General features: G+C 69.2%; 31 protein-coding genes (1 of these 31 only partly in view). 23 read left to right on the plus strand and 8 right to left on the minus strand.

Annotated features, from left to right (window positions below):
* A protein-coding gene (locus tag D2E24_RS02350) for a PFL family protein (protein ID WP_125967731.1) crosses the window boundary here: on the plus strand, window positions 1-1,032 show its 3' portion. 333 nt of this gene lie to the left of the window's left edge; only the last 1,032 of its 1,365 coding nucleotides appear in the window; its start codon lies beyond the left edge, outside the window; the stop codon is at window positions 1,030-1,032.
* 109 nt (window positions 1,033-1,141) lie between these two features.
* Complete coding sequence (locus tag D2E24_RS02355; protein WP_125967732.1) at window positions 1,142-1,795, plus strand: tRNA (cytidine(34)-2'-O)-methyltransferase; 654 nt, start codon at window positions 1,142-1,144, stop codon at window positions 1,793-1,795.
* 87 nt (window positions 1,796-1,882) lie between these two features.
* Here the strand turns inward: D2E24_RS02355 and D2E24_RS02360 are convergent, their stop codons facing one another.
* On the minus strand, window positions 1,883-2,833 hold the full coding sequence (locus tag D2E24_RS02360) for a serine hydrolase domain-containing protein (protein WP_125967733.1): 951 nt from the start codon (window positions 2,831-2,833) through the stop codon (window positions 1,883-1,885).
* A gap of 154 nt (window positions 2,834-2,987) precedes the next feature.
* Here D2E24_RS02360 and D2E24_RS02365 point away from each other — a divergent pair, with 154 nt between their 5' ends.
* The 4 genes from D2E24_RS02365 to D2E24_RS02380 all read left to right on the plus strand — a co-directional run bounded on the left by D2E24_RS02365 (window position 2,988) and on the right by D2E24_RS02380 (window position 12,778).
* Window positions 2,988-3,995: an HhH-GPD family protein gene (locus D2E24_RS02365; protein WP_125967734.1), complete on the plus strand. Its 1,008-nt coding sequence runs from the start codon at window positions 2,988-2,990 to the stop codon at window positions 3,993-3,995.
* A gap of 82 nt (window positions 3,996-4,077) precedes the next feature.
* A complete protein-coding gene (locus D2E24_RS02370) occupies window positions 4,078-4,758 on the plus strand; it encodes a hypothetical protein (RefSeq protein ID WP_125967735.1) in 681 nt (226 codons plus the stop codon).
* Between the two features lie 318 nt (window positions 4,759-5,076).
* Window positions 5,077-8,625, plus strand: coding sequence for a DNA-directed RNA polymerase subunit beta (rpoB, locus tag D2E24_RS02375; RefSeq protein ID WP_164520972.1), 3,549 nt, complete (start codon window positions 5,077-5,079; stop codon window positions 8,623-8,625).
* Window positions 8,626-8,734: 109 nt separating this feature from the next.
* Window positions 8,735-12,778 carry a DNA-directed RNA polymerase subunit beta' gene (locus tag D2E24_RS02380; protein ID WP_125967737.1) on the plus strand — a complete coding sequence of 1,348 codons (4,044 nt, stop codon included), beginning with the start codon at window positions 8,735-8,737 and terminating at the stop codon, window positions 12,776-12,778.
* Between the two features lie 165 nt (window positions 12,779-12,943).
* Here D2E24_RS02380 and D2E24_RS02385 read toward each other — a convergent pair whose 3' ends face one another.
* From D2E24_RS02385 to D2E24_RS02405, 5 genes are all read right to left on the minus strand, one after another.
* Entirely contained in the window at window positions 12,944-15,754 is a 2,811-nt protein-coding gene (locus D2E24_RS02385) for a transglutaminase-like domain-containing protein (protein WP_164520967.1), read from the minus strand.
* Window positions 15,751-16,875 (minus strand): DUF58 domain-containing protein, encoded by a 1,125-nt coding sequence (locus tag D2E24_RS02390; protein WP_164520968.1) that lies wholly within the window; start codon window positions 16,873-16,875, stop codon window positions 15,751-15,753. Before D2E24_RS02390 ends, D2E24_RS02385 begins: the two co-directional genes overlap by 4 nt.
* A gap of 215 nt (window positions 16,876-17,090) precedes the next feature.
* A complete protein-coding gene (locus D2E24_RS02395) occupies window positions 17,091-18,518 on the minus strand; it encodes an AAA family ATPase (protein ID WP_125967740.1) in 1,428 nt (475 codons plus the stop codon).
* Window positions 18,515-24,220: an Ig-like domain-containing protein gene (locus D2E24_RS02400; protein WP_125967741.1), complete on the minus strand. Its 5,706-nt coding sequence runs from the start codon at window positions 24,218-24,220 to the stop codon at window positions 18,515-18,517. Before D2E24_RS02400 ends, D2E24_RS02395 begins: the two co-directional genes overlap by 4 nt.
* 101 nt (window positions 24,221-24,321) lie before the next feature.
* The gene (locus D2E24_RS02405) at window positions 24,322-25,980 is read right to left on the minus strand and encodes a serine/threonine-protein kinase (protein WP_125967742.1); all 1,659 of its coding nucleotides are present in this window, start codon (window positions 25,978-25,980) and stop codon (window positions 24,322-24,324) included.
* A 381-nt stretch (window positions 25,981-26,361) separates the two neighbouring features.
* Between D2E24_RS02405 and D2E24_RS02410 the strand changes: the two genes are divergently transcribed.
* The 16 genes from D2E24_RS02410 (at window position 26,362) to D2E24_RS02485 (ending at window position 54,003) form a co-directional block, all read left to right on the plus strand.
* A complete protein-coding gene (locus tag D2E24_RS02410; protein WP_125967743.1) occupies window positions 26,362-30,531 on the plus strand; it encodes a PD-(D/E)XK nuclease family protein in 4,170 nt (1,389 codons plus the stop codon).
* Complete coding sequence (locus D2E24_RS02415; RefSeq protein WP_125967744.1) at window positions 30,528-34,850, plus strand: ATP-dependent DNA helicase; 4,323 nt, start codon at window positions 30,528-30,530, stop codon at window positions 34,848-34,850. The genes D2E24_RS02410 and D2E24_RS02415 overlap by 4 nt, the downstream gene beginning before the upstream one ends.
* A gap of 193 nt (window positions 34,851-35,043) precedes the next feature.
* Window positions 35,044-35,961 carry a GNAT family N-acetyltransferase gene (locus D2E24_RS02420; RefSeq protein ID WP_125967745.1) on the plus strand — a complete coding sequence of 306 codons (918 nt, stop codon included), beginning with the start codon at window positions 35,044-35,046 and terminating at the stop codon, window positions 35,959-35,961.
* On the plus strand, window positions 35,958-37,376 hold the full coding sequence (locus tag D2E24_RS02425; RefSeq protein WP_125967746.1) for an MFS transporter: 1,419 nt from the start codon (window positions 35,958-35,960) through the stop codon (window positions 37,374-37,376). Before D2E24_RS02420 ends, D2E24_RS02425 begins: the two co-directional genes overlap by 4 nt.
* Before the next feature lie 248 nt (window positions 37,377-37,624).
* The gene (gene dapB / locus D2E24_RS02430) at window positions 37,625-38,377 is read left to right on the plus strand and encodes a 4-hydroxy-tetrahydrodipicolinate reductase (RefSeq protein ID WP_125967747.1); all 753 of its coding nucleotides are present in this window, start codon (window positions 37,625-37,627) and stop codon (window positions 38,375-38,377) included.
* A 43-nt stretch (window positions 38,378-38,420) separates the two neighbouring features.
* Window positions 38,421-39,323, plus strand: a complete 903-nt coding sequence (gene dapA, locus D2E24_RS02435; protein ID WP_125967748.1) for a 4-hydroxy-tetrahydrodipicolinate synthase — start codon at window positions 38,421-38,423, stop codon at window positions 39,321-39,323.
* A gap of 221 nt (window positions 39,324-39,544) precedes the next feature.
* A complete protein-coding gene (locus D2E24_RS02440; RefSeq protein ID WP_125967816.1) occupies window positions 39,545-41,464 on the plus strand; it encodes a ribonuclease J in 1,920 nt (639 codons plus the stop codon).
* Between the two features lie 87 nt (window positions 41,465-41,551).
* Window positions 41,552-44,161, plus strand: a complete 2,610-nt coding sequence (pepN, locus tag D2E24_RS02445; protein WP_125967749.1) for an aminopeptidase N — start codon at window positions 41,552-41,554, stop codon at window positions 44,159-44,161.
* A gap of 449 nt (window positions 44,162-44,610) precedes the next feature.
* Entirely contained in the window at window positions 44,611-46,002 is a 1,392-nt protein-coding gene (gene glmM, locus D2E24_RS02450; protein WP_125967750.1) for a phosphoglucosamine mutase, read from the plus strand.
* Between the two features lie 121 nt (window positions 46,003-46,123).
* On the plus strand, window positions 46,124-46,777 hold the full coding sequence (locus tag D2E24_RS02455) for a peptide deformylase (protein ID WP_125967751.1): 654 nt from the start codon (window positions 46,124-46,126) through the stop codon (window positions 46,775-46,777).
* A 276-nt stretch (window positions 46,778-47,053) separates the two neighbouring features.
* Window positions 47,054-48,478 carry a PolC-type DNA polymerase III domain-containing protein gene (locus tag D2E24_RS02460; protein ID WP_125967817.1) on the plus strand — a complete coding sequence of 475 codons (1,425 nt, stop codon included), beginning with the start codon at window positions 47,054-47,056 and terminating at the stop codon, window positions 48,476-48,478.
* Window positions 48,479-48,637: 159 nt separating this feature from the next.
* Window positions 48,638-50,377, plus strand: coding sequence for an ABC transporter substrate-binding protein (locus D2E24_RS02465; protein ID WP_125967752.1), 1,740 nt, complete (start codon window positions 48,638-48,640; stop codon window positions 50,375-50,377).
* A gap of 119 nt (window positions 50,378-50,496) precedes the next feature.
* Entirely contained in the window at window positions 50,497-51,474 is a 978-nt protein-coding gene (locus D2E24_RS02470) for an ABC transporter permease (RefSeq protein WP_125967753.1), read from the plus strand.
* 86 nt (window positions 51,475-51,560) lie between these two features.
* The gene (locus D2E24_RS02475; protein WP_125967818.1) at window positions 51,561-52,424 is read left to right on the plus strand and encodes an ABC transporter permease; all 864 of its coding nucleotides are present in this window, start codon (window positions 51,561-51,563) and stop codon (window positions 52,422-52,424) included.
* Window positions 52,421-53,263 (plus strand): ABC transporter ATP-binding protein, encoded by an 843-nt coding sequence (locus tag D2E24_RS02480; protein ID WP_125967754.1) that lies wholly within the window; start codon window positions 52,421-52,423, stop codon window positions 53,261-53,263. Before D2E24_RS02475 ends, D2E24_RS02480 begins: the two co-directional genes overlap by 4 nt.
* On the plus strand, window positions 53,260-54,003 hold the full coding sequence (locus tag D2E24_RS02485) for an ATP-binding cassette domain-containing protein (RefSeq protein WP_125967755.1): 744 nt from the start codon (window positions 53,260-53,262) through the stop codon (window positions 54,001-54,003). Before D2E24_RS02480 ends, D2E24_RS02485 begins: the two co-directional genes overlap by 4 nt.
* A gap of 669 nt (window positions 54,004-54,672) precedes the next feature.
* On the opposite strand, the gene D2E24_RS02490 is transcribed toward D2E24_RS02485, so the two are convergent.
* The gene (locus tag D2E24_RS02490) at window positions 54,673-55,707 is read right to left on the minus strand and encodes a CTP synthase (protein ID WP_125967756.1); all 1,035 of its coding nucleotides are present in this window, start codon (window positions 55,705-55,707) and stop codon (window positions 54,673-54,675) included.
* A gap of 481 nt (window positions 55,708-56,188) precedes the next feature.
* On the opposite strand from D2E24_RS02490, the gene D2E24_RS02495 reads away from it, so the two are divergent.
* On the plus strand, window positions 56,189-56,596 hold the full coding sequence (locus D2E24_RS02495) for a GNAT family N-acetyltransferase (protein WP_125967757.1): 408 nt from the start codon (window positions 56,189-56,191) through the stop codon (window positions 56,594-56,596).
* Window positions 56,597-56,892: 296 nt separating this feature from the next.
* Here the strand turns inward: D2E24_RS02495 and D2E24_RS02500 are convergent, their stop codons facing one another.
* Entirely contained in the window at window positions 56,893-57,507 is a 615-nt protein-coding gene (locus D2E24_RS02500; RefSeq protein ID WP_125967758.1) for a sugar O-acetyltransferase, read from the minus strand.
* Window positions 57,508-57,671: the final 164 nt, after the last annotated feature.

Genomic DNA, 57,671 nt, shown 5'->3' on the forward strand with positions numbered 1-57,671 from the left:
GACCTCATCGGCGGCTACAGCGCGCTCGTCTCCAAGGCCATGACCCCCGCCGAGCGCATGCTCATCGAATCCCTGCCGCAGGCCCTGAGCGAAACCGACATCGTCTGCTCGTCCGTCAACGTCGGCTCCACCAAGACCGGCATCGACATGAACGCCGTCGAACTCCTCGGCCGCATGATCAAGGACATCGCCCACCGCACGCGCGACAACGACTCGTACGGCTGCGTCAAGTTCGTCGCGTTCTGCAACGTGCCCGACGACAACCCGTTCATGGCCGGCGGCTTCCACGGCGTCACCGAAGGCGACGCGGTCATCAACGTCGGCGTCTCCGGCCCCGGCGTCGTCTCCCGCGCCCTCGACGAAGCCATCGGCAAGGACTTCGAATTCCTGTGCGAGACGATCAAACGCACCGCGTTCAAGATCACGCGCGTCGGCCAGCTCGTCGCCCAGGAGGCCAGCCGGCGACTCGGCATCCCGTTCGGCATCATCGACCTGTCGCTCGCACCCACGCCCGCCGTCGGCGACTCCGTGGGCGAAGTGCTCGAGAAGATCGGCCTCGACCAGGTCGGCGCGCCCGGCACCACCGCGGCGCTCGCCATGCTCAACGACCAGGTCAAGAAGGGCGGCATCATGGCGTCCTCCTACGTGGGCGGCCTGTCCGGCGCGTTCATCCCCGTCTCCGAGGACCGCAACATGATCGCCGCGGCCGCATCCGGATGCCTGACCCTCGAAAAGCTCGAGGCGATGACCTGCGTGTGCTCCGTCGGCCTCGACATGATCGCCATCCCCGGCGACACGTCCGCCGCGACCATCTCCGGCATGATCGCCGACGAGGCGGCCATCGGCATGGTCAACCAGAAGACCACCGCCGTGCGCGTCATCCCCGTCGAAGGCAAGGGCGTGGGCGAGATGGCCAACTTCGGAGGCCTCATGGGCTACGCGCCGATCATCCCCGTCAACCAGACCGGCTGCGAGGCGTTCGTCACGCGCGGCGGCCGCATCCCCGCGCCGATCCACTCGTTCAAGAACTGAGCGGAACGGCGGAAGCCGACGGAATGCAGGCCCCTGAACCGCATATGGTTCAGGGGCCTGCCTATGCTCGGAAACCGGATTCCACCCGCGCCGAGAACGGAGAAGACACATGACGCAGGACGTTCAGGAACAGCCGCAGAACCCGGAGGACAAGGTCGGCAGGATGTTCGAATACGGGTACCGCAAGTCGAACTACGGTCCCGACGAGCTCGTCACCGACGCGCACGGCAACCCGATCTCCGTGGTCGACGCGATGCTGTCGGCCGTGGAGGCCGCCAAGGCCGAGACGTCCACGCCGCACCTGTGCTACTACTCGCCGCGCATCCCCGGCAACACCGGCTCTGCAATCCGCCTGTGCGCGGTGACCGGCACGATCCTGCACCTCGTCGAACCGCTCGGCTTCAACCTGCGCGACACGAAGCTGCGCCGCGCCGGCCTCGACTACCACGACATGGCCCACGTCGTGCTGCACCCGGACTTCGACGACCTCGTCGCCTCGATGCCCGACTCGCGCATCATCGCGTTCACCGCGCACGCCACCAAGCTGTACACCGAAGTCGAATACAAGCCGACCGACATCCTCCTGTTCGGCCCCGAACCGGGCGACATCCCCGACCCGATGGACATCATGGCCGGCCCGCACGTCGCCGAACAGGTGCGTCTGCCGATGCGTCCGTCGCTGCGCTCGCTCAACCTGACCAACTGCGCGTCCATCGCCATCTACGAGGCGTGGCGCCAGCTCAACTTCGCCGGCGGCAAGTAGGCCGAGTCGGCATAAGGACGGCCGGCGGCCGGGTCGCGGACCTGCGATGGAGCCGGTAGTGCGACCCGGCCGCCGCGGCGGACGGCGTCAGGCGGCGACGAGGGGGAGCATGAGCCGCTCGTGCAGCTCGTGGCGCACGGTCACGGCCCAGCCGTCGTTCTCCTCGGGGCATTGGATCGCCACGACGAGCCCCTGGTCGGGCAGCACGGTGCTGATCTGGCCGAACGCGCCGTCGGCACGGTAGGCGTGCGGGTACGGTGACATCCACCACTGGTAGCCGTACCCGCACGACCAGCCGTCATCGTCCTGCACCGGGGTGTCGATCTGCCTGGACGTGGCCCGCTCCACCCAGTCGGCATCGACGATGCGCCTTCCGGTGGGCGCCCATACGCCGCCGTTGAGGAACACCTGCGCGATACGCAGCATGTCGGCGAGCCGCATCTCGATGCTGCTGCCGCCCAGCGCATGGCCCTGCGGATCGTGCTCCCACACCGGCCATCCCTGGCCGAGCGGGTCGAACACATGCCGCCACAGGTATTCGCCCAGCCGCATGCCGGTGCGCTCCTCGAGCATGCGCCCGGCCAGATACGTGTCCGCGGACGAGTAGTGGAACGCCGTGCCCGGCGTGACGCGCACCGGCTTGGACAGCATGTAGCGCAGATAGTCGGGGCATCCCTCGCCGGCGCGGCGGCCGGCGATCATCAGGAAGTCGCCGTCGAAGCCGCTGGACATGGTCAGCAGGTCGTGCAGCGTGACGCCGGCCAGCCCGGGGTCGGCGTCGTCGGGCAGATGGGCGGCGAAGACGTCGGCGAGCGTGTCGTCGAGCCGCAGCGCGCCCTCGCCGACGGCGATGCCGATGGCGGTGGAGACGTAGCTTTTGGTGTGGGAGTAGATGCTGCGCGGCTTGTCGTGGGTGAAGTGGTGTTCGGCGAGGATGCTGCGCTCGTCGGCGACGGCGAGCCCTTCGATGGGCAGATGCCGGTCCGTCGCGTAGCGGATGAAGTCGTCGAACAGGGCGGTGGCGGTCGATGCGTTCATGATGGCTGCTCCTTCGCGTCGTTGCGCGGCCCGGTGGCCGGTGGTTGGTCGGATGCGTCGCGTCGATCGATTGACGTCTGACGTGCATCGTTTGACGCGGCCGATGATACCGCCGCGCTCAGACGATGTATCACCGAACCGGCACAATGATCGGATGCCCGAAACGAGAACGAACGATCCGACCCTCCTCCATCGGAACGGCGACACCGGAGACGGGAGCGCCGTGCGCGACCGTGCGGAACTGCTGCTCGGCGCATGGTGGGAGACGAACGCGCGCGACCTGCCATGGCGGTTCGGCCGCGCCACGCCATGGGGCGTGCTCGTCAGCGAGGTGATGAGCCAGCAGACGCAGATGAGCCGCGTCGTGCCCTACTGGACCGACTGGATGCGCCGCTGGCCCGACGCCGCCTCGCTCGCCGCCGCGCCCACCGCCGACGTCATCACCGCATGGGGACGGCTCGGCTACCCGCGGCGCGCCCTGCGCCTGCAGGAATGCGCGCGCGTCGTCGCCGACGACTGCGACGACGTGCTGCCGCGCACCTACGACGAGCTGACCGCACTGCCCGGCATCGGCGACTACACCGCATCCGCCGTGATGAGCTTCGCCTACGGCGAGCGGATCGCCGTCATCGACACCAACATCCGCCGCGTGCTCTCGCGCGCGTTCCTCGGCGTCGAATCGCGCGGCGGCGCGGCGTCGCCGGCCGAACGCGACCTCGCATGGCGCATGCTGCCGGGCGGGACGGACCGCGTCGGCGTCGGCGATGCGGATTGCATCGGCGGCGGCGATGCGGACGCCGCGGCGCGATCCGTCGTCTGGAACCAGGCGGTCATGGAACTGGGCGCCACGGTGTGCACCGCCAAGACGCCGCTGTGCGACGACTGCCCGATCGCCGCCGAATGCGCGTTCCTCGCCACCGGACGACCCGGACTGGGGGAGCGGCGTACCCGGCCCCGCCAACGCTTCGCCGGCACCGACCGCCAGGTGCGCGGCCTCGTCCTCGACGCGCTGCGCGCCCTGCCCGCCGGCGGCATACTGCCGCGCGAGCGCGTCGACGCGCTTTGGAACGACCCCGTGCAGCTCGGGCGATGCGTCGCCTCGCTCGACGAGGACGGACTCATCGACATCGTCGGCGACGGCGCGGTGCGACTTCCCGCATAGCGCGGCCGCCCGTGCGCAGACGTCGGGGAGGTCGCCGGAGCGGCCGGAAACGCGCGAAACGCGTGGTATAGACTGGGAGGCTATGACTGAGAGGAACACCCGCGGCAGGACGGGCGCGCGACGCACGTCCTCGTCCACGTCGGCGCGCGCGCGCAGCGCGGCGGAACGACGACGGCAGGCGACGTACCGGCGCCGCCGCATCGTCGTAGGCGCCGTCGCCGTCATCCTGCTGGCGCTCGCCGTCTTCTGCGGGTACGCGCTCGTGCGGCTGGCCGGATCGGCCGGCGCGGCCGTCGGATGGGGCGCCGGACGCACGCTGGAACGCGAGGCCGTGCCGGACGCGCCCAAGGTGAGCGCGGTGCGCTCGTGCACGGCCTCGGACGTCGACGTGACGCTCGCCGCATCGACGGCGACCGTGGGCGTCGGCGGATCGGTCGACTTCTCGATCACGCTGCGCTACACCGGCAGCGCCAAGCAGGGCTGCCTGATCGACGCGTCCGACGACGCGGCCGTGCTGACCGTCTCGTCGGGCGACCAGACGATCTGGCGCTCCGACGTCTGCCCGGCCGACCCGTACTGGCTGCTGCTGGCGACCGGCGACGAGGACACGCACACTGTCACCTGGAACACGGTCGCCTCGTCCGACTCGTGCGTCGCCGACGCCGACCTGCCCAAGGTGAACGCCGGCACGTACGTGGCCGCATTGGAGTTCCCCGACCTGCCCAAGCTCGACGGGGGGAGCGTGGCCGTCGCCGTGCAGTAGGCGGCGGCGCGGCGTCTCCGGGCGCGCCGCCGGATGCGTCGTCGACGATGACGACGCGGCGCGGCAGTCCGCGACCGTGCGGCGACCGCCCGCGACCGGCGGAACGACGCGGTTCCGGCGTGTCGGCGATGTTGCGACACGCGAGGACGCGTGCTAAAATATGTTGGTTGCGTATATGCATGTCATATTGCGGGCATGCTGACAAAGACGAAGCGCCCGCATATCTGGCATATGGCGGCCGAGCGGCGCTTGTCGGGGAACAGAACCGTACCGAACGAACAAGCGAGCGATAAGGAACGTCCATTGGCTACTGAAGCTATGACGAACACCACCACTGTGATCGCACGCGCCGACCAGCACGACATTGATCTGCACAAGGCGTCGGACCGTGTGAACTTCGGCTCCATCCGCGAGCCCCTCGATGTGCCCTACCTGCTGGGCGTGCAGACCGACAGCTTCGACTGGCTGATCGGCGCCGACCGCTGGAAGAAGCGCGTCGCCGAGGACGAGGCCAACGGCACCGTGACCGTGCCGCACATGTCCGGCCTCGACGAGGTCTTCAGCGAGATCTCCCCGATCGAGAACTTCGCCCAGACCATGTCCCTGACCTTCTCCGACCCGTACTTCGAGGAGCCGCGCCACACGGTCCAGGAGTGCAAGGAGAAGGACTACACCTACTCCGCCCCGCTGTACGTGAACGCCGAGTTCGAGAACGGCGACACCGGCGAGATCAAGTCCCAGACCGTGTTCATGGGCGACTTCCCGCTGCAGACCCCGCACGGCACCTTCATCATCGGCGGCACCGAGCGAGTCATCGTCTCCCAGCTGGTGCGCTCCCCGGGCGTCTACTTCGACCGCTCCACCGACCGCACCTCCGGCAAGGACGTCTTCGGCGCGAAGATCATCCCGTCGCGCGGCGCCTGGCTCGAGTTCGAGATCGACAAGCGCGACGTGCTCGGCGTGCGCGTCGACCGCAAGCGCAAGCAGTCCGCCATCGTCTTCCTCATGGCCATCGGCATGACCAAGCCGGAGATCCGCGAGGCGTTCCAGGGCTACCCGCTGGTGCTCGACGCCCTCGACAAGGAGACCATCGACACCCAGGACGAGGCCCTGACCGACCTGTACCGCAAGATCCGCCCGTCGGACACCGCGACCCCGGAGGCCGGCCGCAACCTGCTCGACTCCTTCTACTTCAACACCAAGCGCTACGACCTGGCGCGCGTCGGCCGCTACAAGATCGACCGCAAGCTCGGTCTGGAGCACGACATCAACGACCGCTCCCTCAAGCGCGAGGACATCATCGCCACCATCAAGTACCTGGTGACGCTGCACGCCGGCGACGAGACCTTCCCGGGCAAGCGCAAGGGCGAGGACATCGACCTGCGCGTCGAGACCGACGACATCGACCACTTCGGCAACCGCCGCATCCGCCAGGTCGGCGAGCTGATCCAGAACCAGCTGCGCACCGGCCTGAGCCGCATGGAGCGCGTCGTGCGCGAGCGCATGACCACCCAGGACGCCGAGGCCATCACCCCGCAGTCCCTGATCAACATCCGCCCGGTGAACGCCACCATCAAGGAGTTCTTCGGCACCTCCCAGCTGTCGCAGTTCATGGACCAGAACAACCCGCTGGCCGGCGTGACCAACAAGCGCCGTCTGTCGGCCCTGGGCCCCGGCGGCCTGTCGCGCGACCGCGCCTCCATGGAGGTGCGCGACGTGCACCCGTCCCACTTCGGCCGCATGTGCCCGATCGAGTCTCCGGAAGGCCCGAACATCGGTCTGATCGGCTCCCTGGCGACCTTCGGCCGCGTCAACCCGTTCGGCTTCATCGAGACCCCGTACCGCAAGGTCGTCGACGGCCAGGTGACCAACGAGGTCGAGTACATGAGCGCCGACCAGGAGAAGGGCCACGTCATCGCCCAGGTCAACCAGAAGCTGGACGGCGACGGCCGCTTCGCCTCCGACATGGCCCTCGCCCGAGAGGACGAGGAGGAGGCGGTCGACGTCCCGGTGAGCGCCGTCGACTACATGGACGTCTCCCCGCGCCAGATGGTCTCCATCGGCTCGTCCCTGATCCCGTTCCTCGAGCACGACGAGGGCCACCGAGCGCTGATGGGCACCAACATGCAGCGCCAGGCCGTCCCGCTGGTCGAATCCGAGCGTCCGCTCGTGGGCACCGGCTCCGAATGGCGCGTCGCCTACGACTCCGGCGACGTGATCATCGCCGACAAGCCGGGCGTCGTCACCTACGTCTCCGGCGACATCATCCGCGTGATGAACGACGACGGCACCCAGTCCAGTTACAAGCTGACCAAGTTCCAGCGCTCCAACCAGACGACCTGCTACAACCAGCGCCCGATCATCAAGAGCGGCGAGCGCGTCGAGGCGGGCACCGTCCTGGCCGACGGCCCGGCCATCCAGAAGGGCGAGATCGCCCTGGGCAAGAACCTGCTGGTCGCCTTCATGCCGTGGAACGGCTACAACTACGAGGACGCCATCATCATCTCCCAGCGCCTCGTGCAGGACGACACCCTGTCCTCGATCCACATCGAGGAATACGAGATCGACGCGCGCGAGACCAAGCTGGGCGCCGAGGAGATCACCCGCGACCTGCCGAACGTCGGCGAGGACGCGGTCGCCAACCTCGACGAGCGCGGCATCATCCGCATCGGCGCCGAGGTCGAGGCCGGCGACATCCTCGTTGGCAAAGTCACGCCGAAGGGCGAGACCGAGCTGACCCCGGAGGAGCGCCTGCTGCGCGCCATCTTCGGCGAGAAGTCCCGCGAGGTGCGCGACACCTCCCTGCGCGTGCCCCACGGCGAGACCGGCACCGTCATCGCGGTCAAGGAGATCACCCGCGAGGACGCCGAGGAGGACGGCGACGAGCTGCCCAACGGCGTCAACCAGATGATCCGCGTGTACATCGCGCAGCACCGCAAGATCACCCAGGGCGACAAGCTCTCCGGCCGTCACGGCAACAAGGGCGTCATCTCGCGCATCCTGCCCGAGGAAGACATGCCGTTCCTCGCGGACGGCACCCCGGTCGACATCATGCTCAACCCGCTGGGCGTGCCGTCGCGAATGAACCTCGGCCAGGTGCTCGAACTGCACCTCGGCTGGATCGCGCACTCCGGCTGGGACATCTCCCTCGACCCCGAGCTCGAGGCCGAGTGGAAGAAGATGATCCCCGCCGGCGCCGAGAAGGGCGAGCCGGGCACCCCGGTGGCCACCCCGGTGTTCGACGGCGTCAAGCCCGAGGTCATCAAGGGCCTGATGAAGTCCACCCTGCCGAACCGCGACGGCGACCAGATGGTCGGCGAGGACGGCAAGGCATGGCTGTTCGACGGCCGCACCGGCGAGCGCTTCGGCAAGCCGATCTCCGTGGGCTACATGTACATCCTGAAGCTGCACCACCTGGTCGACGACAAGATCCACGCCCGCTCCACCGGCCCGTACTCGATGATCACCCAGCAGCCGCTGGGCGGCAAGGCCCAGTTCGGCGGCCAGCGCTTCGGCGAGATGGAGGTGTGGGCCCTCGAGGCCTACGGCGCCGCGTACACGCTGCACGAGATGATGACCACCAAGTCCGACGACGTGGACGGCCGCGTGCGCGTCTACGGCGCGATCGTCAAGGGCGACAACCTGCCGCCGGCGGGCATCCCCGAGTCGTTCAAGGTGCTCCTCAAGGAAATGCAGTCCCTGTCCCTGAACGTCGAGGTGCTCAACGCCGAGGGCGTCGCCATCGACATGAAGGACGAGGACGACGACCCCGTCGCCGCCAGCGACGACCTGGGCTTCAACATCGGCGTGCGTCCCGAGACCGCCGCCAAGGAGGACCAGAAGGCCGCGGAGCCCGAATACCAGTGATCCGATGGCCGGCATCGGGCCGTCCGCCCCGCACCGCCGTGTGCGGCGTGGACGGCCCCGCCGGCCGCCCGAAACCGTTTGAACAGATTTACACAGACAGGACAATAGAGTGCTGGACGTCAACGCATTTGACAAACTGAGGATCGGCCTGGCCACCGCCGACGACATCCGCGGCTGGAGCCATGGCGAGGTCAAGAAGCCCGAGACCATCAACTACCGTACCCTCAAGCCGGAGAAGGACGGCCTGTTCGGCGAGCAGATCTTCGGCCCGACCCGCGACTGGGAGTGCGCCTGCGGCAAGTACAAGCGCGTGCGCTTCAAGGGCATCGTGTGCGAGCGATGCGGCGTGGAGGTCACCAAGTCCCGCGTGCGCCGCGAGCGCATGGGCCACATCGAGCTGGCCGCCCCCGTCACCCACATCTGGTTCTTCAAGGGCGTGCCCTCCCGTCTGGGCTACCTGCTCGACATCGCGCCGAAGGACCTGGAGAAGGTCATCTACTTCGCCGCCTACATGGTCACCAAGGTCGACGAGGAGCAGCGCCACCAGGACCTGCCCGACCTGCAGGACGAGTTCGACATCGAGATCTCCACGATGGCCAAGCGCCGCGACAACGAGATCGAGGAGCGCGCCAAGAAGGTCGAGGCCGACCTGCACGAGCTCGAGGCCGCCGGCGAGGCGACCGGCGCCAACAAGGCCAAGCTGCGCAACGGCGCCGAGCGCGACATGGCGGCCATCCGCCAGCGCTACGACGAGCAGATCGCCCGCCTGAACGCCGTGTTCGACCGCTTCAAGACCCTGCGCGCCGGCGACATGGAAGGCGACGTGGACCTGTGGCGCGAGATGGAGGACCGCTACGGCGACTACTTCGAAGGCTGCATGGGCGCCGAGGCGATCAAGAAGCGCCTGCAGGACTTCGACCTCGAGGCCGCGTCCAAGCAGCTGCGCGAGGAGATCGACACCGGCTCCGGCCAGCGCAAGGCCCGCGCCCTCAAGCGACTCAAGGTCGTCAACGCGTTCCTGACCACCGGCAACAAGCCGGAGGCCATGGTCCTCGACGTGATCCCGGTCATCCCGCCGGACCTGCGCCCGATGGTGCAGCTCGACGGCGGCCGCTTCGCGACCTCCGACCTCAACGACCTGTACCGCCGCGTCATCAACCGCAACAACCGACTCAAGCGACTCATCGAACTGGGCGCCCCCGAGATCATGCTCAACAACGAGAAGCGCATGCTCCAGGAGGCCGTCGACTCCCTGTTCGACAACGGCCGCCGCGGCCGCCCCGTCACCGGCGCGTCCAACCGACCGCTCAAGTCGCTGTCCGACATGCTCAAGGGCAAGCAGGGCCGCTTCCGTCAGAACCTGCTCGGCAAGCGCGTCGACTACTCGGGCCGTTCCGTCATCGTCGTCGGCCCGTCGCTGCGCATGCACCAGTGCGGCCTGCCGAAGCCGATGGCCCTCGAGCTGTTCAAGCCGTTCGTCATCAAGCGTCTGGTCGACCTGAACTTCGCCCAGAACATGAAGAGCGCCAAGCGCATGGTCGACCGCGGCGACACCGAGGTGTGGGGCGTGCTCGAAGAGGTCATCGCCGAGCATCCGGTGCTCCTCAACCGTGCGCCTACGCTGCACCGACTGGGCATCCAGGCCTTCGAGCCGATCCTGGTCGAAGGCAAGGCCATCCACCTGCCGCCGCTCGCCTGCGCCGCCTTCAACGCCGACTTCGACGGCGACCAGATGGCAGTGCACCTTCCGCTGAGCTCCGAGGCGCAGGCCGAGGCCCGCTCCCTCATGCTCGCCTCCGACAACATCCTGAAGCCCGCCGACGGCCACACCGTGACCATGCCGGCGCAGGACATGATCCTGGGCCTGTACTGGCTGTCCACCGTCACCGAGGGCGCCAAGGGCCAGGGCCGCGTGTTCTCGTCCATCGCCGAGATGCAGATGGCGCTCGACCTGCACGAGATCGACATGCAGGCCCGCGTGCTGGTGCGCCTGCCCGAGGACTTCGTGCTGCCCACCGGCTGGGAGCCGCGCGAGATCGAGGTCGTCGACCCGCAGGCCGGCTCCCCGGCCGTGGTGCGCGAGGAGCGCTTCAGCGACGGCTCCGTCCTGTTCGCCACCTCGATGGGCCGCCTGATGTTCAACGAGACCCTGCCGACCGACTACCCGTTCGTGGACGAGCCGGCCCCGAAGAAGGTCCTGTCGCGCATCATCGACGACATCGCCACCCGCTACTCCACCGCCCAGGTGGCCGTGACGCTGGACGCCCTCAAGGACCTCGGCTTCGAGCAGGCCCCGTGGTCGGGCGTGACCTTCGCGTTCTCCGACGTCATCGAGCCGCCGACCCGTGCGGCGCTCGTGGCCGAATCCGAGGCCCAGGTCAACAAGATCAACCAGCAGTACGACCTCGGCTTCTTCACCGAGGAGGAGCGTCGCCAGGCGATCATCGACGAGTGGACCAAGTGCACCGAGAAGGTGTCGGACGCGGTCGTCGAGCACTTCGACCCGAAGAACAACCTGTCGATCATCGTCCAGTCCGGTGCGCGAGGCAACATGACCCAGATCAACCAGATCGCGGGCATCCGAGGTCTGGTGAACAACCCGAAGGGCGAGGTCATTCCGCGACCGGTCGAGTCGAACTACCGTCAGGGCCTGTCCGTGCTGGAGTACTTCATCTCCGAGCACGGCGCGCGTAAGGGCCTGGCCGATACCGCACTGCGTACCGCCGAGTCGGGCTACCTGACCCGTCGACTCGTCGACGTCTCCCAGGACGTCATCGTGCGCGAGGAGGACTGCGGCACCAAGCGCGGCCTGCCGATGCAGGTGGGCGAGCGCGACGCCGACGGCAACCTGACCCTGGTCAAGGCCGCGGACGGCGGCCCGTACTCGCGTCTGCTCTCCGCCGACGTGATCGACCCGGCCGACGGCGAGACCGTGCTCTACCAGCGCGGCGACGCGCTGAGCATGGACGTGCTCAAGGACCTCGTCGCCCACGGCGTCGAGGAGGTCAAGGCCCGCTCCGTGCTGACCTGCGAGTCCAAGCGCGGCGTGTGCGCCAAGTGCTACGGCTGGTCGCTGGCCACCAACAAGCTGGTGGACGTCGGCGAGGCCGTCGGCATCGTCGCGGCCCAGTCCATCGGCGAGCCGGGCACCCAGCTGACGCTGCGTTCCTTCCACTCCGGCGGCGTCGCGGCGGCCTCCGACATCACCCAGGGTCTTCCCCGTGTCACCGAGCTTTTCGAAGCCCGCACCCCGAAGGGCGAGGCGCCGATCGCCGAGTTCCCGGGCGTGATCAAGACCGCGGTGGAGGCCGACCACGTCTACCAGATGACGCTGACCCCGGACGATTCGACCGTCGAGCCGATTGTCTACACCGTGACCCGTCGCGCTCCGCTGCTCGTCAAGGACGGCCAGCACGTCGAGGCCGGCACCCAGCTGACCGAAGGCTCCGTCGATCCGAAGAAGATCCTGCGCATCCTCGGACCGCGCGCCGCCCAGGTCAACATCGTGAACGAAGTGCACACCGTGTACCGTTCGCAGGGCGTCGACATCCACGACAAGCACATCGAGGTCATCGTGCGCCAGATGCTGCGCCGCATCACCGTCATCGACTCCGGCGACACCACGCTGCTGCCGGGCGAGCTGGCCGACCAGGCGCGCTTCAAGGAAGCGAACATGGAGGCCGTGAAGAACGGCGGCAAGCCGGCCGCCGGCCGTCCGGAGCTCATGGGCATCACCAAGGCCTCGCTGGCGACCGACTCGTGGCTGTCCGCCGCCTCCTTCCAGGAGACGACGCGCGTGCTCACCGAAGCCGCCCTGAGCCAGAAGGTCGACGACCTCAAGGGCCTCAAGGAGAACGTCATCATCGGTAAGCTCATCCCCGCCGGCACGGGCCTGGCCCGCTACCGCAACGCGGTGGTCGAGCCCGACAAGGCGATCCGCGACTCCATCTACCCGAACTTCGGTCTGGGTGGCGGCGTGGACGCCGACACGGACTTCTCCGAGGCGGACCTGTCCGACGTCGACTTCGCGAACATCGACTTCGGCGACCTGCAGATCGGCGAGGACTTCAACCCGGACGACTTCCTGGACGACCAGGGCGGCCAGGGCCTCGACGGTCTCGGCGACCTGGGCGACCTCGGCGATCTGGTCTGACCGATCGGCCCGGACACGGACGACGCCGGCCGGTCATGAGCGGCCCTGACGGCCGCCGGCCGACCGGCCCATCCGCCTGACCGGTTCCGTTCGGGCGGTCCCGCGGATCGTCCGAACCATACGGACCTCACGGCCCGGTCCTCCTTCGGGAGGACCGGGCCGTCGTCATATTCCGGGATGGCAATGGAACCGGGGATGACGGGACCGGAAACGGGGACGGAACCAGGGATGAGGACAGCCCTGGAATCGGGCGCGAAGGGAACGCGTCGACAGACGGATGGCGAGACGCCGAAACGGAGGCTGCGCGTCGAGCATCGCCCGGCGCACGGCCTCGGCATCCCGCCAACAGGCGGTGGCCTCCTCGTCCGACATGGACTCGGATACGAATCCGGACGGGGGAGCGGCTCCGGACATGGAACCTGCGTCGGCCAGGGGAGCGGCACCTGATGCCGAAGGGAATCCGGATGCCGGCGCCGGGAACGGCGCGAACGCAGCCCGGTCGGCCTGCCGGGCGAGGCGAGTCAGCGCTCCGCGCTCGCCCGGGAACCGGTCGGCCAGCATCTCCACCCGATCACTCCGGGTGCCCCGCAACGGGACTCGTCCGTCCACGGCGGCATCGCATACGGACGCCCACGCGGCGAGGACCCGCGTACGCGGCGGACCGCGGCCCCGCTCCCGGGACCGGATCCGGGCCTTCCACGCCATGATGCACGCGCAGGCCAACAGCGGCATCCATACGGGACCGATCCGGACCACGACGGACAGGACCGCACGCATGATGGCGGCGATGTCGGCACGCTCGCGATCAGGACGCTCCGCGCGCTCCCCGCCGAGCGTGGCGGCGGCCGACGGCGGCGACTCCTCGTCGGGAGGGTCGACAAGCGGCGGAGCGGGCTGACGCAACCGCTTATCGTTCGACGAGGAGCCGGCGCGTGCACCATCGAAGGCCTGCGACTCCTGCGGCGTGGGACGGAACGACACCCAGCCCCATCCCTCCAACGCAATCTCCACCCACGCCTCCAGATCGTCGCCGGTGAACTCCACCGGCGAAACGGCGTCGTCATCGGGAACGAAACCGAGCACGACACGCGACGGCAGGCCGAGCGAACGGGCCATGAGCGCCATCAACGAGGCATACTGTTCGCTGTCCCCGACCATGACATCCTCCACCATCGCGGCAAGCCGGCGGCTCCCATGCCCCGGCGCGGACGGATAGTCATCGGACAGTCCGTGGGAGAACCACCCATGCTCCCGAAGCCACGAGGCCAGCAGCAGGGCCTTCCTGCCTCCCCGGCTCCCGCCGTCGGCCGCTCCGCCGGCAACGGACAGGGCCAGCTTCTCCACCGCGTCGGGCACATGCCGCGCCTGCGGCTGCACGACATGCGCCGCAGCCGACTCCTCAATGGCGGCCGGAGACGGCTCCGGGGCAAGCACGCCATCGACGGCGTACCGCCACACTCCATCCGGCCATGCCGGCACGATGAACGATCCGCTATCACGATTGCCGTAGATCGCGATGCCGCCGGCCTCCGACGATCCGTAACCCTCATCGACATCGAGGGACAGGACGGTTCCGGCCACCGGCAGCCACGGTCCGGACAGTCCGTCATGGACGGTGAACGAAGCCGAGAACGCCGACGCATCGGAACCGGCACCGTCCCGGACGGCATCATCGGACTGCGGACGGTCGCGCGAACCCGCGGACGAGCCGATACGCCGGAACACGGAGGAACCGGCGAAAGACCGGGACGAGTCGTCGCCATTCGATCGCTCCGGCAAACCATCATCGGCGGACGCGGCAGTTGAGCCGCTTCCGGACAGATTCCACACGCTGCCATCGAAATCATCCATCACCGCCAGACGTACGCAGACGCCGGACGGCAACCCCGTGACGGTGAGCAGCACCTCGTTCCGAAGATCACGGACGACGGAACGCATCCCGCTCAACGGGCTCGTATACGCATACGGCAGCGTATCGGGAATGTACCCGTCCCGAAGCACGAACCGATGCTGAGGCAGCAAAGCGCATACGACCAACGCGGCCGCGACCGCAACGGACGTCATCCCCATACCGGATGGCAGACGGACCGGACGCGCCGGCCGGATGGCGTCTCCGGAAGCGGCGGCGCCGGAAGACACGGTGACGATACCGACGCCTACACGGCAGACGGGACCGTCCGCTCCATCCGGGCCTCCCGGAGACGTCGGACGACCCGCACTCCGCCCGCATCGTGGGGACGCACACCACCGGATCGCCAGCAACGCCATGACGGTGCCGGTCCATGCCGGATATTCGCCATCCCCGGTACCCAACAGCGCGCACAGGACGAACCCGGCCGCGACGACCACCGTCGCGAGCACGCGGAACCGGCGGCCACCGGGACGGGCCAACACCGCGCACGCCGCAAGGAACGACACCCACAGGCAGACCGTCCACGCGACCATCAACGAACCCGAAGCCGCGCCGACCGGGACCTCGGACGAGAGAAGCGCCCGGAACGACGACCCCGGCAACCGCCACACATCACCAAGCAGGCGAGCCGGCGACTCCGGAACACCACCAACCCAGGAGTCGTGTCCATCCCTCCAAGGCAAGGCGGGCAGTTCGGCCGCCACCGGGCCCAGAACGAACTGCGCTCCGGCGAGCCCGACGACGCTGCGGCACCACCGATACCTGCCGGACCGCGAAACCGCACCGGCGAGCGCCACGCCGCACACCGTGGACGGCAACGCCGCACCGGCCCACAGCGGTACGGATCCGTAGACGTCGATGAGATTGGCGCTCGCCAGCAGGGTGAGCGCCATGACGGCGAGCATGTCGTTTCCTTGCGGATGACGGGCGGGGCGGGAGCGGAGCCGGTCATCGTCGTGGCCGATGGACGTCTTCTGCGGATGGGGGCGCGCGGTGGTTCTCCTCGGCCGTCGCGTCGCTTCGATGACCGTTGTCTGCGGATGGGGGATGCGGAACCGGATCATGACAGCGCCTCCATGATCGAAGGAAGGTCGTCCACCGAACCCGCCACGCCGACCGTGACGTCCGGTTCGCATCTCAGCGATGCGGTCGCACCATGCCTGACTTCGATGCGCAGGCACGGACCGGTCCACGCCGAACCGATGCCGGATTGACGGATACCGGCGTCCGGCCCTCTGCCGGGCGTCGACCCGACGACGGCCACCAGTACGTTCGCTCCGTCCACGGGCGCCGGAAGGAGACCCGTGCCGTCATGGTTCGCCTGTGCTGTCGAAGCCTGCGGTGGCGAAGGCGACGGAGCATCCCACGACCCGTGTGGGGTTATGCGGCTGCAGGAGTCGAGGAAGGCGTCCGGATCCGTCGTCGTGACGGGCCGGTTCCCGGCCTGGCAGGACAGCGGCATGCCGGTGGACAGTGCATGCATGCCGATTGATGCGAACACCCGTACCGCGGTCTCGAATTCGGCGGCGTCGGCGTATCGGCTGGCGTCGATGGCCAAGGTGAGCATGATGCCGTTGCGCCGGGACGACCTGATGTCCCGGACCACGAGTCCGGTGCCTTTGAGCGATGCCGGCCAGTGGATGCGGCGAGGATCGTCCCCGTCGCGGTACTGCCGCAGGCCGCATGGGTCGCCGTCTTCGGACGGATGGCCGGCCGTGTCGTCCGCATCGCCGAGACGGTCGAATCCGATGGAATCGAACGGAACCGTCCGCGGGCGGACGACGACGATGCCGGGGCCTGCGGCCGTGATGGAACGGCATGCCAAGCCGAACGGGTCGCTTCGTTCCCAGACCACCGTGCCGATGGGCGCCACACCTCGACGGGTCCGACCGATGGCCACGGTATGCCGCAACGTGGCGCCCGGTCCGAGCCGCGGCACCGCGAACCGTACGTCCGGTCCGGCATACGGCATGATGCAGGTGATTCCCCGCGCCGTTCGCCGTGACGTGTTGCGGATGACGATGTCGTACCGGATGCCGTCACCTTCCGTCACCCGGAGCGGGAAACGGGCGGGACGTCCTGTCGCGGCGGGAGACGCGGCTGGCTGTGCGGTCGGAGGGGAATGCGGTTCCGCCTCCGCCGACAGCGGCATCCCGCCGAGGGCCGCCGACAGTGCGGCGGCCACGCTTGCGACGCATACCGTGCCGGCGGCGAGCGTCTCATGCCACCGCAGCATCGCGAACCCGATGATGCACAGCACACCGGCGACCGCGACGCTCCAGCCGACGCCGGTCAGCGGCCACGCCTCGACCAGCCGGACGAGACCCGTCCAGGGCCATGCCGGGGGAGCGGAGCCGCGCCTGGGCATGCCCCGTGCGGCGAATCCGCGGAATCCTGTCGTCATGAGCCCTGCCATGGCGTCTCCTTCCCCTGTCGCCGGCGCGGCGGCATCCCATCGGGGACGGGCACCTCCTCGAGGGCCCGTCGGACGACGTCGGCCTGATCCACGTGCGAGAACGAGGCCTCCGCGTCGAGGACGATGCGATGGGCGAGCGTCGCGACGGCCATGTCCCTGACATCGTCGGGAACCACGTAGCCCCGTCCGTCCGCGGCGGCACGGACCTTGGCGCATGAGGCGAGCGCCAGAGCGCCGCGTATCGAGGGTCCTCCGGCGACGCCGTCGGATATGCGGAGCGTCTCCGTCAGACGCACGATGTAGTCGAGTATCTGATCGGCCGCATGCACGCGTGCGGCGATGGCCTGCAGTTCGATGATCTCGGCCGCGCCGACCGCCGGCGCGGTGTGCGAGGAGGCTCCCGGCTGCGGCACGAAGGTGCCGTCCGCCGCCCTGAGAATGGCGATGCCGGCCTCATGCCCGGGATGTCCGATCGACGTTCGGATGAGGAACCGGTCCAGCTGCGCTTCGGGCAGACGGTAGGTGCCCAGATGCCCGTTCGGGTTCTGCGTGGCGACCACCATGAACGGCTGTGGCACGGCATGGGAGACTCCTTCGACGGTGACATGCCGTTCCTCCATGACTTCAAGCAGCGCCGACTGGGTCTTGGGCGAGGCACGATTGAGCTCGTCGGCGAGCACGACCGACGCGAAGACCGGACCGGGACGGAAGGAGAACACGGCCGTGGCGCGATCGTAGACGATCGACCCGGTCACGTCGGACGGCAGCAGGTCTGGCGTGAACTGGATGCGACGGTACGGGGCCCTCACCGCGTCGGCCAGCGCCCGGGCCAGTCGGGTCTTGCCGGTGCCGGGCACATCCTCGAGCAGGATGTGACCTCCGGCCAGGAGCGCGGTGACGCATAGGACGACGGCCCTGCGCTTGCCGATCAGCCGGCGGCCGACAGCGTCCACGATGGCGTCGAAGGCTTGACGGAAGCGCAGGAGGTCCGCATCGTCGGCGGGGCCGGGCAGGGTTCCGACCGATGGGGCCGTGGCAGGTGCGGTTCGTTCGGGTCCGTTCCCGGGGCCGTGCAGCGGCAGCCATGGTATCGGGCCGTCCATGGGTTCCGACGGCGCGGCGCCGTCCGCTTCCTCCGCACCGAATCGGTGGCAGGACGCGATCGGGGATTCCGACGGCGTGACGATGTCTCCCGGGACGGTGTCGTCATACGTCAATACGGTGCCGTCGTCCGTGATCACGGTGCCGTCGTCGGTGGACGCTGCGCCGTCATCCGGCGTCATACGGGCCGCTGTGGCCGTGACGGTCGTGATGGTGGTGACCGTGGCATCGTCATCGACCGTCGGGGGAACGGCGTCCGTCGTGCTGCCTCCGTATGAGGGAGTCGCCCACTTCCAATCATCCCAGTTCATGGCCGGCTCCTTTCCCGTATGACGGCGGACTGATGCCGTGCGCGGCGCCGCGAGCGTCGTTGCGGCGCCGGGAGGTGAAGCGCCGCCGGCCGCGAATCGCCGGCGGAAGCCGGAACCCACAGCAACGGCAGCGCCGCCACGGATGCATCCGGGCCGTGGGATGCAGGTGCCGTCTGCGGTTCGGCGTCCAGATACGGGCCGGTGCGGCTTCGGAACGTCTGCGCCACCGACGCCTGCAGCCAGAGGCCGCCCGGCGCGGCATCGAACGACATGTCCGTGGTCCCCGAAGGAACCGTATGCTCGGTTCCCCCGTACTTGACGACGAATCCGTCATGGAGCCCGGATGGGGCCCATCGGACGATGCAGCGTTCCGTTCGACACTGGATGGACGCGGAAGCCGGAGGACGCACATCGTAGACGGGAACGATCGACCGGGTCGCGCTGGCCGACGCGATGCCCTCGCTTCGGAAGATCATCGTCGCGGTGACGGCCGATTCGATGCCGTAATCGGATTCGTCCAGCGTCCACGTCACTGCCGGCGCATCGCAGGGCACATCGACGCCGTCGATGGAGACCGAACGGCATCCGGCGTTGCGAAGGTCCCCGACGATGACCGTCGCCGTGACGGACCCGCCGTCCTGTCTCAGCTCGAGCGTCATCGGATCCGGATCGGACCACGGGGATGCCGATCGTGCGGATGCGGCAGGAGGTCCGATACCACGGGCGTTGGCCGCGCGGACCGTTGCCGAGGCGGTGCACCCATCGGTGACGGCATCCTGCGGCAGCGGGAAGTCCGTGGACGGGCCGTCGACGTCGAGCGTGCGCGTATACCCGGTGCTCAGGGTGAGCGTGACCGTATACCGGTCCGGTCTCGAACCGGCGTAGTCGGGCATCGCCCATGCGACGTGAACCGAACGGTATCCGCCTGTGACCGTGACGGACGCCGGGGGCGGCGGGACCCGGTCGGGAACGGCGGTGACGACGGCCGAATCGTCCGACCAGCCGACGGCGTTGCGGGCACGGACCGTGAACGCATACGTCGTGCCGTTGACCAGACCGTCGATCCGGCAACCGTCGGCGGGCGCGCACGAGCGAGCGCCGGTGGTCCACCGCACCTCGTATTCGACGATCGGAGCGCCGTTGTCCGCTCCGGGAATCCAACTCAGCTCGACGGCACCATCGGATGCCTGGACGGCCGTGACACCCATCAGGGGAGCGGCAGGGCGATCGATGACCTTGACGGTGATGGTGGCCGTGACCTGCCGTTGCCGGGAGCGCGTCGCATCCTGCACGTCGACGCGGATCATGCCGGTCGTGGCGCCGAGCCCGGACACGGCGTGCACCGATACGGTGGTCCCGTCACAGGAGACGGCGAATCGGGCCGGGGCGTCGGCCGTGCAGCCGACCACGTGCAGCGGCGTCTCCGGGAACGGGTTGTAGGAATCGGCGAGCACGTCGACCGTGGCGTCCTCTCCGGCGCTCACCGTCACGGTGCGGGTGCCGATGCGCGCGAACGGTCTGGCGGACTGCGTCACCCGCACGGTGACGCCGGTGCGGAGCACGCCGCCGTCATACCGGATGGAGAACGGTATGGAGACGAGCGATCCGGCGCCCGCATCCTGCGCCGCCTCAACGGAGAGCAGACCGTCCCGGCTCAGCGAGGAGGTCACGGTCCCGGTGACGGATCCTCCCTCGTAGACATAGGTGGAATCGTCGGAAGCGGACGAGGTCGAGCGGGTGAGCGCCGACAGGTCGACGGTCTTCGGATCCTCTCCCGTGCAGACCTCGATGACGGGCGCGGAGAAGACCGGTGCCGGCGTGCCGTCGTCGATCACCGTGATCGGCAGTGTGATCACGGCCGAGCTGACGATCGCGTCGCCGCCGGCGCTGCCGTCCACGGCGGTGAACGTGACCGAGGCCGGGCCCGCATATCCTCTCGGAGCGGTGAAACGGAGCGTATGGTCATCGACATACGGATCCGCATCGTTTCTGGTGGAGCTGACCGAATCGGGGGAATCGATCCGGGCCCGCTTGCCGGGGCCGACGCGCACCTGGTCGGCGATGTCGATGAGCAGCGTATCCCCGGCATCCACGACGAGCGTGGGCGCCTGCGGCCGTCTGGCCGGAGGGAACACGCCGTAGGCCGGCACCTGGAGGAACGCGCTCGCCGCCATGCCGGTGCCGCCGTCGGTGACGGTATAGGGCACTGCGGTCGGCTCGTCGCCCAGCACGATGGATACCACATGCCGTCCGTCCGTCGAATCGGCCGAGGCGATGGAGGCCACTTCGTCGGGAACGGACAGCACCAGGTCGGCGATGTCGCCGGACGGGGACGTGACCAATGCCGACACATCCACATCCACGCTGCGACGATCCACGGTATCGGACGCGGGCACGCGGTGGTCCGAGGCGGTGGGCGACGGGGGAGGGGCGTCGGCATCGGTTTCGACGCGCAGCAGCGCGGTGTCGGAGAACCCGGCCTCGTCACGCGCCGTATACGTGATATAGGAGACGCACTCCCGGTCCGGAGCGGTGAACGACACCGCGCCGGACTCCACCGACACGGATGGGAGGTCCTCCGATTCGGCTCCCGACAGCATGAGCGTCGACCCGTCACCGGCGATGTCGTTGTCCAGTACCGGGACGGTCATCCTCGTGCCGGGACGGACTGCGACGGCATCGTCACGCGCATGCACTCCGCCGGAACGGTCGGAGACGAACACGCCGACGCGAACGGTCGCCTGCGCGCGGCGTCCGGTCCAATCCTCGACGGCATAGGCGAACGTGTCGGTGCCGGACGAATCCGGATACGCCTCATACGTCAGCCAGTCGGATCCGATCTCGGTGACGCGTCCGAGCGTCGGCGCCAGGTGCCCCAGCCCCAGCAGTATGACGTCGTCCCCGTCGGCGTCGATGCCGGACAGCGGTATCTCGATGCGCACCGTACTCCCCGCCCTCGCACGGGCCTCGACGTCATGCGGCTTCGGAGCCGGCTTGCCGGCGGCATCCCGTTCATGCACATGGAACGTGACGGTGCCGGACGACATCCGGCCCTCGTCGTCTTCGACGGTGTAACGCACCGGGTAATCACCGGCCCGATCGCCGGCACGATAGCGGATGGAACCGTCCGCAACGAACGCAAGGCCTCCGACCAGGGCTCCGTCCGTGGCGGAAGCATCGGACAAGGCGAGCCTCCGGTCGTCGCCGGACTCCATCGACTGCAGCACGTCGACCGATACGGTGCCGCCGCATCGTACGGACACGTCCGCATCCACCGCCCGGGGAGCCGCGGATCCGCCCACGGCCGCGGGCAGCAGCACGATCGTCCCGTTTGACGACCCGACCTCATTGACGGCCGTATACGGCACCCGGACGGGAGCATCGGGCATGACATCGACCGACAGATGGACCCGCCGGTGGTCGACGATGCCGACGGAGACCCCCGAACCGGCGTCGGCCTCCACGGCGGCCACGGCCGGCACCCCGCCCGTCGGATCCGTGTCGTTGCCGAGCGGGTCGACGACGGCGTTCCCGTCCCGATCCAGCACGACCACGTCATCGACGACGACGGGCGCGGACCGTTCGTACACGGCCGGGGCCACATCGACGCGCACATGGCCCGAAACGGACATTCCGCCCTGCGCTGCCGTATAGCGCACATCGTAGGTGCCGGAATCCTGCGCGGAAAACGACAACGCCATCCCCGCGTCCAATGCCACGGAGGCGGCCGGCGACACGGACACGTCGACGAGCCGTACGGGATCGGCCGACGTGCCATGGACGCTGTCGGTCAGATCGACATGCACGGTGTCGCCCGGCACGGCCCTCACTGAGAGCGGATCGGTCGTCGGGCGCAGCGTGCCGGCGGCCCGCACCGACACGTACGCCGTGGCCGCGCACAGGTCGCTGCCGTCGGATGCGATCAGCTCGACGCCGACGCGTTCGGCTTCGACCGTGCCGGCCTCGATCGTCAACAGCCCGTCACTGCGATGCGTCACGGTCAGGTCGGAGCCGGCCTCCGGCGAGGCGGCGACGAGCATCAGCGGATCGCCATCGGGGTCGGAGAACGCCTCCAGCGCATTCCATTCGACCGAAGCCCCCTGCTCGAGCTCATGCTCCGATACCGTCGCCGACCGTTGCGGCGCATGATTGCCGTCACCCGCAACGACCGTCACCGAGACCCGCGCCGACGATGCGTGTCCGGCACCGTCCTCGACCTCGTACGAGAACGACCTCGCTCCGGGACTCACTCCGGTCGCATCGACCTGCAGATACCGTCCGTCAAGCACCGGCGTCACCCGGATCCCGGAACCCTGCACGGCTCCCACCGCAGCGATGGACAGCGCGGAGCATCCGGTCTGTTCGTCGTTGGCCAGCACGTCGATCAGCCGCGAGCGGCCGCTCCTCACCCCGAACGCATCGTCGTTGGCCAGCACGCCATCCGCATCCGGCGTGCACTCCGACGCGGGAACCGGGACATCATCGGACCGCCGCTCGTCGGAAGCCTCCTCCACGTCGTCGGGAAACAGACCTCCCCACCGGACGTCAAGCGGCTCCGCCCGATCCGACGGCGCCCAGACATCGCCGAAGGCCGCATCGTTGAGCAGCACCCGCCGATGATTGACCCGGAATCTGAGATCGGAGGATGCGGACACCGATGCCAGCGTCACAAAACCTCCTCCGGCGTCGGCGGCAGCGTCACTGGAGGCGATACCTGCCTCTCCTGCACCGTCGATCGCGGCATCCACGTCGCCGGCAGCCACCGTGGCGTTCCGGGAACGGCCCCCATCCGGAAAACCAGGCGAGCACACTGCGAGATAGTTGCGCTCGGCCCGTCCCCACGCGGCATGGACGCACCCGCCGGACGACACCGGGCGGGCCGGCTCTCCGTCGGCATGCGCCTCGAAGACGAGCATTCCCGCATCCCCGCCGGAACCGGACAGATCGGCCGTGACCAGCCGATCCCGTCCGACGGCCGCCACCCACGGCCCTTGGGCGCCGTCGGCATCGGGCGCCTGCAAGGTCAGCCGTTCACGCACCCCGGTATCGACCGAGCCCGAAGGCCAGCGGATGACGCCGTCCGCGACGACGACCGGCGTCGAACCGACCACCGTGACATCATCGACCTCGAATCGATCCCCTTCGCCGAACGAGGCCACGGCCGTCGCCGGACCGCCCCCATCCGCATCCAGACACAGCACGGTGCCGTCCTCGGGCCGATACCCGTAGACGAGACCGTCATGACCGACCGCGACGAATCCATCCGCACCCACCGTCATATCCGCCGGGCGGGAGTCGGGCGACCATGCTCCGAACTCGGAAGCGGGAAACGCCCACACCGATCCGTTCCCGGTCTCGACCAGGGCTACAGACGCTCCGCCGATCTTCACATCGAACCCGGAACCGGTCTCGACCGAAGCCGTGACCTCGGCGCTCGCCGGGTCGACGCTCTGGACGAGCCCGTCCCCGACAAGCAGGGTGAGATCCCCATGCTGCACGACATCGAAATCACCCTCGGGAGCCGGCAGCGACACGTCGGGCTGACCGGCCGCCGCGTTGAACCGCACCGCCTGCCGGTGCGCATCCGAAGTGATCCACACCGTCCCGTCGTCGAACCGGACATCGCCCCCGGACACCGCCTGAGCGCGCAACGCGCCCATGACGATGGACGCCAGCAGCGCCGCCGCCAGCAGTACAGCCACGCCTCGATCCCGGCGACCTCGGCTCCCGGTCTCCGGTCGGCGGCAGCCGGAGGTGCCGTCGCGCGCTCCGGACCGGTTCCTTCCCAGTGGACCCATGATGGTCATGATGATTCCCCTTCACGCACGTCCCCCCGCGCATGACTGTCGTCATTCGCCTCGGCGGCGACGCATGCGATGGCGGGAACCGACGACATCAGGCCGCCTTCCCGGACCAGATCGACCCGGATGCAGGTGCCGATCCCGTCGGCGAGCGTGACGGACGCCCGTTCCCGGTCGGTGAGGTCCGCCGCCGCAAGCGCCGCACCCGACCCGTCCACCGGACGCCATGCGTAGGCGTCGCCGGGCCGTGGATCGGGGTTCGTCCAAGTGAACGTGACGGTTCCGTTCTCCTCCCGGCCCGAGAGGCCGGCCACCGGCGGCACGTATCCGACCGCCGCAGACGGGGCATCCGCCAAGCCTCCGGCGTCAGTCGAACCTTCGGAAGCCACCCGTTGCACGGACAACGTCGGGGATCCGGCGGACGGCGAGGCCACAGGCGGCGGGACGGAACCCGAGACCAGCGCGACGGCGGTCGGCAGGACGGCGGCGCACGCGAACACCGTGACGGGAACGGTCCTGACGGCACGACCGTCCCGACTGCGGGCCGGTGCCGATGCGGATGCATTCCGATGGAATGCCGTACCGGCAGCGGACGGCATCGGTGCGGCCATATGCCGGCACGCCGCCGCGCCGTCCTCGATGCCGGGCTGCCCGGACGAACGGCCATTCCCGGACGCCGTCCGATCGTCCCGCACCCGCACGAGCGCCCGCCGGAACTCCATGGCGGACCGGCAGCGCTCATCCGGATCGACGGCCAACGCCCGGACCAGCACCCGTGCAAGAGGCTCCGGCACCTCGTCCGGCATCGGCGGAACACGGCCGCCGGCGGCGGGGGACGATCCTCCGCCCGGGATTGAAGCGACGGGCCCAGGCGGCGGCATCCCGGCGAGCAGCCCGTACAGCGTGGCCGCCAGCGCATACACATCCGAGGCCTCCGTGCCCCCGGAACGGCCGGAAAGCACTTCCGGCGCCGCCCACGGACGTGAATGGCCGGTGGCCACGGACGGACGATAGACGTCTGCGGCCACGTCGAAATCGGACAGCGCCGGCAAGCCGTCGGCCATGACCAACACGTTCGCCGGCTTGACATCCCGATGGAGTATGCCGGCGCGATGCGCCGCGCACAGCGCTCCCGCAAGCCGGATGCCGAGGTCGATCACCTCATCCGCCGCCATCGGCCCAAGCATCATGCGCTCGCGGTACGAGCCTGAGGGCGCATAGGCGAGCACGAGACCGGGTGCGCCGCCCTCCAGCTCGATGGTCGAGAGCAACGGCAGCACGAACGGCTGGCCGGCAAGGCGACTCAGCGCATCGGCCTCGCCCCGCAGCCGCCGCCGCGCATGCGCGTCATGAGGATCGGACGGAATCTTGAGCGCGACCCGCTCGCCGGTGGCCGGATCGCGGTACAGATGCACGGTCGCCGTGGACCCCGACCCGATGGTGCGGACGAACACGTAGCCGGGCAGCCCGGGAATCCTCGTCGGCGGCGCGCCGATTGCGGCCGGGGCCTTCGCCGGGGACCGGGCGGGGACCGTCACGGCATCGCCGGCGGAGGGGGTGTCGGAGAGCATGACGGACGGATTGCCGGAACCGGCATCGTCGACGGATGCGATGAAGGCGCAGTCGCTCGCGTACGCGAATCGTGGGGGATTGCAAGCCATACCGGTCCCTTTCGCTCATGATGGGGGCGCCATCGTCGGTGCCATTCCGGTATGTCTCTCGCCATTCATTGATAACCTGCGGAGCGGACGCGCCGGATCCGGTACACGGCCCGTCCGCAGCATCCCCGCGCCGTCGCCCGGCGTGTCGCACGGTCATCCTCATCACCCAGGACCGAGCCGGCGAGGACGGGCGAATGCCGGACCGGGCGGCGACCCGGAGGCGATCCGATGGGATGGTGAACGGTCGGCCTCACCGAGGACGGCATACTATCGCGACGCGCCGGGAGTCGGCGGCAGGATTGAGCGGAGAGCAGGGCTGACGTGCTCCCGGGGGACGGTAGGAATCTGCCGGACCCCGAAACGGGCGTTAGTCTGGAATGCATGACTGGACACATCGAAGACGGACGGGCGGCGGCGCCGGGTCAGGCCGAGGGGACGGGCCTGCCGGTCGCCGGTGCCCGCGGGGGCGGACGAGCCGATACGCTGCTGGTCGTCGGCGGGCCGGGAGCGGGCAAGACGACGTTCGCGCTCGGCGAGCTGATCCGAGGCCTTCGCGAGTCGGGCGACCACGGTGCGGTGATGGCCGTGTCGGGACGTCAGTCCGCGGACCGTCTGGCCGATCGCGTGATACGGGAGATCGGCCCGATGTCGCAGGCGCGTCCGGTCACCACGCTGTCGGCGATCGCCTTCCGGCTGATCACCGCGCTCCGGGAACGCGACGGATCGACGCCGCCGAAACTGCTCAACGGCGCCGAACAGGACGCGCTGCTGCGGCAGGTGACGGCCGTGCACGTGGGTCATGTGCGCGCCGGCGATCCCTGCCCGACATGCGCGCTGCTGCGCGAGTACTTCTCGACCGACGACTGGCAGAGCGTGGTCGCCGCGGACGGCGGCGACGACCGGATCCGCGGGGTGAACGAATCGTTCGTCATGCAGCTGCGCGACATGCTGGCCCGCATGGACGAGCTGGGCGCCGGCGAGGCGAAGGAGGGGACGATCCTCGCCGCGCTGTCGCACTGGTCGCCGCGCGTGGAGCGGCTGCACGTCCAGTGGCGGCTGGCGTTCGCGCTGCGCCGCGAATACGCGCAGCGGGTGAAGTCGGCCTACCCGAACGAATACCGTCTCGACACGTCGCGGCTGCTGGTCGAAGGCACGGACGCGGCGTACGGTCTCGATGCCGCGGCCCTGCCCCGTCTGGTGGTCGTCGACGACTTCCAGGACCTGACGCTCGCCGGGCTGGCGTTCCTGACCGCGTTGCACGAGCGGGGCGTGCGGCTCGTCCTGGCCGGCAATCCGGACGAATCGGTCCAGTCGTTCCGCGGCTCCTACCCGGAATACCTGTTCGACCAGGCCCGTGTGCGATTGGGCGCCGAAACGGTGCGTCTCGACGGGGCCGGCTCCGATACCGGCGACGCGGACAAGGAGTACGGCTACCGCGACGTGGTCGCCTCGCGCATCTCGCTGTCGATCGCCGCGCCCGGCGACGACGACACGGCCCGCCCTCGCCGCGCCGGCAAACTGCCCGCGCTGCCCGGCTCGTACCCGATCCGCCGTCTCGACGACGACGATCCGGCGATGCGCCGCGGCGGCGTGGACACGATGCTCTACCGCAGCGACGCCGAGGAGCTCGACGACGTGACGTGGCGCATCAAACGCGCCCATCTGGCGGACGGCGTCGCCTGGAACGACATGGCGCTCATCGCGCACGACAACGACACGGTGCGGCGGTTCGGCGACCGTCTGCGCCGTGACGGCGTGCCGGTGCGCTACTCGTCGGTGACGCGCGCGCTGCGCGACGAGCCGTTCGTCCAAGGGCTGTTCGCCCTGCTGGAACTGGCACGCCTGCGCCAGAAGGGGATGGGCGGGGTCTCGGACATGGCGATGGGACTGTCCGGACTGGCGGCGTTCGTGCGTTCCCGCGCGGTGGCGTTCCTGACGAGCCCGCTGATCGACGTGGGAGGCGACCGGGACCACGCCGGCCGTCCGGTCCGCCTGTCGACGGTCGAATCCGCGATGTCCTCGCTCGGCGCATTGGCCGATGTCGTACGGCTGCGGGAGGACTCGGCCGACGGCCCGTCGGACGACGACGGGCGGCGTTCGGTTGCGGAGGCGGACTCGTCCGAAGGGCCGCTGACACAGCTGGTCCGATCCTGGGAGGTGTTGCGGGACCGGCTTGCCGCCGCATGCGACGGCGGCGCCGCCACCGGTCTGACGACCGACGATTCGCTGGTCGACCCCGGTTCCGCGGACGACGTGCCGTTCGGCGGAGCCGCGCTGTACCTGATGCTCGCATTCGGCGACGCCGATGAAGCCGACGACGTGCTGGCCTCCATCCAGTCGGTGTGCGGCCGGGACCCGCATGCCGAGGCGTTCGCCCGGATGTGGAATCTGACGTCCCGCCTGGCTTCGGCATTGTCGTCGCTGCCGTCGGACGAGGCGCAGTACGCGCTCTGGGCGGCGTGGGACGAGTGCGGTGTGGCCTCCCGATGGCAGCGCGAGGCGTTGGAGAACACCGACGCCGGACGTGCCGCCAACGACCGTCTCGACACGGCGATGCGCCTGTTCGCCTACGCGGCCGGATCGGCGCAGACGCACGACATCGAAGGCTTCATGGCCCAGATCCGTTCGATGCGCATCGAAGCCGACTCGCTCGCCAAGACCGCGCCGATCGACCAGGCGGTGACGCTCACCACGCCCGCGGGCGCGGCGGGCGAACGATGGCCGCTGGTGTGGATGCCCGCCGTCCAGCAGGGCGTATGGCCCAACCTCGCCGCCCGCAACACCATGTTCGGCGGCGAGGACCTGGCCGATGTGATGCTCACCGGCGCGTTGAGCGACGAGGCCGCCCCCGGCGACCCGCAGCTCGAAGCGGTGCTGGCCAGCGAACAGAAGAGCCTGCTGGTGGCGGTGACGCGCGCCACGCGCCACCTGTCGGTCAGCGCCGCGTACAGCGACGACCTGACCCCCTCCGACTTCCTGTACGCCTACCTGCCCGAACGCTTCGACCGCGCCGCGCACGCCGATCCGGAACGCCGCGGATACACCGAACCCGGCATGACCGACCGGTTCCACGGTCTGGACGCCACGCCGCGCGGCTTGGTCACCGCCGCCCGCGTGACGATGGCGGCCACCGGAAGCACGCCGGCGGACGCGCACGACGCCGCCGACGCGCTGCACCTGCTCGCCGACCACGGCGTCGCCGCAGCGGATCGCGCGACATGGCCGTTCATGGGGACGGCCGACGATGCCGCAGCACAGCCGGCACAACCGGCACCGTCGGTGCAACGGACAGCGTCGGACGGGAAGGACGACCGTCCGTCTCCGTCCGACGGAGACCAGACGACACGCCCCACGGTCACGCTCTCGCCGTCCGGCGTGGACGGCATCTGGGCGTGCCCGGTGTGCTGGCTGATGGAGCACCGCTTCACCGGCCCCACCGTCAGCGGCCTGTCCGCATCGTTCGGCACCCTGATCCACGCCGTCGCCCAACAGGCCAGCGAGGAGGGCCTCGACCTGCCCGGCGCCATGGGCGACGTGGGCGACGACGAGGCGCGCATCGAGGCGATAACCGACCGGATGAGCGCCATCTACCGCGAGCTGCGCGGCGGCAACGACCCATCCGACCCGAAACGCCACTACGAGACGATGCTCCAGGACGCCACCGCACGGGAACGCCTCCGGAACATCGCCTCCTACTTCGTCACCTCGAACGGGCCCGACTATCCGACCGGCAACACGAAGCACTTCCGGGTCGGCACGCTCGAATCGGCCGAATGCGAACGCGACATCGACGCGATGTTCGGCCTCGACGACATCGTCGCCGCCTACAACGCGATGGACGGCGTACCTCCCGTCACCCGAGGCGAACTGACGGCCATCATGGGCATGCTCGTCGGAGGATGGCCCGAAGGCATGGACGAGGGCATCCTCGTACGGCTCAACGGCCGCATGGACCGCCTGGAACACCGGCACACCGCGGACGGCGGGGAGACGATCCGCCTGATCGACTACAAGACCGGCTCCATGCCGGGAACCAAGCAGATCGTCAACGACCTGCAGCTCGTGTGCTACCAGATGGCGCTCGCGTTCCCCGGCGGAAGACGGTCCGCTCCGGGGCCGCAATGCCCCGTCCCGGTGGCGCAGAGCGCGCTGTTCCACGTCTCCGCCAAGGGCGCGCCGGCCGACAGCTTCGGCGCGGAAGGCCTGCACCAGCCTCCGCTGTTCGTCGACGGGCATCTCAACGACACGGCGTACCGGCCGCGCTTCCACTATCCGAAACCCGAGGCGTTGCTGGACGTGCCCGACCTGCCCGCACAGGCGCCGCAGGGCGTGGGCGAGGACACATGGCGGGGACTGCTGGAGCTGCGAGGCACCCAGGCCGTATGGGCGCTGACCATGGTCTCGCGCGTCTTCTACGCCGCGGCGGCCTGCCGCAGCACCCGCTTCGCGGCACGTCCCCAGCCCTACCACGTCAGGAAATGCCGCAGGAAGGACGTATGCCCGGCATGCGCGGGACAGGTGGACACCGTATTCGAAACGAGGCAGGCATGAGCGAACAGACCGGCGGACGCCCCGCCTTCACCGACAGCCCCGAACAGGCGCGCGTCATCGGCGCGCCGGCCGACGACGACGTGCTGGTCGTCGCCGGTGCAGGCAGCGGCAAGACGTACACGATGACGCGCCGCATCATCGCCCTCATCGAACGGGGCGTGTCGCCCGAGCGCATCCTCGGCCTGACGTTCACGCGCAAGGCCGCCTCCGAACTGCTCGCCCGCGTCTCCGCGGCGGTGACGGCCGACGGGACCATCGACGCCAGACGCGCGTTCCTCAAACCCGAGGTGTCCACGTACGACGCGTTCTTCCAGACAATCGTGCGCCAATACGGTCTGCTGGTCGGATTCGACCAGAACACGCAGCCGCTGAGCGACGCCGGCGCACGCCAGCTGGCGTCCGTGGTCGTCGGACGGCACCCCGACCTGCTGCTCGCCCACGAACTGGGGTCGTTCGACACGGTCGTGGGATCCGTGCTCGACCTGTCGCATGCGATCGGCAACGCGATGATCGGCGGCGGCGTTGACTCCGTCGACACGGCCATCGCACGCATCCGACGCTGGGACACCGACTTCATCCGATGCCTCGACACCGCGATCGGCGACGAACCGGTCCCGGACGAGGAGCCGAAACGGAATAAGCCGCGCAAGTCGAAGAAGGACACCGACGCGGACCGGGAGGCGAAACGCGCCCAGTACCGCGACCAGCTGCACGCGTACACGGTATGGCGGTGCGCCGGACTGCGCGACGTCACGCGACGCCGCGACGCGCTGCTCGACCTGGTCGCGGACTACGAGCTGGAGAAGCGCCGGCAGAACATGGCCGAGTTCAGCGACTTCACCGTGGCCGCCTACCAGCTGGTCACCCGCTTCCCGTCCATCGGCGCACGCTACCGCCGCCGGTACACGCACGTGCTGCTGGACGAATACCAAGACACCTCCACGACGCAGGCGATGCTGCTGGCCGCGCTGTTCCACCCCGGCGAGGACCCGGCGCGCGTCGTGACGGACGGGGACGGGGATGTGGCCGTCGCGCGCACCGCCGGAGACGCCGTCGGCGAAGCGTCGGCTTCGACATCCGCGTCCGCATCCGGCGAACTCGGCTGGGACATAGCATCATTGCGCCGGATGGCCGCAAACGGCAGGCGGCCGCACGTCGCAACCCGAGACGGAAACCGCAGCGCGGTGAACGCGGTCGGCGACCCCTTCCAGTCGATCTACGCGTTCCGCGGCGCAAGCCCGGGCGCGTTCCGCATGTTCCAACGCGACTTCGGCATGGGGGAGACGGCCCGGCCGTTCCCGTTGAGCGTCACCCGACGCAACTCGCGCATCGTGCTGGAGGCCGCCAACAACCTGACCCAGCCGCTGCGCGTGCCGCCGCGCCGCGCCGGCAGCTCGCTCATGCGCGAAGTGGACGTGGCCGAACTGAGTCACATGGACACGGCCCCGCAGGGCACACTCGGCGTGTTGGGCCTGACCACACTCGGCCAGGAGATCGACGCGGTCGCCCGCTTCGCCAAACGCGCGATCGCGCTGCATACGCCGGGAGCGTCGGCCGACGGCACCGCGGCGACGGACGCGCGCCCGCATGTGGCGGTCCTGTTCCGCTCCAAGATCGCGATGCCCGCATTCGCGCGCGGACTCGAACGCGCCGGTCTGACCACACTCGTCGTGGGCCGTTCGGCGCTGCTCGAACGCCCCGAGATCAAGGACCTGCTCGCGCTCCTGCGCGCGGTGGTCGACCACACCGACCCCGAACCGCTGCTGCGTCTGCTGGCTACGCCCCGCTACGGGCTCGGCTCCGAGGAGCTGCGCCGCCTGTCGCGGCTGACCGAACGCGCCGACGCCGAAGGCCGACTGCGCGCGCTCATCGAGGCCGGCATCGTCGACCCGTCCGCCATCCCCGGAGCGTCCGGGGCGGCCGCCGCTTCGGATCCGTCCGCCGCGGGTCTCTCCTCCGAGGCGGTCGACGCGATCGTTCGCGAATACCGCGACCGCGTACCCCACAGCGTGTTCCTCGCCGACCTGCTCATGCGCGACGACCTGCCCGACCTGCTCGGACGCGCCGACGGATTCGCTCCGGAGACGGTGCGCGCGACGCTGCTTGCCGCGGGAGCGCTCCGGCAGGTGCAGGCCGTCGCCAACCGCGGTCTGCGCGAGGTCGTCGACGAGGCGGTGCGGGCGCTGAACCTCGACATCGACCTGATCGTCGCCCAGGCGGTGACGGCGCCCGAACGCGACGTGAACCCCTCGCAGGCGATGTCGGGCATCGCATCGTTCGCCGCGCTCGTGGACACGTATGCGCGCGAGATCGTCGAAGGCACGACGCCCACCCTGCACGGGTTCGTCGACTGGGTCGAATCGCTCAGGGACGTCGAGGACACGGCCGCCACGCCGCCCGACACCCCGGTCGACGTGGTGCTCATGACCATCCACCAGTCCAAGGGCCTCGAATGGGACGCGGTCGCCGTCGCCGGCATGACCGCCGGCACATTCCCCAGCAACAAGGGCGGCCTGCGCATCGACGCCGACCCGGACCACGAGGGGACGATGCGCGACGGTCATTGGATCCCGCCCGAATACCATGTGAGCGTGCGCACCTGGCTGGACGACGCGTCGGCCGTGCCCGCGCCGGTGCGCGTCGACGCCGGCATCCTGCCCCGGTTCCCCCACGACGCCGCACCCGGCGCCGACCCCGCGGATGCGCTGGCGATGCTGGACGACGTGGAGGTCATCGACGACGAGATCTACGGCGACATGCGCGGCGAGGACATCGGCGACGACATGGACCAGACGGACGCCGACGGCTGGTATCTGACGCAGGGCGAGGAATACGGCCGCCGCCTGCTCGCCGACGAACGGCGGCTGGCGTACGTGGCGCTCACGCGCGCCCGCCACGACGCGCTGCTCACCTACAGCCGCTACGGCAGCGAATCGACCGACCCGCGCACGCTGGGAGCGGACGGCACGAAGCCGAAGGAGAGCAAGCCGTCGGTGTTCTGGAGCGAGGTCTGCGATTCGATGTGCCATCACGACGGGATCGTAAGCGCCGTCGCCATCGCCGAAGCGGAGAGCGCGCGGGAGGAGGCGGAACGGTCGGCGGAACCGTCTTCGGAACGATCCGAGAAACGATCCGTGGAACAGTCCGCGTCGGGGTGCCCCGACACGCTGGCCTCGATCGGCGCGCCCGCGCCCGAAGGATACTTCGTCGGCGAGCATGCCGCCGCTTACGCCGAGACGGTGGTCGCGGACGCATGGCGCGCCCCGCTCGCCTCGGAAGGCGGCGACTCGTCGCTGCCGTGGCCGGCGTCGCTGTCGGAGGCGACGATGGCCCGGCTGCGCGGGAACGTCGACGCCGACGATTCCGTCGGCGCGGGCGGGAACGACGACGCCGATGCCGATATGCCGGGAGGACCGGGTGCGGCGCCCGACGCCGACTCGCTGCTGGGCCGCGCGATGATGCTGGTGTCCGACCCGGACCTGATGCCGGCCGGCTCCATGACCGCCGCCGGCATCGACGAACGGGTGCGGGAGCGCGCGACCCGACTGCTCGCCGCCGGACGGCAGAACGTCACCTCATTGCAGGCGCGCGCCGGCCATCTGAGCGAACGCGAATCACGGGCCGTCTGGCGCGGCGTCGTCCGTCCGATCCCGCACGTCGCCTCGCCGTCGGCGCAGGCGGGCACGCTGCTGCACGCGTGGGCGGAACGCTTCGTCAACGCGTCGGACGACGGCATGCCCGACGTCACCGCCGCGGGCGCGGTCGCGGCATCGGACACGACGGCGACGCCGCTCGCCTCCGGCACGCCGGGCGAATCGCGCGAATCCCTGATCGCCGACCTGGATGCCCGGGAACGCGACCCCGATGCCGACGCCAAGGAACGCGACCTGCGCGACCTGACCGTCTGGAAGCGCCGTCTCGTCGAATCGCGGTGGGCGCGCCGGCGACCAGCATGGGCGGAACGGCAGATCGTGGCCGAACTGCCGGGCGTGGGCATCGTCAACGGCAAGCTCGACGCCGTGTTCCACGGCGGCCTCGACCCGGACGATCCGGCCAAACGCTACACGATCGTCGACTGGAAGACCGGCCGGCGACCCCGCCGCGCCGACGAGATCGACGCCAGACTCGTGCAGCTCGACTGGTACCGTCTGCTGCTGGCGTATATCGAGAACGTGGAACTGGACAGTATCGACGCCACACTCTACTATCTGAGTGAATCCGACGAGGGGAAGCGCGAGCTGCACGCCCGCGCGAAAAGCGAGGCGGAGATCCTCGCCGAACTGAACGACGGCATTCCGGAACAATCCGACGACGACTGAGCGAACACGGGTCGGGATCCGCCGCGGCGCGCATGACGGCGCGCCGGCGGGCCGACCCGTCCAGGCGACCGGCCGAGGACGCGCTGCGGGGGAACGCACCGCAGCGTCGTCGGGGAGGAACGCCGCGACCCCGCAGGCGCGCGTGGGCGGGCACCCGCGCCGACGACACCACGACAAAGGAGCAACGATAACCATGGCTGCGACCATCGCAACCAGCATCGCCGCGCAGGGCGGCGACCACCAGTCCCACCAGTCCGATCCGCACTCCGGCACCGCCGCGCCGACCGTACGCTACCGCACGATGAGCTGGGACGACGTCGACGCGATCGTCGACCTGTTCGACCGCACCTGGCCGCCGGAAGACACGCTCGCCGGCACGCCGGCCGGACTGCTCGTCTCCCGCTACTTCACCCTCCACTACCTCGAGCACACCACGTACGGCATCGTCGCCGAACGCGACGACGGCATGTTCGCCGGCGTGATCCTCGCCCGCGTCGCCGGCGCACGCCCGCTGTACGACGTGGTGCCGGCCATGATGGCGCAGGCGCGCGCCGACCTCGCCGGCAATGAGGCGGCATTGGAGAGCCTGCGCGGCCTCGACCGCGCGTTCGACGTCGAACTCGAACTGGAGGCGTCCTGCGGCGTCAACGACACCACACAGGGCGAACTCGAACTGTTCGTCGTCAACCCGGACGTGCGCGGCGCCGGCGTCGGCGGCGGCCTGTGGCGCCGCGCCCAGGCGCACCTGGCGCAGGCCGGCGTCGAATCGTACTACCTGCACACCGACTCCGACTGCGACGTGAGCTTCTACGACCACAAGGGCATGACCCGCGTGGCCGAACGGCTCCACGCGGCCGCATCCGCGCCGGCCGCCCCGGCCGCCCCGACCGCACCGTCGTCCGAAGGCGCCGCCGATGAACTGTGGGCGTTCGCCGACGACATGTTCATCTACCGAGGTCCGGTCGACCGCGCCGCACTGGACGCGCTCACCGGCCACACGGCCTCGGAGGCCGAAACGGCGCTCGCGTCCGTCGCCTCCCTGCGTGAGGACTGGTCCGCGCCGGCCGAACCGCTCGCGGACGCCGCCGAACCGGGGGAGCGCGGCCGATGAGCGCCGCCTCCCGCACCGACGGCCGTCCAGCGGCCGACACGTCCGCCGGCCGCGCCGCCTCCCCGTACGCGCGCCTGTTCGCCCTGCCGGGTGCAGCGGCGTTCTGCGTGTCCGGCGCGGTGGCGCGCCTGCCGCTGTCGATGATGAGCCTGGGCATCGTGCTCGCGCTCAACCACCTGTACGACAACTGGACCGTGGCCGGTTCGATGAGCGCCGCCTACATCCTCGCCGTCGCCGTCGTCACACCCGTGTACGCGCGCCTGTTCGACCGCCTCGGCCAGCGCCGCGTGGGCCGCGTCGCCCTCGCCGTGCAGGTGGTCGTCATGATCTCGTTCGCCCTCGCCGCGCTCAACCGCGTGCCGATCCCCGCGCTGTTCGCCCTCGCGATCGCGATGGGCCTGACCCAGTTCTCGTTCGGCGCGCTCGTGCGCACCCGCTGGGCGTACGCGCTGCGCGGCAACGCCGACCCGTCGCTGCTCAACACCGCGTACGCGCTCGAATCCGCGATCGACGAGATCGTGTTCATCCTCGGCCCGATCCTCGCCGCGTTCCTCGCCACGTCGGTCCACCCCGTCTCCCAGCTGTTCGTGCCGACCCTCGCCTGCGGCATCGGCGGCACCGTGTTCTTCTCCCTGAAACGCACGCAGCCGCCGGTCCTGGAACCGGTCGACGTGACGCCCGCCGCCGCGGACGACGCCGACGTGGCCGCCGCGCGTCGCTTCGGCAGGCCGTCCGCATCCGCGGCCGCCGGCGTGGCCGGCGACTGCGACGCGCCCCGGTCCGCCTCGTCCGCCGACCGTCTGACCCTCGACCGGCTGCACACCGCGCCGGACGCCGACAAGCCGAGGAACGTGCTGCTCTACCCGGGCGTCCTGCCCGTGCTCATCGTGTTCGTCGTGTTCAACATGAGCTTCACCGCGTTCGACGTGTCGATGACCGCGTCGATGAAGACCGCCGGCGTCGAGCAGTGGCTCGGCCTCCAGCTGGCCATGCTCGCCCTCGGCTCGTGCATCGGCGCCGTCATCTTCGGCTCGCACGAGATGAAGGGCTCCCACTGGCGGCACATGGTCGTGTTCCTTGCGCTGCTGGCCGTCGGCTTCGCCCTGTTCCGCGTCGTCATGGACCACTACCTGCTGCTCGGCGTGCTCGAAGTGGTGACCGGCCTGTGCATCTCGCCGCTGTTCGCCACCGGCAACCTCATCGTCAAGGGCATCGTGCCCGAACGTTCGCTGACCGAAGGCCTGTCGTGGCTCACCACCGCCGGCTCGGTCGGCACCTCGTTCGGCTCCACGTTCGCCGGCGCCGTGCTCGACGCCGCCGGTCCCCACACCAGCATGATGATCCCCTGGGTGTCGGTCGCCTGCGCGGTCCCGCTCGCCCTCGTCGGCTGGGCGCTCGCCCGACGACGCCGCTGACCGTCGTCGGCGGACGCCGCCGACAGCCGCCGCGGTTCCGGCGTCGACGACTGCGTCGGGGCCGACGGCGGCGTGCGGAGCCATCCGCCGTGAGCGGACGGCCGCATCCGCGCCGCCGCCTGTGGTAGAACACAGATGAAGCGTACCGGCCTCCGCACGGCATCCACGTCGGCCGCCTGTCCACCATCCGGACAGGCGGTCCGCAATCCCCGCGGCGGCCCAAGGACTCCGAACGAAAGGACACGGACATGATCAGGGTTTCTGTGGTCGGCGCCAAGGGGCGCATGGGATCGCACGTCGTCGACGCGGTGAACGCGGCGGACGACACGCAGCTGGCGCTCGCCCTCGACGCGGGCGACGACCTGCACGCCATCACCCCCGACAACACCGACGTCGCGGTCGAATTCACCGTGCCGTCCGTGGCGCTCGACAACGTGCTCACGCTCATCGCCCAGGGCGTCGACGTGGTCGTCGGCACCACCGGCTGGACCGACGAACGCCTCGAGCGGGTGCGCGAGGCGCTCGCCGCCGCGCCGCGCGACGACCAGGCCGTGTTCATCGCGCCGAACTTCGCGATCTCCGCGGTCCTCGCCGCCCACTTCGCCGCCGTGGCCGCACCGTACTTCGAATCGGCCGAAGTGGTCGAACTGCACCATCCGAACAAGGTCGACGCGCCCTCCGGCACCGCGATCCACACCGCCGCCGGCATCGCCCGCGCGCGTGCGGCGGCGGGCCTGGGCGCCATGCCCGACGCGACCGAGACCGACGGCGGCTCGCGCGGCCAGGTCGTCGACGGCGTGCACGTGCACGCCGTGCGCCTGCGCGGCCTGAACGCGCACGAGGAGGTGCTGCTGGGCAACGCCGGCGAACAGCTGACGATCCGCGCCGACAGCTTCGACCGCGTCAGCTTCATGCCCGGCGTGCTGCTCGCCGTGCGCAAGCTCGCCGCCGGCGGACACGCCGGCCTGACCGTGGGACTGGACCGCTTCCTCGACCTGTGACGGCACTGCGGCGCGTCCCGGCCGCGAAGTACCGTTGAACGTTATGAGTGAGACGATCCATCTTCTTGATCCGGCCCCGTTCGGGCGCATCCTTCCGGCCATGATCACGCCGATGAAATCCGACGGCTCCGTCGATTTCGAGGCGGCGCAGAAGGTCGCCCGACAGCTTGTCGCAGACGGGGCCGACGGCATCGTCGTCAACGGCACCACCGGCGAATCGCCCACCACCCACATGGACGAGAAGGTGGAGCTCGTCGCCGCCGTCCGCGAGGTCGTGGACGTGCCGATCATCTCGGGAGCGGGCTCGAACGACACCGCGCACACGGTGCGCATGGTCGAACAGACCCAGGAGGCGGGCGCCGACGCGGTGCTCGTCGTCGCCCCCTACTATTCCCGCCCCTCCCAGGAGGGCATCTACCGCCACTACAAGGCGGTCGACGAGTCGGCCGACAAGCCGATCATCATCTACGACGTGCCCGGCCGCACCGGCGTGCACATCCAGCTCGAAACCTACCGCCGCATGTCCGAACTCGACCATGTGACCGCCGTCAAGGACGCCACCGGCGACATCGCCGGCGCGGTCCGCAAGCGCATGGAGACCGGCCTCGACTGGTACTCCGGCGACGACGGCCTGTTCCTGCCGTTCCTGTCGGTCGGCGCGGTGGGCATCATCTCCGTCATCGCGCACGCGGCCGCCGGCCCGATGCGCGACCTGGCCGCCGCGTTCGACCGCGGCGACATCCACGAGGCGCAGCGCATCGCCGTGCAGCTGGCCCCGCTGGTCGAATCGATGAACGGCAACGGCTTCCAGGCCGTCATGGCCAAGGCCGCGCTCAAGGTGCGCGGCGTGCTCGACGACACGTCGATGCGCCTGCCGAACGTCGGCCCCGGCCCGCAGGAGCTGTACCGCGCCGAAGAGGGCATGCGCGCATCCGGCCTGCTGTGACCCGTCCGGCCCGCGCCGGCGTCCGCGCGTCCGCATCGGACGCCGGCCGGCGCGGGCCCCGCAACGTCGTCCCCGTACAGGCGGGGACACCAATCAGACAGAAATCCAACCAGGAAATGGCTAACACACAAGAAACGAACATCGCAACCAACGAACACGCCGCAACCGGCGTCAGCCAACTCGAAAGCGAGCAGATCGCCGCCGCCCAGGCCGCGGTCGACATGCTCGACAGCCTCGCCGACCCCGCCGCCCGCAAGGGCGCGAAGGCGGCCAAGACCACCCGCACCCGCAAGGCCTCCTCCAAGACCGTCAAGTCGGAGAAGTCCGCGGACGGCAAGTCCGAATCCAAGTCCGAATCCAAGTCCGCCTCGCGCACCCGCTCCGGCCGCTCCGGCGGTCCGCGCCGCGCCCGCGCCTCCCAGCCGGCGTCCACCCCGCAGCAGGGCACGCTCATCGCCCCGCCGAAGTACCGCAAGGGCTCAATGCGCATCGTGCCGCTGGGCGGTCTGGGCGAGATCGGCCGCAACATGAACGTGGTCGAATACAACGGCCACCTGCTGCTCATCGACTGCGGCGTGCTCTTCCCCGAAGAGGAGCAGCCGGGCGTCGACCTGATTCTCCCCGACTTCCACTACATCAAGGACCGTCTCGACCAGGTCGAGGCGCTCGTCCTCACCCACGGCCACGAGGACCACATCGGCGGCGTGCCCTACCTGCTCAAGCTGCGCCCGGACATCCCGCTGATCGGATCCAAGCTCACGCTCGCGTTCGTCGAGGCGAAGTGCAAGGAGCACCGCATCGACCCGGTCATGGTGCCGGTGCAGGGCCGCGACAAGATGAAGGCCGGCCCGTTCAACCTCGAGTTCGTCAACGTCACCCATTCCATCCCGGACGCGCTGGCCGTCTACGTGAAGACCCCGGCCGGCTCACTCATCGACACCGGCGACATCAAGCTCGACCAGCTGCCGCTCGACCACCGCACCACCGACCTGGTGGAGTTCGGCAAGATCGGCGAGCAGGGCGTCGACCTGCTCATGATGGACTCCACCAACGCCGAGGTGCCCGGCTTCGTCAAGCCGGAGACCACGATCGGCCCGGCGCTCGACCAGGCGTTCGCGCAGGCCAGCCGCAAGATCATCGTCGCCAGCTTCTCCAGCCACGTCCACCGCGTCCAGCAGGTCGTCGACGCGGCGCACAAGTACGGCCGCAAGGTCGTGTTCGTGGGCCGTTCGATGGTGCGCAACATGGCCATCGCCGCCGACCTCGGCTACCTGCACCTGCCCGAGGACACCGTCATCGACCTCAAGCAGGCGCACGACGTGCAGGACGACAAGCTCGTCTACATGTGCACCGGCTCCCAGGGCGAGCCGATGGCCGCGCTCGGCCGCATCGCCGACGGCAACCACCGCGACATCGAGATCAACGAGTTCGACACGGTCATCCTCGCCAGCTCGCTCATCCCGGGCAACGAGCACGGCGTGTACAAGATCATCAACAAGCTCGTGCAGAAGGGCGCGCGCGTCGTCAACCGCGACAACGCGGCCGTGCACGTGTCCGGCCACTGCAACGAGGGCGAGCTGCTGTACATGTACAACATCGTCAAGCCCAAGTGCGCGATGCCGATCCACGGCGAGAACCGCCACCTCATCGCCAACGGCCTGATCGCCGTCAAGACCGGCGTCAGCCCCGACAACGTCGTGCTCGCTCAGGACGGCGACGTGGTCGACCTGTACCACGGCAAGGCCGCGGTCGTCGGCTCCGTGCCGTGCGGCTACGTGTACGTCGACGGCGACTCGGTCGGCGAGCTCACCGAGGACGAGCTGGAGAAGCGCCGCATCCTCGGCACCGAAGGCTTCGTGTCCTGCTTCGCCGTCGTCGACACCGACGCCGCCGAAGTCGTCTCCGGCCCGAAGATCTTCCTCAACGCCGTGGCCGAGGACGAAAGCGAATTCGACAAGGTGCGCCACCAGATCGTCGAACAGCTCAACGACGCGATGATGTCCGGCACGCGCGACACGTACAAGCTGCAGCAGATCATGCGACGCACGCTCGGCGGCTGGGTCGCACGCCAGCTGCACCGCAAGCCGATGATCGTGCCCGTCGTGGCCGACATCGCCGAGGACGACCAGCCGACGCGCTGACGTCCCCACCGGATTTGATCAGATAAACCGAGGCGGCGTGACCGGCACAACCGGTCACGCCGCCTCACGTTGCACCAAAGGAGTGACATGCCAGGAGCAAACCTCACCCGCATCGAAGCCGAGGAACGCCGCGGCGTCGTCTCGGCGCCGATCCACTACGCGGTCGACCTCGACCTGACCGTCGGCGCGAAGGACTTCGCGTCCGTCACCACCATCACGTTCGACGCCGTCCCCGGCTCGACGACCTTCCTCGACCTGATCGCCGAGACCGTGACCGAGGTCACCCTCAACGGCGTCGCCCTCGACCCGGCCGCCGTCTTCGCCGACAGCCGCATCGAACTGGCCGGCCTGACCGAGCACAACGAGGTCACCGTCAAGGCGCTGTGCCAGTACTCCAACACCGGCGAGGGCCTGCACCGCAGCGTCGACCCGTCCGACGGCAACGTCTACCTGTACTCCCAGTTCGAGGTGCCGGACGCCCGCCGCGTCTACGCCGTCTTCGACCAGCCCGACCTCAAGGCCACGTTCGACTTCTCCGTGCTGGCCGCCAAGAGCTGGATCGTCACCTCCAACATGCCCGTCGCCTCCGTCGAGGAGACCGACACCGTGACCGCCGAAGGCACGCTGGGCGACCACGAGGCCGAGACCACCAAGCGCTGGGTCTTCGAGACCACGCCGGTCATGAGCTCCTACCTGACCGCCGTGTGCGCCGGCCCGTACGCCGAATGGCACACCGAATACCTCAACGAGGACGGCCGCGTCGTGCCGATGGCCCAGTACTGCCGCCAGGCGCTCGCCGAGGCGTTCGCCAAGGACGTCGACTATCTGTTCGACATCACCAAGGCCGGCTTCGCGTTCTACGCCAAGACCTGGGGCGTGCCCTACCCGTACGCCAAGTACGACCAGATCTACGTGCCCGAATACAACGCGGGCGCCATGGAGAACATCGGCATGGTCACCATCCGCGACCAGTACGTGTTCGAATCCAAGGTCACCGACGCCCTGGCCGAACGCCGCGTCGTGACCGTGCTGCACGAGCTCGCCCACATGTGGTTCGGCGACTACGTGACCATGAAGTGGTGGAACGACCTGTGGCTCAACGAGTCCTTCGCCGAGTTCACCTCCACCCTCGCCACCGCCGAGGCCACCGAATGGCACGACGCGTGGGCCACGTTCTGCTCCGGCGAGAAGAGCTGGGCGCTCGGTCAGGACCAGCTGTCCACCACGCACCCGATCGTCGCGCCGATCAACGACCTGAACGACACGTACGTCAACTTCGACGGCATCACCTACGCCAAGGGCGCGTCCGTGCTCAAGCAGCTCGTGTTCTACGTGGGCCGCGAGAAGTTCTTCGAGGGCATCCACAACTACCTCGACAAGCACGCCTACGCCAACGCCACCCTCGCCGACCTGCTGGGCGAGCTGGAGGCCACCTCCGGCCGCGACCTCAAGGCGTGGAGCGCCCAGTGGCTCGAGGAGTCCGGCATCAACACCATCGCCACCGAGGTCGAGGAGAACGAGGACGGCACCATCGCCTCGCTCGTCCTGCGCCAGAGCGCCGCCGCCGAGCACCCGGTGCTGCGCTCCCACCGCCTCGCCATCGGCTTCTACGACGAGGATCCGGCCACCGGCGCCATCGTGCGCACCGACCGCATCGAACTCGACGTGGACGGCGAGACCACCGTCGTCGCCGAAGCCGCCGGCAAGCGCCGTCCGGCCCTCATCCTCGTGAACGACGACGACCTGACCTACACGAAGCTGCGCTTCGACGACAAGTCGCTCGCCTTCGCCGCCGCCAACCTCCACCGCTTCGACGACGCGCTCGCCCGCGCCGTGATCTGGCTGGCCTTCTGGGACATGACCCGCGACGGCGAATTCCCGGCGAAGGACTTCGTCGACACGACGCTGCGCCTGCTCGCCCACGAGACCGAATCCACCACCTTCCGCTACGCGCTGGCCTGCATGGGCACCACCGCCTGGCACTACACCGCCCCGGCCGAGCGCGCCGGCATCGTCGAGCACGTCGCCGCCGAACTGTGGCGTCTGGCCGAGACCGCCGAAGCCGGCTCCGACCAGCAGTTCCAGCTCGCCACCGCCTACCTGGGCTACGGCGAGGAGGGCGACGAGGCGTTCGCCGCCAATGCCAAGGGCCTGCTCGACGGCACCGTCGTCCTCGACGGCCTGGAGATCGACAACAACTTCACCTGGACGATCGTCAAGGCGCTCGCCTCGGTGAACGCGATCGACGAGGCCGGCATCGACGCGCAGCTCGCCAAGCGCGACACCACCGAGAACCGCGAGTTCGCGCTCGGCGCCCGCGCCGCCAAGGCCACCGCCGAGGCGAAGGAGTGGGCGTGGAACGAGGCCATCACCAACGAGGCGCTCACCAACATGCAGCTCGAGGCCGCCGCCCGCGGCTTCGCCGGCACGCCGCGCGCCGACCTGGCCGACCCGTTCGCCGCCAAGTACTTCGAGACGGCTGACTGGATCTGGACGAACCGCACCTTCCACATGGCCGAGGCTCTGCTGGAGAGCCTGTACCCGGTGTACGCCGACCCGGCCCGCCTCGTCGAGCTGGGCGAGGCGTGGCTCGCCGCCCATGAGGACGCGGACAACGCGCTCAAGCGCATCATCCGCGCCAACGTGGAGTCGTCGCAGCGCATGCTCAAGGTCCGCGACTACAACGCGGCCCTGTAAGCCGGTTCCGACGCATCCGTTGCGCCCGGTGAGGGCGCATACCGGACGCTGACCTGACGGGGTCCTTCCTCCGGGAAGGGCCCCGTCCGCCGTTGTGGAGCGGTTCGCGTCGCCATCCGTATGGAATCGGCCTCCGATGTGCGGATCGCGGATTGCGGATTGCGACGCTGATGGCCCGGTTTGCGTCGTGATTCGTATAGGACGGGTGGCCGACGTGCGGATTGCGACGCTGGACGGCCGGTTCGCGTCGCCGTTCGTATGGAATCGACGGCGGATGTACAGGTTGCGACGCTGGGGAGTCGGATTGCGTCGGGATTCGTATGGGGGCAGGGAGAACGGCGTCAAATGGGGACGAACCGCGACGGTTCGACATCCCCGGCGACATGCTCGCCCGGCGTGGGTACGATGGTGCACGACAATGACCGTGACGAGGCAGCGAGGAAGAAATCATGCCACGTATGTTTGGAACCGATGGTGTTCGCGGACTGGCGAACCGTGCACTGACCGCCCGGCTGGCGCTCGACCTGGGCGACGCCGCCGTGCGCGTGCTGGGACGAAGCGAGGGGGAGAAGGAGGACGGCCAGCCCGAAGGCCGTCGCCGTGCGCTCGTCGGCCGCGACACGCGAGTCTCCGGCGACTTCCTGGCCGCCGCGCTGTCCGCGGGCATGTCCGCCGGCGGCTTCGACGTGATCGACGCGGGCATCATCCCCACGCCGGGCGTCGCCTACCTGACCAGCGTGCTCAACGTCGAGATGGGCGCGGTCATCTCCGCCTCGCACAATCCGATGCCCGACAACGGCATCAAGTTCTTCGCGCGCGGCGGCTTCAAGCTGCCCGACACCAAGGAGGACGAGATCGAGGCGGTGCTCGGCCAGGACTGGGACCGCCCCACCGGCGCCGGCGTCGGCCGCATCAGCCACGACATCGCCGCCCCCACCAACCTGTACATCGACCACCTCGTGTCCACGATCGCGCCGGTCAACGACGACAAGACCCAGCCCAAGCCGCTCAAGGGCCTGAAGATCGTGGCCGACTGCGCCAACGGCGCCACGTCGGTCGTCGCGCCCGAGGCGCTGCGCCGCGCCGGCGCCGAAGTGCTCGTCATCAACGCGTCGCCGGACGGCTACAACATCAACAAGAACGCCGGATCGACCCATCCCGAGCAGCTGCAGGCGATGGTCAAGGCGACCGACGCGATGATGGGCGTCGCGTTCGACGGCGACGCCGACCGCTGCCTGGCGGTCGACGAGGACGGCAACATGGTCAACGGCGACCAGATCATGGGCATCCTCGCGCGCGCCAAGAAGAACGAGGGCACGCTCGCCCACGACACGCTCGTCGTGACCGTGATGAGCAACCTCGGCCTCAAGCTCGCCCTCAAGAGCATGGGCATCAAGACCGTGGAGACCGCCGTGGGCGACCGCTACGTGCTGGAGGAGATGCTGCGCGGCGGCTACACGCTGGGCGGCGAACAGTCCGGCCACGTCATCAACCGCGAGTTCGCCACCACCGGCGACGGCACGCTCACCGCGCTCATGCTGTGCAACGAGGTCGTCAAGTCCGGCAAGACCCTCAAGGAGCTGGCCGCCGACTTCCCGCAGCTGCCGCAGACGCTCGTCAACGTGCCGAACGTCGACAAGACCGCCTGCGACACGAACGAACGCGTGCAGGCCGCCGTGCGCCGCGAGGAGGAGCTGCTGGGCGAATCCGGCCGCGTGCTGCTGCGCCCGTCCGGCACCGAGCCGCTCGTGCGCGTCATGGCCGAGGCCGCCACGCAGGCGTACGCCGACGAGGTGTGCACCCGACTGGCGCGCATCGTCGCCGAGGAGCTCGCCCTGTAGCGACGTCCGCGTCGGCCGGCGGCCGCAGGCGGGGCGACCCGCCCCGGCCGCCGGCCCGCACCGCACCACCCAATCATCCGCGACTACGAATACGACGACTACGACTACGAACGGAGCAACCATGTTCGCGAAGAACCAGAAGGTCGACCTCGCCCTCAACCGCGAGGTCGAGCAGCTCATCAAGACCGGCGGCAAGGAGCGCATCCTGCCGATCGTGCAGGCCGGCGAGCCGGTGCTGCGCCAGCAGACCGTGCGCTACAACGGCCAGCTGAGCCGCAAGACCCTCGACAAGCTCATCGAGACGATGCGCATCACGATGACCGAGGCGCCCGGCGTGGGCCTCGCCGCCACGCAGATCGGCCTCGGCCTGTCGCTGGCCGTGCTCGAGGACCACGTGCGCGACGACGAGGACGACCCGCGTGAGATCGGCGAACTGCCGTTCCACGTCATCATCAACCCCAGCTACGAGCCGGTCGGCGAGGAGACCCGCAGCTTCTACGAAGGCTGTCTCAGCTTCGACGGCTACCAGGCGGTGCGCCGCCGCTGGCTCGACATCGACGCGCGCTGGCAGGACGAGGACGGCACCTGGCACGAGGAGCGCCTCCACGGCTGGCCGGCCCGCATCTTCCAGCACGAGACCGACCATCTGAGCGGCGAACTGTACATCGACCGCGCCGAGATCCGCTCGCTGACCACCACCGAGAACCTCGAGGACTTCTGGTGCGAGGACCCGGTGCCGACCGAAGCGGCCGAGGAGCTCGGCTTCGAGCTGTGATTCCCCGGCGTCGCGTGGCTGCGGCCGCGGCGGCGGAGCATGACGGATGACGGATAGGCGGGACTCCCGTTGCGGGGCGTCCCGCCTCGTCGTTCCCGGCGTCGCCGATGGGGGAGCGGCCCGACTACGATGGCCGGCATGACCAACGCAGCATCCGCATCCGTCCCGTCCACGCCGTCGTCCGCGACCGGCGCCGCCGCATCGCCGGCATCGCCGTCCGTCGCCGACGACTGGCTGACCGCGGCGAAGGACGACATCGACCAGTGGGCGGCCGTCATGCCCAGGGACGCCGACGGCACCCTGATCGACTGGCAGTGGGTGCGCTCGCTCGACCTGGCGGGCGGCATCGGCTGCGCCTCCGACGCCGACCTCGACCCCGGTGCATCCGGCGGCAGCGCGCACGACCTGCTGGCCGCCGACTACGCGGTGCGCGACCGGCTCGAAGCGATCATCGCGCAGTGCAATACCGCGTTCATGACCGACTTCGACCGGCTCATCGCCTCCTACCGGCTGCCGCGCGCACTCGCCTACGCGAACCGGCGTCTCAACGACGAGATCGCCCTGCTCATCGACCGCGGCGTCGCCGAAGGCCATTGGACCGTGCACGACGAGCAGCGCGGCCGCGTCGGCGTGCAGGTGCTCGTCCCGACGGACGGCACCGACGTCGCCGACATTCAGGACCGCACCGCCGACATCGACGAGGCGCGCTCGGCCCGCCGCAAGGCGCGCATGAACCAGGAACGCTCCGGCCGATCCGGCATGGCGCGGGCGAACCTCGACGCGGCGGCCGCCACCACGGCCGGCAGGCCGACCGGCGGCGCGGCGACGTCGTCGGCGTCCGCAGGTGCCGGGGCCGACGACGCCGTCGCGCGTCGCATCGCCGATTATGGGCGACCCGACTGGCGTTCCTCCTACCTGCCCGGCCGCGACATCGCCGACGTGATCGGCATCGACATCGAGACGAGCGGCACCGATCCGGCGCGCGTCTACATCATCGACGTCGGATTCGAATGCATGGACGTGTCCGCCGACCCGTCCGCGGCAGCCGCGGCAGCCGCGGCAGCCGCGGCGGGTGCGACGGCCGCGTCGGGTGCGACGGCCGCGTCGGACGGCGGCTACCGGTACGAGCGGGAGTCGTACGCCGCCGACGGCGCGTACGGGCAGGCGCGGCTGCCGTTCGGCGTGACCGCGCGCGCCGCACGCCACGGCAACCCGTTCATCGCACGGCTGACCGGCATCGACATAGCCGAACGCGGCCCCGAATCGGGCGTCAGGCTCTTCGACGAATGGCCGGCCGCCCAGCGCGGCCTGCTCATGCGGCTCGAACAGCGGCCCTACGTGGCGCACAACGCGACGTTCGAACACAAGTTCTTCATGCTCAACATCGCCGGATACGCCGAAAGCTACCGCGCCGGCCGCATCACCATCATCGACACGATGCCGATGAGCCGGCAGTGGGATCCGGGTTCCGCGCCCGACGACGCCCACCCGTACGGCGACAACCGGCTCGAATCGTACGCCAAACGGCAGGGCGCACTGCCCGAAAGCGAAGCGGAACGGCATCTCGGCCTCGAGGATGCGCACATCATGCTCGTCGCCATGCGCCGCCATCTGGCCGACCTGCGCGCCGAAGGCCGTGGTCCGTGGGGCGCCGATGGCCGCGTCGGCGTCGGCGGCAAGCGCTGCGGCCGGCGATACTGAGCGCAGTCGCCGGTATCGGCCGGCGGCGATAGTCGGGATGGGTGAAGGATTCGGCCGGCCGCGTGCGATGACGGCGCGTGACGGTAGAATATGGCGCGGCGGTCGACCCGTACGGGCGGCCAGCCGCGCATGACCGACATCACATCGACGAGGAACACCATGTCCGAACACCATGGCGCGTACGGCGAAGCCGACGCGACCGCATCCGGCGCCATCGACGGCGCGACGAACGACCAGACCATTGCGAACGCCCAGCCGGGCGGCGCCGCATCCGGCTCCGGCAGCACCGACGCGAGCCTCGAATCGCGCGCCCGCGGACCGCGCGGCGGACGCGGCGGCGCGAACGGCGGCAGGCGCGGCGGCACGGCGCGACGATGGCTGTGGATCGTCATCGCGCTCGTCGCCGTCGTCGCGATCACGGTCGGCGTGCTCGTCTCCAAGCCCGGCCGCGTCACCGGCTCCGACACCGTCAACGGCAACGGCGGACGCGCCGCCGACCGCATTGCCATCGGCCTCAAGCTCGCCCCCACCAACCTCGACATCCGCAACCAGTCCGGCTCCGCGCTCGACCAGCTGCTCATCGGCAACGTGTACGAGGGCCTCGTGGCGCGCGACCAGGACAATCAGGTCGTGCCCGCGCTCGCCAAAGCGTGGGACGTCAGCGACGACGGCCTGACCTACACGTTCCACCTCAACGAGCGCATGACGTTCTCCAACGGCGACGTGCTCGACGCCGACGACGTCGTCTGGTCCATCAACGACCTGATCGACAACCAGTACCACGACGCCGACTCCGTCGCCTCGATCGCGAACGTCGAAGCGAGCGACACGGACACGGTCGTCATGACGCTCTCGTCGCCCGACTCCAATCTGCTGTGGGCGCTGACCGGCCGCGCCGGACTCGTGCTCGACCAGGACGCCGACTACGACGCCAAGACCGAAGCGGTCGGCTCCGGCCCGTACACGGTCGCCAGGTTCACCGTCGGCGACTCCGTCACCCTCACCGCCAACGAGCGGTACTGGGGTGAGGACAAGGCCAGGACGCCCACCATCGTCGTCAAGTACTACGTCGACGACAACGCGGCCGTCAACGCGCTCAAATCCGGCGACGTGCAGGTGCTCGCGCCCATCACCGAAACCCTCGCCGCGCCCTTCGCCGCCGACACCGACCACTACACCGTCAAGGCCGGCGACGACACCGACAAGTACGTGCTCGCGTTCAACAACAAGGGGGAGAAGACCTCCGACAAGCGCATCCGCCAGGCCATCCGCTACGCGATCGACCACGACGAGATCATCGCCTCCCGCGGCGGCTCCGACGCGGCGCTCGGCGGCCCCATCCCCTCGCTCGACCCCGGCTACGAGGACCTGACCGACCTCTACCCGCACGACCTCGACAAGGCGAAGAAGCTCATGGCCGAAGCCGGCTACGACGAGGACCATCCGCTCGAACTGCGCCTCACCTACGCGAACACGTACGCGAGCGAACTGGGCGACCAGCTGCGCTCCCAGCTCAAGCCGATCGGCATCGACCTCAAGGTCAACGTGGTCGAATTCTCCACCTGGCTGCAGGACGTGTACACGAACCGCGACTACGACCTCTCGCTCGTCGACCACAACGAAAGCCACGACTTCTACCAGTGGGCCGACCCCGACTACTACTACGGCTACGACAACAAGCAGGTGCAGGACCTGTACGCGCAGGCCATCGCCGCCACCGACGACCGGACCCGCGACGAACTGCTCGCCAAGGCCGCGCGCATCGTCTCCGAGGACGCGCCCGCCGACTGGCTGCTCAACTACCGCGTCACCACCGTGTGGGCCGCGGGCGTCGACGGCTTCCCCGTCAACCTCAACCAGAGCGTCATGGACCTGCGGAACGTGACCTACGTCAAGTGACATGGTCCCGCGGGGCGGCTGGCAATGCATGATGCTCGCCGCCCTGCGGTACGTTCCTTCGTTCCGTTCGCTCCCTTCCTTCGATTCCTTCGATTCCCACGATCCTCCCAAGGAGCCGTATGCGATTCCTCATCCGCCGGCTGCTGCTGTTCGCGGCCGCGCTGCTGGGCATCTCGCTGGTCGTGTTCGCCGCGCTGCGCATCCTGCCCGGCGACGTCGCCTCCCTGATGGCCGGCCTCAACTCGCCGCCCGAACGCGTCGAGGCCCTGCGCGCCCAGCTCGGCCTCGACCGCCCCTACCCGGCCCAATACGCCGACTGGCTCGCCGGACTCCTGCACGGCGACTTCGGCACGTCGATCCTCACCGGACGGCCGGTCGGCGCGCTGATCGGCGCACGCGCCGCCATCACGTTCCCGCTCATCGCGCTCGGCCTCGTCATCGCCTGCGCGATCGGCATGCCGCTGGGCGTCGCCGCCACGCTCGCCCGCTCGTCGCGCGCCCGCACCGCATTCCATGTCGCCGGCCTCATCGGCGGCGCCATCCCCGCGCTGTGGGGCGGCCTGCTGCTCATCCTCCTGTTCTCGCGCGGATCCGGCCTCATCGGCCTGTTCCCCTCGCAGGGATTCCCCGCCGACGGCTGGGCCGCGCCCGGCGAGGCCATCTGGTCGCTGATCATGCCCGCGCTCACCGTCGGCATCATCGTCGGCGCCGGACTCATGCGCTACACGCGCTCCGCCCTGTCCGGCATCGCCACGTCCGGCCACATCGACATGGCCATGGCGTGCGGCATGACGCGCACGCAGGCCGTGCTGCGCGTCGGCCTGCGTCTCGCCGCACCCCAGCTCGTCTCCGTCGTCGGCCTCACGTTCGCGGAGATGATCACCGGCGTGATGGTCATCGAGAACCTGTTCGCCCTGCCCGGCATCGGCAGCGGACTCGTCACCGACGTCGGCAACCGCGACCTCATCGCCGTGCAGAGCGAACTGTTCCTCCTCGCCGGATTCTTCCTCCTCATCGGACTCATGGTCGACCTCGTCCACCGCGCGCTCGACCCGCGCCTCGCCGCCGGCGACGACATGAAGGAGACGGACGCATGAGCAAGCCATCGAATCGGCAGTCGGCCCGGCAGTCGGCGCACCCGCAGCCGCGCACCCGCTCCGCCGCACGAACCATCCTGACGACCATCTGGAAGCGCGGCGAAGGACGCTACGCGCTCGTCATCCTCGGCCTGTGGATCCTCACCGCAGCCGTCTCCCTCGTCTGGACGCCACGGCCGCTGCTTGAAACCGACGGCTACCACGTCTGGCAGGCGCCGTCCGCCGCCCACCCGCTCGGCACCGACGGCAGCGGCGCCGACGTGCTCAGCTGGCTCATCGCCGGCGCGCGCACCGACCTGCTCATCGTCATCCTCACCATCGCCGTATCCACCGCCATCGGACTGCTGCTCGTCGCCGCCATGACCGCCCGCGCCACGGCGCTCGCCTCCGCGACCGTGGTCGTCGTCGACGCGCTCATCTCCATCCCGACGGTCCTGCTCGCGCTCATCCTCGCCGTACCGCTCGGCGCGTCGATCATGGTCGTCGTGCTCGCCTGCGGACTCGGATACGGGCTCAACCTGGCGCGCGTCGCCCGCCCGGCCGCGCTGCTCGCCGCCCGCTCGTCGTACGTCGAATCGGCGCGCGCGGCCGGCGCCGGCGCATGGTGGACGTTCACCCGCCACGTGGTCCCGAACGTGACGCCGGTGCTGCTCGTCCAGGCGTCCCTGTCGGCCGGCACCGCCGTCCTCGCCGAAAGCGGCCTGACGTACCTGGGCATCGGCGTGCCGTCCGGCGTGCCCAGCTGGGGGCGCTCGCTGGCCACGTCCGTCAAGTTCATCAACGTGTACCCGCTGACCGTGCTGTGGCCGGGCCTCGTGGTCACGCTCGTCGTGATCGCGCTCAACATCATGGGCGACGTGCTGCGCGACGCCGCCGACCCGCTGACGAACCCTGCGCTGCGCGCGGGATCGGCGGAATCCATGACGGCAGGGAAGGAGGACCCGCGATGAGCGTCACGATCCGCGACCTGAACGTCACGATCGGCGGCCGGCCGATCGTGCGTGGCGTCGACATGGACATCGCCGACGGCGAGCGCGTCGGCCTGGTCGGCTCGTCCGGCTCCGGCAAGTCGATGATCTCCAAGGCGGTCATGGGACTGCTGCCGGCCGGTGCGCGCGTGAGCGGGTCGATCGACGTCGGCGGCCACGAGATCGTCGGCGCCGGCGACCTCGACCTGGCCGACCTGCGCGGCCGGTCGATGGGCATGGTGTTCCAGAACCCGTCCGCCTCGCTCAACCCGGTGGCGACCGTCGGCCGGCAGATCGAACTGCCGCTGCGGCTCCACTACGATCTGACGCGCGCCGAACGCGCCGAACGCGTGCGCGCGATGCTCGCCAAGGTCGGCCTGCCGGACGACGTGATCGGCAAATACCCGCACCAGCTGTCCGGCGGGCAGCGGCAGCGCGTCGGCATCGCGACCGCGCTCGTCACGTCGCCGCGCCTCATCATCGCCGACGAGCCGACCACCGCGCTCGACTCGATCACGCAGCGTCAGATCGTCGACCTGCTCGTCTCGCTCGTGGACGACGCGGGCGCGTCGATGCTGTTCATCACCCACGATTTCGCCGTGCTCGCCCACGCCACGACCAGCAGCTACGTGCTCGACGCCGGCACGATCGCCGAATCGGGGACGACCGCCGGCCTGCTCGCCGACCCGCGCACCCCGCAGGCGCGTGCGCTGGTCGACGCCGCCCGCACGCTGTCGCTGGGCGGGCTGCCGGTCTCCGGCGACGCCGACTGCTCGCCGTCGGCCGCGGCGGATACCACGACGAAGGGAGGCCGTTCATGAGCGACGACGTGCTGCTGTCCGCGCGCGGCATCGACCGATTCTTCGGCCGGGGCGCCGACCGCCGTCAGGTGCTGTTCGACGTGTCCGCCGACGTGCGCGCCGGCGAATGCCTCGCCGTCATCGGCGGCTCCGGTTCGGGCAAGTCCACGCTGACGCGCATCATGCTCGGCCTCGATACGGCCGACGCCGGTACGGTCATGTATACGGGCGGCGACATCCGCCGCGAATCCGGACTCGTGTTCCAGGATCCGTTCGCGTCGCTCGACCCGCGCTGGCGGATCGGCCGCAGCGTCGCCGAACCGCTGCGCATCCAGCGCCGCGACCTGTCGCGCGCCGACGCCGCGCGCATGGCGGCGGACGCGCTGCGCACGGTCGGGCTGGATCCGGACGTGTTCATGGACCGCTATCCGATGGACCTGTCGGGCGGTCAGGCGCAGCGTGCCGCGATCGCGCGCGCGATCGTCAACGGGCCGCGCGTGATCCTGGCTGACGAGCCGATGAGCGCGATCGACGTGGCCGCGCGCATCCAGATCCTCGACGCGTTCGCCGCCATCCGTGAAACACGGCGTGAAATGGCTTTGGTGATGGTGTCGCACGATCTGGGCGTGGTGAGGCACATCGCCGACCGCATCCTCGTCCTGCACGACGGCCGCGTCGAGGAATCCGGTCCCACCTCCGACGCGCTCGGCTCCCCGCGATCCGACTACACCCGCCGCCTCATCGAAGCCGCCTCCCTCTAGTCTCCTTCTAGCCTTCCTCTGACGCCCCGCCTGCGTCGCAATCCGCATACGGAACCTCCATCTCATACGGATTGCGACGAATTGCGACGCAACGGACTCGCTCCGCGTCGCAACTCGTAAAGGAACCGTCTCTCACGAACAGGTTGCGACGCTGGAAGCGCACGTTGTGTCGCAATCCGTAAGGGATTCCACCTTCACAAACAGATTGCGACGTTACGGATATGCTCCGCGTCGCAACTTGTATATGATGAGTCCTCTTTGAACGGATTGCGACGCTGGACATGCGCCGTTGCGTCGCAATCCGTATGGAGGGCCTCCTTCTCATACGAATCGCGACGTCACAGGCCCGTACCGCGTCGTAATCTGTGCGGGAATTCTTTATCGTGAACGGATCGCGACGCTGAAGGAGCTTGTTGCGTCGTAATCCGTAAGGAAACTCTCCATCGTGACCGGATTGCGACTCTACGGACGGGGCCTCCGCCGCAACCGGTAAGGGAACCCTTTCTCATGAACGGATTGCGACGCTAGGCGTGCATATTGCGTCGCAATCTGTAAGGAGATACTCATTCGTATGCGAATTGCGAAGCTACAGGACGGTGCAGCGTCGCCACTCGCATGCGGATACGCAGACCGCCGCCACCCGCTTTGCGGAGATGAGTGCGGCGGCGGTCACTGCGCGAGACGGACGTCGGGAACGTCCATGCGCGGCACGCCGGCCTCGATCAGACGTTGCCGCAGCGGATACCAGCGCAGTACGTCGTCGTAGTTGGCGCGCAGAATCGTCGTCACATGCGCATTGCGCAGCACGGCCTCGCGCTGGCGTTCGGCATGCACGATCTCACGGATGTCGCGGCCGCCGGTCATCGTCGGATCCACGTATTTGCCGGCGCCGTCGTACTCCAGCACCACCCTGTCGCTGTTCGGCAGCCGCCAGGCGAAATCGACCCGATACCGTATCCCGGTGACGGGATCGACGAACTCGCACTGCAATTCCGGCACGACGAACCGGTCGTCCAGAATCAGTCCGCGCAACCATGATTCGCCGCCGTTCTCGCTGAGCGGGTCGGCGCAACGGGCCAGCCGCAGCAGTCCGTCGCGCGGCCCATGATGCGATTGCGCCGCCGCGACGATCTCCTCGCGTGAGACGAGTCCCTTACGCAGGGCGGAATCGAACAGGGGCAGTGCGCGGGCGAACGGCAGTCGCAATCCGCACATGACGAGCGTGCTGGCGGGCGACGTGACCAGAATCGTCCCCGGTTCCGGAGCCGGCCCGTCATCCGGCCGTCTGCGGACGGTCACAGCGTCGGTGCCGGCGTTACGCACCTCGCATACGTCGTGGTCGGCCGGCCATACGCAACGAATGTTCCCGTATGACCGCGGCGGTCCGAGCACATGCACCGGAGTCCTTCCAAGCAGCGTCCACGATTGTTCCAATCCGAATGTCGCGGCGGCGTCGACGTCGGCGAACACCCGTTCCGGATTGCGCAGCGCAAGCGCGCGGATGACATGCAGTCGTCGTTCGGCGGGGTTGAGCGAAGCCCAGTATCCGACGCGCGCGTACACTCCCCGATGCGGGCGCACGAGGTCGCCTGCGATCGCCCTGCGTTGCAGCGCGCGCTGCAGATTCGGCTCATGCGTGAACGCGCAGCGTTGTTCGAGTTCGGCCTGTACGAACAGATATTCCAATGCGTCATGTGTTCTCATACCGGGACCGTATCGCATCCGCGTCGGCTGGAGGGATGTTTTCGAGGTATGTGGTCGAAAGCTCGATTCGGACAAGAAAAATGTGGATAACTCGGGTGTCGGGTGACAGTTGCGGCTCGACCCGACCGGACTTTCCGCCCGTGGACGGCCCTTCAACGGGAGTGCTCTGCGTCGTAATCCGTAGAGGACGGGTCATTTTCATACGGATTACGACTCGGACGGCGGCTTTCGCGTCGCAATCCGTAAGATTTCCCAGCTTCGCATACCGATGACGACGCTGCAGACCCGTGTGGCGTCGCAACTCGCACACTCCGGCGGAATCGCATACGGATTGCGTCGCAAAGTACCGTAACCGGATTGCGGACGTCCCGGCGGCGGTCCTGCGCGGCGCCTCTATCATCGGCGCCGTAACGATTCCGCCCGGATTCCGCGGACATGATTATGCCGCGGGCCCATTGAAGAACAGAAAGGACGCGCCGTCATGCCGATCGCATACACCGAGGAGAGGAACTTCACCCAGGATCAGGTGCAGCGGCTGTTCCGTTCGGTCGGCTGGGTGTCGGGCGAATACCCGCAGCAGCTGCACAAGGCGCTGATGGGATCGTCGACCGTGATCAGCGCATGGGACGATGGCCGTCTGGTCGGCCTCGTGCGCGCGCTCGACGACGGCGCGATGCTGGCGTACGTCCACTACGTGCTCGTCGACCCTGAATATCAGGGGCGGGGCATCGCCGGCCACATGGTCGAGATGATCAAGGACAAGTACCGGGACTACTTCTACGTCGAGGTCATGCCCGAGGAGAGCCGCAACGCATCGTTCTACCGCAAGCACGGATTCTCGGTCATGGAGGATGGCGTCGCCATGCAGACCGTCAATCCGGACTGGTGATGCGCCGGACGCGGTGTCGTCGACGATGATCGCCGGCACGACCTTCGCCGAACGGTACGGCATGCCGGCTTCCGGTCCCGTCGTATGCGAATGGCGACGCTGCGGGGGTGTGTTGCGTCGCAATCCGTAAGATTCGCCGGTCCCGCATACCGATAACGACGCTACGAGCTCGTTCCGCGTCGTGATTCGTATGATTTTCCGGATTCGTATACGAACGGCGACGCTGGGAGGGCTTGATGCGTCGCAATCCGCATATGGTCCCGGAACCGTGAACGGATTGCGACGCCCGCAGCGGCTCAGATACCCTCGGGGATGCGGCGGTCGCGCCAATAGTATTCGCGGTCGTGGTCGTAGATCTCGCGCACCACGCGGCACGGGGTACCGAACGCGACCGTATTCGCCGGAATGTCCTTCGTGACGACCGAGCCGGCGCCGATCACCGCATTGTCGCCGATCGTGACGCCCGGCAGCACCGTCACGTTCGCCCCGATCCACACGTTGTAGCCGATGCGGATAGGCTCGGAGAACTGCGCGTAGCGTTCGCGCAGGTCCGGGCGCACCGGATGCCCGGTCGTCACGAGCGTCACGTTCGGGCCGATCATCGTATGGTCGCCGATGAAGATCTCGCCGTCGTCCACCAGCGTCAGGTTGAAGTTCGCGTAGCTGCCCGCGCCCCAATGCGTGCCGCATCCCCAGTTCGCATGCACCGGCAGCTCCACGTACGCGCCCTCGCCCATCTCGGCGAAGAACGCGTGCATGAGCTCGCTGCGGCGCTCGCTGCCGGGTTCGCTGGCGTTGAGTTCGTGCAGGATCCGCATCTGTTCGAGCTGCGCCGCGTCCATGTCGGGGTCGCCGCAGAAGTACACGCCGGGGGAGTGCATGATGTCGAGTACGTGCTGGGGAACGCTCATCGGTCACCTCGTTGTCATCGTTGTCGTGGTCCGTGGCCGTCATGGCCGGCTGACGGTCGGCGTCCCGTCGCGGTCGGTATCGTCGTCGCGCGCGGGCCTGCCGTCCATCCCGATGATAGCGGGACCGGGGCCGTCCATTCCGGCGGACAGCGATGGAATCCGCC

The organism is Bifidobacterium samirii, from assembly GCF_003952945.1.
In the GTDB taxonomy this organism is placed as follows: Bacteria; Actinomycetota; Actinomycetes; order Actinomycetales; family Bifidobacteriaceae; genus Bifidobacterium; species Bifidobacterium samirii.

What these genes read in the sequence shown, in the direction of transcription:
- D2E24_RS02480 (WP_125967754.1), top strand. Translation starts at nt 52,421, where the DNA reads ATGAGCGTCACGATCCGCGACCTGAACGTCACGATCGGCGGCCGGCCG.
- D2E24_RS02405 (WP_125967742.1), bottom strand. Translation starts at nt 25,980, where the DNA reads ATGGCTTGCAATCCCCCACGATTCGCGTACGCGAGCGACTGCGCCTTC.
- dapA (WP_125967748.1), top strand. Translation starts at nt 38,421, where the DNA reads ATGAGTGAGACGATCCATCTTCTTGATCCGGCCCCGTTCGGGCGCATC.
- D2E24_RS02370 (WP_125967735.1), top strand. Translation starts at nt 4,078, where the DNA reads ATGACTGAGAGGAACACCCGCGGCAGGACGGGCGCGCGACGCACGTCC.
- dapB (WP_125967747.1), top strand. Translation starts at nt 37,625, where the DNA reads ATGATCAGGGTTTCTGTGGTCGGCGCCAAGGGGCGCATGGGATCGCAC.
- D2E24_RS02465 (WP_125967752.1), top strand. Translation starts at nt 48,638, where the DNA reads ATGTCCGAACACCATGGCGCGTACGGCGAAGCCGACGCGACCGCATCC.
- D2E24_RS02360 (WP_125967733.1), bottom strand. Translation starts at nt 2,833, where the DNA reads ATGAACGCATCGACCGCCACCGCCCTGTTCGACGACTTCATCCGCTAC.
- D2E24_RS02495 (WP_125967757.1), top strand. Translation starts at nt 56,189, where the DNA reads ATGCCGATCGCATACACCGAGGAGAGGAACTTCACCCAGGATCAGGTG.
- D2E24_RS02385 (WP_164520967.1), bottom strand. Translation starts at nt 15,754, where the DNA reads ATGATCCGGTTCCGCATCCCCCATCCGCAGACAACGGTCATCGAAGCG.
- pepN (WP_125967749.1), top strand. Translation starts at nt 41,552, where the DNA reads ATGCCAGGAGCAAACCTCACCCGCATCGAAGCCGAGGAACGCCGCGGC.
- D2E24_RS02470 (WP_125967753.1), top strand. Translation starts at nt 50,497, where the DNA reads ATGCGATTCCTCATCCGCCGGCTGCTGCTGTTCGCGGCCGCGCTGCTG.
- D2E24_RS02460 (WP_125967817.1), top strand. Translation starts at nt 47,054, where the DNA reads ATGCCCAGGGACGCCGACGGCACCCTGATCGACTGGCAGTGGGTGCGC.
- D2E24_RS02440 (WP_125967816.1), top strand. Translation starts at nt 39,545, where the DNA reads ATGCTCGACAGCCTCGCCGACCCCGCCGCCCGCAAGGGCGCGAAGGCG.
- D2E24_RS02395 (WP_125967740.1), bottom strand. Translation starts at nt 18,518, where the DNA reads ATGAACTGGGATGATTGGAAGTGGGCGACTCCCTCATACGGAGGCAGC.
- D2E24_RS02500 (WP_125967758.1), bottom strand. Translation starts at nt 57,507, where the DNA reads ATGAGCGTTCCCCAGCACGTACTCGACATCATGCACTCCCCCGGCGTG.
- rpoB (WP_164520972.1), top strand. Translation starts at nt 5,077, where the DNA reads ATGACGAACACCACCACTGTGATCGCACGCGCCGACCAGCACGACATT.
- D2E24_RS02455 (WP_125967751.1), top strand. Translation starts at nt 46,124, where the DNA reads ATGTTCGCGAAGAACCAGAAGGTCGACCTCGCCCTCAACCGCGAGGTC.
- glmM (WP_125967750.1), top strand. Translation starts at nt 44,611, where the DNA reads ATGCCACGTATGTTTGGAACCGATGGTGTTCGCGGACTGGCGAACCGT.
- D2E24_RS02410 (WP_125967743.1), top strand. Translation starts at nt 26,362, where the DNA reads ATGACTGGACACATCGAAGACGGACGGGCGGCGGCGCCGGGTCAGGCC.
- D2E24_RS02490 (WP_125967756.1), bottom strand. Translation starts at nt 55,707, where the DNA reads ATGAGAACACATGACGCATTGGAATATCTGTTCGTACAGGCCGAACTC.
- D2E24_RS02485 (WP_125967755.1), top strand. Translation starts at nt 53,260, where the DNA reads ATGAGCGACGACGTGCTGCTGTCCGCGCGCGGCATCGACCGATTCTTC.
- D2E24_RS02415 (WP_125967744.1), top strand. Translation starts at nt 30,528, where the DNA reads ATGAGCGAACAGACCGGCGGACGCCCCGCCTTCACCGACAGCCCCGAA.
- D2E24_RS02365 (WP_125967734.1), top strand. Translation starts at nt 2,988, where the DNA reads ATGCCCGAAACGAGAACGAACGATCCGACCCTCCTCCATCGGAACGGC.
- D2E24_RS02355 (WP_125967732.1), top strand. Translation starts at nt 1,142, where the DNA reads ATGACGCAGGACGTTCAGGAACAGCCGCAGAACCCGGAGGACAAGGTC.
- D2E24_RS02425 (WP_125967746.1), top strand. Translation starts at nt 35,958, where the DNA reads ATGAGCGCCGCCTCCCGCACCGACGGCCGTCCAGCGGCCGACACGTCC.
- D2E24_RS02420 (WP_125967745.1), top strand. Translation starts at nt 35,044, where the DNA reads ATGGCTGCGACCATCGCAACCAGCATCGCCGCGCAGGGCGGCGACCAC.